Origin of the sequence: Streptomyces sp. NPDC046939 (assembly GCF_040644575.1) — a bacterium.
In the GTDB taxonomy this organism is placed as follows: domain Bacteria; phylum Actinomycetota; class Actinomycetes; order Streptomycetales; family Streptomycetaceae; genus Streptomyces.
In genome coordinates this window covers 1-54,114 of the sequence record NZ_JBEYWV010000008.1, presented here as the reverse complement: position 1 = coordinate 54,114, position 54,114 = coordinate 1, and the positions used below count along the sequence as shown (strand labels likewise).

Sequence of the window (54,114 nt, the reverse complement as noted above, 5' to 3'; positions counted from 1 at the left end):
GCAACCCGGAGGGCGACATCGTGCTCGCGGCCCTGCGCCGCGGCAACCTGCTCATCCTCATCCAGCCGCCGCGCGGCTTCGGCGAGAACCCGATCGCGATCTACCACGACCCGGACCTTCCCCCCTCGCACCACTACCTGGCCGCCTACCGCTGGATCGCGGCACCGTCCGCCGACGGCGGCTTCGGCGCCGACGCGATGATCCACCTCGGCAAGCACGGCAACCTGGAGTGGCTCCCCGGCAAGAACGCGGGCCTCTCCGCCGCCTGCGCCCCCGACGCCGCCCTCGGCGACCTCCCCCTCGTCTACCCGTTCCTGGTCAACGACCCCGGCGAGGGCACCCAGGCCAAGCGCCGCGTCCACGCCACGCTCATCGACCACCTCGTGCCGCCGATGGCCCGCGCCGACAGCTACGGCGACATCGCCCGCCTCGAACAACTCCTGGACGAGTACGCCCAGATCAGCTCGATGGACCCGGCGAAGCTGCCCGCCATCCGCGCCCAGATCTGGACCCTGATCCAGGCCGCGAAGCTCGACCACGACCTCGGCCTCGAAGACCGCCCCGACGACGACGGCTTCGACGACTTCCTCCTCCACGTCGACGGCTGGCTCTGCGAGGTCAAGGACGCCCAGATCCGCGACGGCCTCCACGTCCTCGGCCAGGCGCCCGCCGGCCCCGACCGCGTCAACCTGGTCCTGGCCATCCTCCGCGCCCGCCAGATCTGGGGCGGCACGCAAGCCCTGCCGGGCCTGCGCGAAGCACTGGGCCTGGACGAGTCGGCGGCGACCCGCACGGACGCGGACGCCGCCGAGGAAACGGCCCGCGCGCTGGTGGAGGCGATGGAGGCCGCGAACTGGGACCCGGCCCGGGTGGGTACCACCTTGGGCAATCTGCCGCCTGGGGCGGCAGGGTGGGCAAGGCGGCAGACCCCGGATGCGGAGGAAACGAGCCCCGAGGCCAGCCCCGTCCACCAGATCCTGACCTTCGCCGCCACGGAAGTGGTCCCGCGCCTCAACGCGACCACCGCCGAACTAGACAACGCCGTACGCGCCCTGGAGGGCCGCTTCGTCCCGGCAGGCCCGTCGGGCTCCCCGCTCCGCGGCCTCGTCAACGTCCTCCCGACAGGCCGCAACTTCTACTCCGTCGACCCCAAGGCCGTCCCGTCCCGCCTCGCGTGGGAGACGGGCCAGGCCCTGGCCGACTCCCTCATCGAGCGCTACAAGACGGACAACGACGGGGAGTACCCCACCTCCGTCGGCCTCTCCCTCTGGGGCACGAGCGCGATGCGCACCGCGGGCGACGACGTGGCGGAGGCACTCGCCCTGCTCGGCATCCGCCCGGTCTGGGACGACGCCTCCCGCCGCGTGACGGGCCTCGAACCCATCCCGTACGAGGAGCTGAACCGCCCCCGCATCGACGTCACCCTGCGCATCTCGGGCTTCTTCCGCGACGCGTTCCCGCACACGATCGGCCTCCTCGACGACGCGGTCCGTCTCGCCGCGTCCCTGGACGAACCGGCCGAGCACAACCACGTACGCGCCCACGCCCAGGCCGACCTCGCCGAGCACGGCGACGAACGCCGGGCCACGACCCGTATCTTCGGCTCGCGCCCGGGCACGTACGGCGCGGGCATCCTCCAGCTGATCGACTCCCGCGACTGGCGCACCGACGCGGACCTCGCCGAGGTCTACACGGTGTGGGGCGGCTACGCGTACGGCCGCGGCCTCGACGGCAAGTCGGCCCGCGCCGAGATGGAGACGGCGTACAAGCGCATCGCGGTGGCCGCGAAGAACACGGACACCCGCGAGCACGACATCGCCGACTCCGACGACTACTTCCAGTACCACGGCGGCATGGTGGCGACGGTCCGTGCCCTGCGCGGCACGGCCCCCGAGGCGTACATCGGCGACTCGACCCGCCCGGAGACGGTCCGCACCCGCACCCTCGTGGAGGAGACGTCCCGCGTCTTCCGCGCCCGCGTCGTGAACCCCAAGTGGATCGAGGCGATGCGCCGCCACGGCTACAAGGGCGCCTTCGAACTCGCCGCGACGGTCGACTACCTCTTCGGCTACGACGCCACGACCGGCGTCATCGCCGACTGGATGTACGACAAGCTCACGGAGACGTACGTCCTCGACGAGACGAACCGCCAGTTCCTCGCCGAGGCCAACCCCTGGGCCCTGCACGGCATCGCGGAACGCCTCCTGGAGGCCGAGTCCCGCGGCATGTGGGAGAAGCCGGACCCCCAGGTCCTGGAGGCGCTGCGCCAGGTCTACCTGGAGACGGAGGGCGACCTGGAGGCGGACGAGTAGTCCCCGGGTTTAACCACTGTCCGTGAACCCCCCGGGTGATCTACGATGAGCCGTCTTCCAGCCCGCGTTGACCCGTGGCTCTCCCGGTGGGGGGTTCCTCCGGTGCCCGGACGTCCGCGTGGCTCCCACTCATCAGCACCGGCGGCCCGAGACGGCCGCCGGTCCGCCCAGGGGGTACACCACCCATGCGCAGACGCGCACTCCCGACCGCGACGGCGATCGCGGTCCTCGCCGGTTCGGCGGCACTCAGCGTGGCCGTCCCGACGGCCGCCGTGGCCGACTCGGTCCACTCCCTCCGCGTCTCCACCGTGGCCGACATGGCCGTGGACGGCGTCCACAAGCGGATCTACCTCTCGGCCCCGCAGAACAACGCGGTCGTCGTCACCGACTACGCGGGCACCGAGGTCAAGCGCATCACGGGCCTCGCCGGCGTCCACGGCCTCGCCCTGTCCCCCGACTCCGGCCGCCTGTACGCGGCGGTGACGGACACCGACACCATCGCCGTGATCGACACGGCGACGAACACGAAGACCGCGTCCTACGAGCTCGGCGGCGCGGACGCCCCGGAGGACCTCGCGGTGGCCGGCTCGGCCCTGTGGTTCAGCTACGGCGCGAACGGCGACGGCGACATCGGCTCCCTCGACCCGGCTCAGGAGACGCCCCAGGCCGTCCTCGACCAGGCCGGCGACCACTCCTTCTACGGTGCGCCCGTCATCGCCGCGTCGCCGGACGGCACGGAACTCGCCGCGGGCGAGCACCACAGCAGCGGCGGTGTCGTCGCGGTCTACGACCTGTCCGGCACGACGGCGACCCAGCGCGTGGTCAAGGCGCTGGACGGCAACGGCTACGACCAGATCGCCTTCACGGCCGACGGGGCCCAGGTCGTGACGGCCAGCCGTTACCCGTACGAGCACCCGGCGTACTCGGCCACTGATCTCAGCCGGGTGCACACCTACCCGTCCGGTGACTACGGCGCGGGCGTCGCCGTCTCCTCCCGCGGCATGGTCGCCACGGGCACCTGGTCCTGGTACCACGACGACGTGCAGGTCTACCGGCCCGGCGGGACCAAGCCGATCCGCACCTACGAGTTCGGCAACACCTCCACCTCGACCGGCGGCGACACCCTGCTGGACGGGGCGATGGCCTGGTCCCCGGACGGCGCCACCATTTTCGCGGTCTCCAAGAGCGAGAACGGCAACGTCCGCCTCCACGCCTACACCGACCCCAACCGCACCATCCCCACCCTGACGGTGAACGCCCCGTCCACCGCGACCCGCGCCAAGTCCCTCAAGGTCACCGGCAAGCTCAGCTCGGGCGTGCTCCCGATCACGGCCCCGGTGAAGCTGACGGTCACCAAGACGGACCTGGCCAGCCCGAACGGCAAGACGCTCAAGACCGTCACCACCGCCGCGAACGGCACGTACTCCTTCACCGACACCCCGGCCACCGGCGGCAAGGTCACCTACAAGGTCTCCTACGCGGGTGACAAGGAGCGCCGCCCCGTCAGCAAGTCGGACGCGGTCGAGGTCTCGCGCAGCACCACCGCGCTGACCCTCAACAAGAACAAGGCCGTCTACGAGTACGGCGCCGACGTCACGTTCACCGCGCACCTCGGCACCACGTACAAGAACCGGGCGGTGAAGATCTACGCCGACCCGTACGGCTCCGACAAGCCGAAGAAGCTGGTGCGGTCCGGCAACGTCAACTCCGCGGGCAACATCTCGGTCAGGCTCGACAACCTGTCCCGCGACGTCACCCTCTCCGCGGTCTACGCCGGTGACGCCCGCTACAAGCCGCGGACGGTCACCAACACCGTCTACACCCGGGCCCGTACCTCGGTCGCCCTCTCCGGCCACTACAAGACCGGCACCATCGGCTCGAACCGCTACGCCTACTTCCACAAGAAGTCGAAGGTGTACGCGACGGAGTCGATGAACTACTACAAGGGCCGCCAGTTCCGCCTCGACATCCAGGTCTACGCCGCCGGCGCCTGGCGCTCCGGCGACAGCGAGTACATCCCGCTCGGCACGGCGGGCAAGACCAAGATCGACATGGGTGCGGTCGGCGTGGCGGGCTACAAGTTCCGCATCCGCACCGCCTACATCAACGGCTCCTCCGGCGACAACGTCAACTCGACGAAGTACAGCACCTGGAAGTACTTCTACTCGACGAACTGAGGCTCGGACACGTTCGAGTGGCGCGGTCACGGATGACGGGTGGCCCGCCGCCTACTCTGAGACTGTCGCGCTGAGCGAAGGAGGAGGTCTGTCATGGCAGCTCTGCCGGTCCCGGAGCACGAGCCCGTGAGCTCCGGGCGTCACGACTCACGGGACACCGAGAATGCCTTCACTCAGGTCAGCGCGGCAGCCCCTGCGGGGTGGCGCGTGGAGTTGATCGAAGGGGAGATCCACGTGACGCCACCGGCGAACGGTGAGCATGAAGAGTATGTGTCCGAGGTGAGCGGACAGGTCCGTGATCACCACAAGAGGTATGGGCGGTACACCGGAATCGGACTCAACGTCCCCGGTGCCTCCCAGACCGGGCACGTCATCCCGGACCTGGTCGTGGCCCCGAAGGGCACGTTCGACAACAAGGAGGAGTGGCACGATCCGTCGGCCGTGCTGATGGTCGTCGAGGTCACGTCGGACTCCACCGCCGGGAACGACCGGGTCAAGAAGGTCCGCGGATACGCGCGGGCCGGCATCCCGGTCTATCTGCTGATCGACCGTGAGGCCGGCCAGGTCACCGTCTGTGCCGCGCCCGAGGGCGACGACTACGCGACCAAGGCCCAGTACAAGATGGGCCTGACCGTGCCGTTGCCCGAGCCGCTCGGCTTCGACCTGGACACGGCGGAGTTCTGACCCCTTCGCCCAGCTCGTTCAGCTCGTTCGGCGCAGTGTCGCCGTGAAACTCCGCCCGTACGCGTGCCGCGTGCGAACTGTGACCCGGGTGCCGCCCGGCGCCCGGGTCACCCGTACTTCGTCATCCCCGGAGACTTTCCGCAGGCCGGGCCCGCGCAGAAGGACTGTGACGGTGTCCCGCCGGGTCGTCGGATCGGCGACGGCGAGGGAAACGGCCTTCCCTTCCTGACGTACGAGGACGGACGCCGGACCTCCGATGTCCAGCCCCGCTGTGTGATGGACCCCTCGCGCGAAGGTGTTCGCGGCGATCAGCCCGAGCCCCCGCTCCCGCACAGCCTGCAACCTCGGCGTATTGCAGAGCACCTCCGCGCCCCTATGGCGCCGGACGGCGGCCTCCGACGCGTTCGGCAGCAGCGCGTAGGCGAAGGCGACGGGTGGGCCCCCCGCCGGTTGCTCGACCGTCAGCGAGAACACCTGCCGGGTCACGGCCGTGTCGGGGTTGGAGGTCCGCACGACGCGCCGACTGCGCACCACGGTCTCCAGCCGGGCCTTCGGCTGTGGCCCCTCCAGGAGCACGTACCCGACGGCCGTCCCCTGGGTCGTGTTGGCCCACCGCACCCAGCGCCGCCCCTCGGCGACGCTCACCTGGTCCGTCGCGGCGGCGATCCGCGCGTCAAGGGTCGTCGTCACCGCCCGCCCCGCGCCGGGCGCGTCCCCGACCCCGGCGGCGAGCACCACGATCTCGTCGTCGAGCAGGAACCACGACTTCGTCGCCCGCGCGCTCCGGTACACGACGAAGTCGTCCGGCAGCACGCCCGCCTGTTTGTCCCGCCAGGGCACGTCATCGCCGAGCACCCACCCGACGGCCCCGTACGCGCCGAGCACGGCACCCCCGGAGTGATCCTGGGTGGCGGTCGGGAAGTAGACGTACGTGTTCTGCGACTCGCTGCTGGCGGTGAAGTGCAGCGGGTGCCCGGGGTTGTCGTAGAACAGCTTCCCGCCGTACGACTCGGGGACGCTGCCCCGCTGTTCGACGGGCGCGGTGACACCGGCGAGCCCGTACGGCGACACGGCGGTGAAGTAGTCGACGCCGTACGCCTGCGTCTGGTCCTGCCCCGACAGATACAGGTAGTGCGCCCCGTCCCCCTGGAACCAGGGCAGCAGGTTCTCCCCGCTCATGTACTCGTACTTGCTGATCCGCCGCGAGCTGCGGGCCAGCGCGAACGCGTATCCGGGCCGCCGGTGCACGGTCCGGTCCATGGCGTTGAACGCGACCGACCGCGCGGCCGGGTTGAGATCGGCGGCGGGCACGGAGGCGTCGGCGAGCAGATCGGCGTACCGGACGATGCTGAGCGGCGAGACGAACGAGGCGGGGTCGAGCGCGGCCCGAGAGGTGGCGCGCAGGTGCTTGACGTACGAGGAGAGGGCGGTAACGGTCTCCCCGTCGGCCAGCGACGCGAGATCGACGACGGCCTCGACGACGGTGGCGACATCGGCGTACCCGGTGCCGGTCCGCGAGACCGCCCGTCCCTTCACGGCCTCCATCATCCAGCCCTCGAAGATGAGCGGCGCGAACCCGTCCCGCACCCACCCGTACACCGTCGGCACCAGCTCCTCGCCGTGGGCGAACCCGGTCCCGTCGAGCAGCTTGAGCGTCTGCACGACCCGGCTGAGCAGCCCTTTCCCGTACGACCCGGTGTAGGCGACGGAGGCGTGCTGGAGGAAGGACCCGTCGGCGTAGTACCCGTCGGTGACACCGTGGCGCAGCGCGTACGGGTCGATGGTGGCGAAGACGGTGAGCTGATCGGTGAGGGCTTTGCGGATCCGCCCCTCATCCCGGACGAGGGCGCCCTGGAGGATGCGGTTGGTGGTGATGTCGGCGAGGTTGGCGCCGGTGTGGAAACGTGAGTCGAGGTCGACGTCGCCGCCCTTGCCGTTGCGCAGGTAGGCGTCCATGGAGGCGATGTAGCGAGTGACCAGCTCATCGGGGGCCCGCTCGGCGAGCAGCGCGAGCGTCTTGCTGATGTGCTGCGAGAGCCCGATCTCCCAGGTGAACCAGTTGCCGTAGTAGCCGGTGGCCTGGTCGCCGTAGAAGTGGGTGTGCAACCACTGGAGCCCGTCGAGGACGCGCCGCTGTACGCCCGTGTTCCCATACAGATCGGACGGGAGCCCGGGTGTGCGGGTGGCGAGCGCGATCTCGTACAGCTTCTGGTAACTGCTGTTGAGGTTGGCATCACTGGTGCCGAGCGGCAGCCCCCCGAACAGCTCACTGCCACTGCCACCACTGGCGGCGTCCATGGAGGCGAGGTTCACGCGGGCGACGCGCTCGACGGCGGCGAGCTTGCCCCGGACTTCCGTACGGGAGTTGGAGTCGGCGTTCCCCGCGAACACCTCGACCGTGTTGGAGATCAGCCGCGCGACCCCGGCCTCGACCTCGGCGGCGCTCGCCCACCGGGTGGGCACGGCGGCAAGCACCCCGGCGGCGCCGAGCGCATGCAGCAGACGTCGACGGCTGATCTCCGTACGCTCCATGGACTACAGAGTGACCGTCTTCCCGCCCAGTGTCACGACCAGCTTGCCGTCGGAGGCGAAGGACCACTTGAGGGCGCCGCTGTAGTTCGCGCACCGGGAACCGTTGGTCCCCGTCCAGAACTGGTTGGAACTGTCGGCGCTGCCCACGGTCTTGTCGTTGGACCCGGAGACGGAGAACCGGCAGGAGGTGTTGGACCTGAAGACGGAGGTCCCCTTGTCGAACGAGAAGTTCCGCTCGGCGTTGTCGACGCTCAGGTTGTTGGAGACGGCCATGGACCCGGGGTTGGAGTTGTAGGTGAACCCGTGGTGCCCGTTGCCGTAGGCGATGGAGCGGCGCACGACGTGGTTGACGGCGATGTCGTCCCCGCCGAGCTTGTAGCCGTTGCGGTCGCCGTTGTTGTTGACGGTGCCGTCGGAAAGAGTCCCGTTGGTGTAGGAGAGCGAGTCCTCGATGGTGACGGGCCCGATGGCCCCGGTGTCGGTCTTGGTGTACAGATCCCACCCGTCATCGATGTTGTTGTGGGAGACGGCGTACCGGAAGACGTTCCCGTTCCCGGTGGTCAGCTTGGCGGCGAACCCGTCGGCGTCCTCCCCGTCGGAGTCGGCGTTGTCGTACGACTCGGCGCTGAGGATCAGGTTATTGGCGGGCCAGGCACTCTTGGGCGTGGTGGAGGCGATCCGGCCGAGCTGGAGCCCGGTGTCGCGGTTGTAGCGGGTGACGGTCCGCTCGATGACGTTGTCGCTGCCGCCGACGTAGATCCCGTTGTCCCCGGCGTGCTGGACGACAATGCCCTTGACGTGCCAGTACGAGGCGAAGAGCTGAAGTCCGCGATTGCTGGAACTCTCGCTCTGCGCGCTGAAGTCGAGCACGGGCTTCTCGCTCTGGTAGGCGGTGAGGGTGGTCCGGGCGCCCGAACTCCCGTCGGCGGCGTCGGGAACGGTCACGGTCTGCACGTACGCGTACGTCCCGCCCCGCAGATAGATGGTGCCTCCCGCGGCGACCCGGCCGATGGCCGACGCCAGCGTGGTCGGATCGGCGAGCGTCCCGGCGGCGGAGTCCTTCCCGGCCGGGGCGACGTAGACGGTGGCCTGCGCCTGGGCGGCGGCGTGGACGGTGCCACCGGAGGCGACGGTGGCGAGGGCGCCGGCCAGCAGCGCGAGAGAGGCGACGAGAGGTCTCACGGCGGTGTTCATCGTTCGGTCTCCCTGAGGATGAGGGGCATGGGGAAGTTGGCCGGTTCGTGTGGCTGAACAGGCCGGGTCGCTTCGGCACCATGGAGCCGGGATAGAAAGCGCTCTCATTCTGGAAGGTAAGACGCTGCCATGCGCACGTCAATATTCAGGTGAGTAATCACAGGACACATACATGAACGCGGTGGCCGGTAATACGGGCCGGAACCCCTAACTCCCGAAGTCGGCCCCTCAACCTCGCCCGGGCCGCGTCTCCTCATGGACCCAAGCCGCGTATGAGGGCGCCGCGTGCATGGTGCTCACGATGGCGCAGGGCACGTCATAGGGGTGCCGCTCCTCGATCCGCCGCAGAAGCTCGGGCACGCGCTCGGCGCTGGTGTGCAGGGAGACGTGGGCTTCCCGGTCGTCCTGCACCTCGCCCTCCCACCGGTACACGGACCGGATGGACTCGGTGATGTGCCCGCAGGCGCAGAGCCGGTCGGCCACCAACTCCCGGACAAAGGCCGCCAGCCACTCGGGGTCGGGGGCGGTGACGGTGACGGTACGGATCTCGGTCTCGGTCATCCCGGTTCTTCCTCGTCCTTGTTCATGGGGACACCTTCCCCGGAACGGTCGGCGCTCGGCCCTGACTCACTTGCCGGGTTCTGGGCCGTACCACTGGAGTGCCTGGCCGGTGACGCCGGCGATGCACTCGAAGTCCCGGTCACGGTGGAGGAGGGTCAGCCCCTGCAACTCCGCCGTGGCGGCCACCACTAGGTCGACAGGTCCGGCACTGCGGTGCTGTCCGCGCTGGGTCAGCAGCTCTTGAACCTGCCAGGCGCGATCATAGGCGCGGTCGTCGACCGGTACCCATCCGAAGAGCAGGCGCATGTTCTCGAGGCCCTGGGCGCGGTCGGCGGCGGAGCGCGCGCTGTAGAAGAACTCCAGCTCGGTGACGGGGCACGTGGCGATGAGTCCGGCAGCTGCCGCCCGGTCCCATCCGTACTGCTCGGCGTCGCCGCGCAGCAGGCGGGCGAGCGCGCTGGTGTCGATCAGGAACTGCGCGGCGTTCACCGGCGGTAGTTTCCCTTGTCCTCGAAGAGGTCGAGATCGAAGGCGCCCCCTTCGGCCGCTGCCCGCAGGCGGGTGAGTGCCAGAGCGCGCCGCCGGTTCTCCAGCACCTCGCGAAGGGCGGTGTTCACCGTCTCCTTCTTGGTACTGGTGCCCAGGGCCTTGGCCACGTCCGCGACGAGTTGGTCATCAAGGTCGATCACAGTGCGGGTCATTGACGACACCTCCTGAGATATATCGCAACGCATCAATGATATACGCGGGGCCGACTTACGTGCAGCGAGAGATCGCCGAACTGCTGACGCTCCTCGGGGAGCGGTCCGCTGCCCACCGGGACCTGGCGGCGGCCATCACCCGCGCACGAGGGTGGCTTCTCGCCCAATTGACGAGCGCCTCGCCCTGGCGTCGCCGTTCCGAAGTACGCAACCGACACCGGCATCGTTGAGTTGATCCTTCATGCAGGGGGCATTCGGTGCGTCGGCCGATCACCGGAACCAGCCGTGTGCATCGACCGACACGAACCGGCCCACCGGCTCCGGCTGATGGCGTGCCGGGCCGGGTCCACCCAGGGCCGGTGAAGAGCGACACTCGGCCCGCTCCGGACAACGAATAAACCCCAGGCCACTGACCTGGGGTTCTCGATGGAGCGGGTGACGAGAATCGAACTCGCACTCTCAGCTTGGGAAGCTGATGTTCTACCACTAAACTACACCCGCGCAGTACCCCCGCCGAAGCGGTGTCGTACTGGCGGTCACTCTACCTCATACCGGGTCCCGGGCGCTCGTGCCCCGGGGCCCGGATGCGTTGGGGCGTGTGGATGTGACTGCGGGTGAAGGGAGTTGAGGCGTACGGTGTGGGGACCGCGAGAGGGTTGTCCAGGGGCGGAGTGCCGCCTGGAATGCCGTCCCTTTCATCCCGTAACGTGGCGTTTGTCGTCGGCCAGGAAACTGGCCACATGGCTCGTGGGGAAGGGACTCCGGGACTTTGATGGACTCGATGGAGCGCACCGTCGTCCGTTGTGCCGAAGGGCACGTGTTCAGCACCGCTTCGTTCCCGATGCAGAAGGCGGACCGGCTCGGTCCCGGCCGGCTCATCCGGTGCCCGCGCTGTGCTCGGCTGCGGCACGCCGTTCCCGTGGGACCCGGTGAGCGGTAGCAGGCGGTAAGCGGGCAAGCGGGCAGGCAGCGCGCGGGGCGGCCGATTGTGGCGGCTCCGCGCGCTCTGCGTATCCTCGCTACGTGCTTCTCTCAGACAAGGACATCCGCGCCGAGATCGACGCCGGGCGGGTCCGGATCGACCCCTACGACGAATCCATGGTGCAGCCGTCGAGCATCGACGTACGTCTCGACCGCTACTTCCGGGTGTTCGAGAACCACAAGTACCCGCACATCGACCCCAGCGTGGAGCAGGCGGACCTGACGCGGCTCGTGGAGCCCGAGGGCGACGAGCCGTTCATCCTGCACCCGGGTGAGTTCGTGCTGGCCTCGACGTACGAGGTGATCTCGCTCCCCGTGGACCTCGCGTCGCGCCTTGAGGGCAAGAGCTCGCTGGGGCGGCTCGGGCTCGTGACGCACTCGACCGCCGGGTTCATCGACCCGGGGTTCAGCGGTCACGTCACCCTTGAGCTGTCGAATCTGGCGACGCTTCCCATCAAGCTCTGGCCGGGCATGAAGATCGGGCAGCTGTGCATGTTCCGGCTGTCCTCGCCGACCGAGCACCCGTACGGCAGTGAGCGCTACGGGTCGCGTTACCAGGGGCAGCGCGGTCCCACCGCCTCCCGTTCCTTCCTCAACTTCCATCGGACCCAGGTGTGAGCAGCAGCGACATGAGTGATGTGAGCGGTGTGCGCGAGAACCTTACGTACGAAGCGTTCGGCGTCGCCGTGCGCGAACTCGCCCAGACCATCGCCGACGACGGCTACGAGCCCGACATCGTCCTGAGCATCGCGCGCGGCGGTGTCTTCGTCGCCGGCGGGCTCGCGTACGCCCTCGACTGCAAGAACATCCACCTGGTGAACGTCGAGTTCTACACGGGCGTGGGCACGACCCTGGAGATGCCCGTCATGCTCGCGCCCGTTCCCAACGCCATCGACTTCAGCGACAAGAAGGTGCTGATCACCGATGACGTCGCGGACACCGGGAAGACGCTGAAGCTGGTCCACGACTTCTGCCTCGACACCGTCGCCGAGGTCCGGTCGGCCGTCATCTATGAGAAGTCCCACTCGCTCGTGAAGTGCGAGTACGTGTGGAAGCGGACCGATGACTGGATCAACTTCCCGTGGAGTGTGCAGGAACCCGTCGTGAAGCGGGCCGGGCAGGTTCTCGACGCCTGACGGTCCGAGAGGCCACATAGTGAAAAGGCGGGGCCCCTCGGGCCCCGCCTTTTTCACACCCGGACCCCGGTCCTCAGAACGTGCCCAGCTTGATGATCGACAGCAGGGCGATCAGCTGGATCGCCGACGCCGCGAGCGCCCTCGGCCACGGCAGGTCGTGCGACTTGGAGACCATGGTGGTGAGCAGCGCGCCCGCGCCCAGCCACGTCACCCAGCCGAGCAGCTGGACGAAGGCCGCGTCGCCGCCGAGGAACATGCCGACGATCAGGCGGGGGGCGTCCGTGAGGGACGCGATGAGCATGGAGAGGCCGACGGTGGGCTGCCAGGCGCCGTCGCCGTTGAGCTGGCGGGCCAGGGTGTGGGTGACGACGCCGAGCACGAAGAAGCCGAGCGTGATGACGACGCCGGTGAACAGGACGTAGGGGATCGCCGAGCCGAGCGTCGCGTTGATGACGTCCTCGCGGGCGCCGTCGAAGCCGAACACCGCGAGCAGCCCGTAGAGGAACGTGACGATGAGGGCGGGGGCCCACATCGCGTAGTCGCGCATCTGGAGGTAGGTCGGGGCCGGGCGCAGGACGACGCCGCTGAGCAACTGCTTCCAGTGCAGGCGCGGTCCTACGGGGCCGGGCGCCGCCGAGCCCGCCTGGTACGTGGCGCCTTGCGTGTAGGCGTCGTCGTCGTGCACGGAGAACGCCTGGGTGTGGCCCGGGTTGTTGGCCGCGTACGGGTCGTGGCCGGCCTGCGGCGCGTACGGCTGGGCCGTCCCGGGGTCGCCGAAGTACTCCGGCTCACCGTGCCCGTTCCCGGGCCCGTACCCCTGCCCCTGCCCCTGCCCTTGTACGTGTCCGTTGCCCGACTGGGGCCATTGCTGCCCGCCCCCGTACTGGCCTCCGTACTGACCCCCGTAGTGCTGCGGGGGTCCCTGGGGCGCTTCGCGGTTGTCCCGGCCGCGTCCGTTCCTGAATCCAGCCACGCTTCGAACGTACCTGGTTTCGAGAGATGCGATGCCGGGCCCGGGGTCCGGGCCCGGCATTGCGGCTGAGCTGTGACATCCCCTAGGGAGGCCGAAGGGCCTGTCCCTTAAGGGGCCAACCGGTGCGGTGCGGCCGCTACTTCACCGGCTCGGGCTCCGGCGCGTCCGCGGTCTCCGCCTCGCCCGCCGGGTCGACCGGCGTCTTGACGGAGTCGAGGAGCAACTGCGCCACGTCGACGACCTGGACGGACTCCTTGGCCTTGCCGTCGTTCTTCTTGCCGTTGACCGAGTCGGTCAGCATGACGAGGCAGAACGGGCAGGCCGTGGAGACGATGTCGGGGTTGAGGGAGAGGGCTTCGTCGACGCGCTCGTTGTTGATGCGCTTGCCGATCCGCTCCTCCATCCACATCCGCGCGCCGCCCGCGCCGCAGCAGAAGCCGCGCTCCTTGTGGCGGTGCATCTCCTCGTTGCGCAGACCCGGGACCTTGCCGATGATCTCGCGCGGCGGCGAGTAGATCTTGTTGTGGCGGCCCAGGTAGCACGGGTCGTGGTAGGTGATGATGCCCTCGACCGGCGTGACGGGGACGAGCTTGCCCTCGTCCACCAGGTGCTGGAGCAGCTGCGTGTGGTGGATGACCTCGTAGTCGCCGCCGAGCTGCGGGTACTCGTTGCCGATGGTGTTGAGGCAGTGCGGGCAGGTGGCGACGATCTTCTTCGCCGACTTCGGCTTCTTCGACTCGGCGGTCACCTTGCCGTCGTCGTCCAGCTCCTCGCCGAAGGCCATGTTGAGCGCCATGACGTTCTCCTGGCCGAGCTGCTGGAACAGCGGCTCGTTGCCGAGGCGGCGGGCGGAGTCACCGGTGCACTTCTCGTCGCCGCCCATGATCGCGAACTTCACGCCCGCGATGTGGAGCAGCTCGGCGAAGGCCTTGGTGGTCTTCTTGGCGCGGTCCTCCAGGGCGCCCGCGCAGCCGACCCAGTACAGGTACTCGACCTCGGTGAGGTCCTCGATGTCCTTGCCGACGACCGGCACCTCGAAGTCGAGCTCCTTGAGCCACTCCAGGCGCTGCTTCTTCGCCAGGCCCCAGGGGTTGCCCTTCTTCTCCAGGTTCTTGAGCATCGTGCCCGCCTCGGACGGGAACGCGGACTCGATCATCACCTGGTAGCGGCGCATGTCGACGATGTGGTCGACGTGCTCGATGTCGACGGGGCACTGCTCGACGCAGGCGCCGCAGGTGGTGCAGGACCACAGGACGTCCGGGTCGATGACGCCGTTCTCCTCGAGCGTGCCGATGAGCGGGCGCTCGGCCTCCGCGAGGGCGGCGGCCGGGACGTCCTTCAGCGCCTCGGCGGACGCCTTCTCCTCGCCCTCCATCGACTTGCCGCCGCCCGCGAGCAGGTACGGCGCCTTGGCGTGCGCGTGGTCGCGCAGCGACATGATGAGGAGCTTCGGGGAGAGCGGCTTGCCGGTGTTCCAGGCGGGGCACTGCGACTGGCAGCGGCCGCACTCGGTGCAGGTGGAGAAGTCGAGCAGGCCCTTCCAGGAGAAGTGCTCGACCTGGGAGACGCCGTAGACGTCGTCCTCGCCCGGGTCCTCGAAGTCGATGGGCTCGCCCTGCGAGGTCATCGGGAGCAGCGCGCCGAGCGAGGTCCCGCCCTTGGCGTCGCGCTTGAACCAGATGTTGGGGAAGGCCAGGAAGCGGTGCCAGGCGATGCCCATGTCGGTCTTGAGGGCGACCGTGATCATCCAGATGAACGAGGTCGCGATCTTCAGGCCCGCGAAGAAGTAGGTGAGGTTCTGGAGGGTGGAGACGTCCATCCCCTCCAGCCAGTTCACCACGGGGTAGGAGATGAAGAACGAGGACTCGTAGGAGTCGACGTGGTGCTGGGCACCTTCGAGGGCGTGCAGCATGAAGATGCAGACGCCGACGATGAGGATGACGGCCTCGACGAAGTACGCCTGGCCGAAGCTGGACCCGGCGAAGCGGGACTTGCGGCCCGGCTTGTCGGGGCGGCTGAGCTGGCGGATCACGATGAGCGCGAGGATGCCGAGGACCGTCATGGTGCCGATGAACTCGACGAAGACGTTGTACGGCGCCCACTCGCCGATGACCGGGAGGAGCCAGTCGGCCTGGAAGAGCTGGCCGATGGCGTTGACGATCGTGAGCAGCAGCGAGAAGAAGCCCACCGCCACGAACCAGTGCGCGACACCGACGATGCCCCAGCGGTTCATCCGGGTGTGGCCGAGGAACTCCCGGGCCACAGTGAGGGTGCGCTGGCCGGGCTCGTCGGTGCGCGTGCCCTTCGGCACGTTCTGCCCGAGCCGCATGAAGTTGTAGATCTGCAGGAGGGCGCGGGCGAACAGGGCCACGCCGACCACGATCAGAACCAGCGACACGATGATCGCGGCGAGTTGCATTTGGGGGCTCCTCGGGCCTGCGAGGTGGTCTCTTCTTTGACGTACTCGGACGTACTAGTGATTACTAAGCGGTAACTTATGCAGTCCGTCTGAGACTACCCACTTACGCGATCGCAATGTAGTCGGCCGGGTCGTGATCTGCGTCGCTGAGGGGACCCTCGCCGCGGCCCTCGCCGGTCATCTCGCCACGCTCCCTTGATGGTAGATCGTGTTATTCCCTGCAAATGCGGACATAACGGCTAGTTTGTTCGGGGCTTCACACGCCGCACGCAAGGGAGCAGACGTCATGGCGCGCTTCGGCCGGATGCGAGAGCTGGTGCGCCACCTCGCGCACTGCGAGATCGACCTGGTGCTCGACGCGGGCGGGCAGGACGGGGCGTTCGGGCGGGCGCTGCGCCGCCGCGGCTACCGAGGGCGCATCGTCTCCTTCGAACCGTTCGGCGGCGAGCGGGCCCCCGTGCGCAAGGCCGCCGCCCGTGACCTCGACTGGCACGTGCTGCCGTACGCCCTCGGGCACCGCGAGAGCGGCTGGATGCGCCGGCTCGACGAGGTGTGGGAGGAGGTCGTGGCGCCGGGGGAGCGCGTCCTGCTCCAGGTCGAGGCCGGGCCCGAGCTCGACCAGGTCCTTGAGGGTGCCGGGGAGTTCGGCGCGGACCTGGCGCTCGTACGGACCGGGGGTGTCGCCGGGGGCGGCCCCGTCGGCCGGTTCCCGGCGGTGTCCGCGTGAGGGTCGCCCTGGTCCACAGCTTCGGCGGGCTCACCGGGAGCGGCGCCAGGGACGCCGACGAGGCCGTCCTCGACCAGGCCGTCGCCCTCGGTGGCGCCGGGCACGACGTGCGGCTCGTCGCCGCCGGGCTCGGCCGCGACCCCCTCTCCGCGCTGCGCGCCTTCGCGCCCGACGTCGTCCACGTCCACCAGCTCGCCCCCGGCTCCGGCCGCGCCTGGGCCGCCGAGTGGACCGGGCCGCTGGTGGTGACCCTGCCGGAGCCCGGCCCCGCGCGCGCCCGCTGGCTGCCGTTCCCCCGGGGCCCGCGCGGCGGCGCCCGGACGGATCCGCTGCTGCGCCGCGCCGACCGGGTGGTCGTCCTGTCGGATCTTGGCCGGGAGACGTACGAGCGGGCCGGGCTGCCCCCGGAGCGGATCACCGTGCTGCCGCACCACGTGCCCGCCGCCGAGCGCTCCCCGGGCGGTGACGTCTGGGTCTGCGCCGGACGGCTCGCCGCCGGGGAGAACATCTTTGACCTCGTACGCCGCTGGCCCGCCGGCCGACGCCTCGACGTGTTCGGCACCGGCCCCCTGGAACAGGCGTGCCGCGCCGCCGCCCCCGCGTCCGTACGGTTCCTCGGCGCGGTCGGGCGTCCGGCGCTGCGGCGCGCGCTGCCCGGTCACCGCGGCCTCGTCCTGCCCGGCCGCTGGCGCGCGGGTACCGTCCCGCGCCTGTATCCCGAGGCGCTCGCCGCGGGCCTGCCCGTCCTCGCCTTCGAGGGGTCGGCGGCGCCCCGCACGGTCCGCGCCGACGGCACCGGCACGGTGACCGGCTGGGACGCCCCGCTGGCCGCCGCCCTGGACGCCGCCGACCGGATCTTCCCCGCCCTGCGCGAGCACTGCCGTGGCGTGCACGCCAAGCGGTACGGGGAGGCGGCCTGGGCCGAACGGGTGGAACGCCTCTACGACGAGCTGACCGCTACGGCGCCGCCCGCCCCGTAGCCAGCGCCCGTGCCACCGTCACGACGTACGGCGACACCATCAGCACCGGCGCCCTGACGCCCGTATGGCGCCAGCAGTAGACCCACCACTCGCGGACGGGGACGCCGGGCTTGGAGGAGTCCTGCGGGGCGGGCGGCGGCGGGCCGTCGCCGACGTGGTGCGGGGCGACGAAGGCGGGGATGCCCGCGCGGCGGGCGCGGAAGCCGTGGTCGTAGTCGCCCATGCCGTGGCGGAAGACCTTGTCGATGTCGCCGACGCGCTCGCGCACGGCCCAGGGGAGCAGGACCACGTCGCCGTCGTACGTGTCGCAGGGCTCGGGGCGGGCACCCGGCTCGACGAGGGCGAGGGCGCGGCCGTCACGGCGGCGGCCCGAGCGCGTGGTGGTGCCGCCCTGGCGGACGGCGCCCACGACCACCGCCTCCTCGTCGCATGCGTTCGAGGTCTCCAGGAGGCGGGCGAGGGCGTCCGGGGCGAGGCGTACGCCGGTGCCGAGCCAGAGCTGGTGCGTGGGCTCGGGGCTGCCCGCCGCGCGGCTGTTGCGGCTCGCCAGGCGCATGCCGTGGCCCCGGCGGACGTCGGCGCCGACGACCGTGACCTGGACGCCCGGGTGGGCGTCGCGCACGGCGGCGACCGTCCCGTCGGTGGAGCCGGCGTCGACCAGATGGACGCGTACGCGCGTGCCGGGCGGCAGGTCGCGCTGTGCGGCGAGTGCGTCGAGAGTGGCGAGTGTGTCGGCGCGGCGGTTGTGGGTCGTCATGAGGACGGCTACGACGGGCACCCGGGGCAGTTCCACGAGCTCTCCTTCGCAGGGGGCCTCTGCACGGAGGCGCTGGTCAGAGGGGGTGCGACCCAAGGCTGCGGATAAGTGCTGGATAAAAGTTGAGCGGACTTGACTCATGTCTGTTGACGGGGAGGGGGGTGGTGTTGCAGTCTTGAGTCAGTTCCACTCAAGTATCAGCTGGAGGAATCGAAATGGCACGTGCGGTCGGCATCGACCTGGGCACGACTAACTCCGTCGTCAGCGTTCTGGAAGGCGGCGAGCCCACCGTCATCACCAACGCCGAGGGCGCCAGGACCACGCCGTCCGTCGTCGCCTTCGCCAAGAACGGTGAGGTGCTCGTCGGCGAGGTCGCCAAGCGCCAGGCGGTCACGAACGTGGACCGGACCATCCGCTCCGTCAAGCGCCACATGGGCACTGACTGGAAGATCAACCTGGATGGCAAGGACTTCAACCCGCAGCAGATCTCGGCGTTCATCCTGCAGAAGCTGAAGCGGGACGCGGAGTCCTACCTGGGCGAGAAGGTGACCGACGCGGTCATCACCGTCCCGGCGTACTTCAACGACTCGGAGCGCCAGGCCACGAAGGAGGCCGGCGAGATCGCGGGCCTGAACGTGCTGCGCATCGTCAACGAGCCGACGGCCGCCGCCCTCGCGTACGGCCTCGACAAGGACGACCAGACGATCCTCGTCTTCGACCTCGGTGGCGGCACCTTCGACGTGTCCCTCCTGGAGATCGGCGACGGCGTCGTCGAGGTGAAGGCCACCAACGGTGACAACCACCTCGGTGGTGACGACTGGGACCAGCGCGTCGTCGACTACCTGGTCAAGCAGTTCAACAACGGCCACGGCGTGGACCTCGCCAAGGACAAGATGGCGCTCCAGCGTCTGCGCGAGGCCGCCGAGAAGGCGAAGATCGAGCTCTCCTCCTCCACCGAGACCACGATCAACCTGCCCTACATCACGGCGTCCGCCGAGGGCCCGCTGCACCTGGACGAGAAGCTCACGCGCGCCCAGTTCCAGCAGCTCACGTCCGACCTCCTGGAGCGCTGCAAGACGCCGTTCCACAACGTCATCAAGGACGCGGGCATCCAGCTCTCCGAGATCGACCACGTCGTTCTCGTCGGTGGCTCCACCCGTATGCCCGCCGTCGCCGAGCTCGTCAAGGAGCTGACCGGCGGCAAGGAGGCCAACAAGGGTGTGAACCCGGACGAGGTCGTCGCCATCGGCGCCTCGCTGCAGGCCGGTGTCCTCAAGGGTGAGGTCAAGGACGTCCTGCTCCTCGACGTGACCCCGCTGTCCCTCGGCATCGAGACCAAGGGCGGCATCATGACCAAGCTCATCGAGCGCAACACCACGATCCCGACCAAGCGGTCCGAGATCTTCACGACGGCCGAGGACAACCAGCCGTCCGTGCAGATCCAGGTCTACCAGGGCGAGCGCGAGATCGCGGCGTACAACAAGAAGCTCGGCATGTTCGAGCTGACCGGTCTGCCGCCGGCCCCGCGCGGTGTCCCGCAGATCGAGGTCTCCTTCGACATCGACGCCAACGGCATCATGCACGTGACCGCGAAGGACCTCGGCACGGGCAAGGAGCAGAAGATGACCGTCACCGGTGGCTCCTCGCTGCCGAAGGACGAGGTCAACCGGATGCGCGAAGAGGCCGAGAAGTACGCGGAGGAGGACCACGCCCGCCGCGAGGCCGCCGAGACGCGCAACCAGGGCGAGCAGCTCGTCTACCAGACGGAGAAGTTCCTCACGGACAACGCGGACAAGGTCCCCGGTGACGTGAAGACCGAGGTCGAGGAAGCCGTCAATGAGCTGAAGGAGAAGCTCAAGGGCGAGGACACGGCCGAGATCCGCACCGCCACCGAGAAGGTCGCCGCCGTCTCGCAGAAGCTCGGCCAGGCCATGTACGCCGACGCGCAGGCCGCGCAGGGCGCCGAGGGCGCCGCTCCCGGCGGCGAGGCCGGCCCGAACATGTCCAAGGACGACGACGTGGTCGACGCCGAGATCGTCGACGACGAGAAGGACCAGAAGGGTGGCGCCGCCTGATGACGGAGGAGACCCCGGGCACCGGCGAGAACGCCGAGCGGCCTGACGTCCCCTCCGGCGCCACCGACGACGCCGCGCCGAAGTCCGCCGAGCCCTCCGCCCAGGAGGGCCAGGCGGACCCGGCAGGGGACGCGAGCAAGGCATCCGCGCAGGACGTGGGGGCCACGGCCCAACTGGACCAGGCCCGTGCCGCGCTCAGCGAGCGCACCGCGGACCTCCAGCGCCTGCAGGCCGAGTACCAGAACTACCGGCGTCGTGTGGAGCGGGACCGCACCACGGTCAAGGAGATCGCCGTCGCGAACCTCCTGTCCGAGCTGCTGCCCGTCCTCGACGACGTGGGCCGCGCCCGTGAGCACGGCGAACTCGTCGGCGGCTTCAAGTCCGTCGCCGAGTCGCTGGAGACGGTCGTCGCCAAGCTGGGCCTCCAGCAGTTCGGCAAGGAGGGCGAGCCCTTCGACCCGACGATCCACGAGGCCCTGATGCACAGCTACGCGCCGGACGTCACCGAGACGACCTGTGTGGCGATCCTGCAGCCGGGTTACCGGATCGGGGAGCGCACCATCCGCCCCGCGCGGGTGGCCGTCGCCGAACCGCAGCCGGGTGCCCAGTCCGGCACGTCCGGCACGGCGGAGTCGGCCGACGCCCCCGAGGCGGAGGCAGAGAAGGAGAGCGGTGGCCCGGACGAGGGCTGACGTGATCCGCGCAAGCAGTACTGATGTGAGTGAGGAGGGACGTCGAGGCCGATGAGCACCAAGGACTTCATCGAGAAGGACTACTACAAGGTCCTCGGCGTCCCCAAGGACGCCACCGACGCCGAGATCAAGAAGGCGTACCGCAAGCTCGCCCGGGAGAACCACCCCGACGCCAACAAGGGCAACGAGAAGGCGGAGGAACGCTTCAAGGAGATCTCCGAGGCGAACGACGTCCTCGGGGACCCCAAGAAGCGCAAGGAGTACGACGAGGCGCGCGCGCTGTTCGGCAACGGCGGGTTCCGTGCGGGACCCGGCGCGGGCGGCGGCGGCACGTTCAACTTCGACCTGGGCGACCTCTTCGGAGGCGGGGCCCAGGGCGGCTCCGGTGGCTTCGGCGGCGGCATAGGCGACGTCTTCGGCGGCCTGTTCAACCGGGGCGGCGCGGGCACGGGCACCCGTACCCAGCCGCGCCGGGGCCAGGACATCGAGTCCGAGGTGTCGCTGAGCTTCACCGAGGCGGTCGACGGCGCGACGGTCCCGCTGCGCATGTCGTCCCAGCAGCCCTGCAAGGCGTGCTCCGGCACCGGCGACAAGAACGGCACGCCGCGCGTGTGCCCGACCTGCGTCGGCACCGGACAGGTCTCGCGGGGCGGCGGTGGCGGCTTCTCGCTCACCGACCCGTGCGTGGACTGCAAGGGCCGCGGCCTCATCGCCGAGACCCCCTGCGACGTCTGCAAGGGCTCGGGCCGCGCCAAGTCCTCCCGCACGATGCAGGTCCGTATCCCCGCCGGGGTCTCGGACGGCCAGCGCATCAGGCTCCGCGGCAAGGGCGCACCCGGTGAACGGGGCGGCCCCGCGGGCGACCTGTACGTGGTCGTCCACGTCGCCGCGCACCCCGTCTTCGGCCGCAAGGGCGACAACCTCACGGTGACCGTGCCCGTCACGTTCACCGAGGCGACGCTCGGCGGCGAGGTCAAGGTGCCGACCCTCGGCGGCCCCGCCGTCACCCTGAAGCTGCCCGCCGGCACGCCCAACGGGCGGACGATGCGGGCCCGCGGCAAGGGCGCCGTCCGCAAGGACGGCACGCGCGGGGACCTCCTGGTGACGGTCGAGGTGGCCGTCCCCAAGGAGCAGGACCTTTCCGACGAGGCCCGCTCGGCCCTCGAGTCGTACCGCAAGGCGACTGAGGACATCGATGTGCGGGCAGAACTGTTCCAGGCCGCGAAGGGAGCTTGAGCGAGATGGACGGCCGGCGTCGCAGCAACCCGTACGAACTCACCGACGAGACACCGGTGTACGTCATTTCGGTGGCGGCCCAGCTCTCCGGCCTGCACCCGCAGACGCTGCGCCAGTACGACCGTCTCGGCCTGGTCTCCCCGGGCCGCACGGCCGGTCGCGGCCGCCGCTACTCGGCCCGCGACATCGAACTGCTGCGCACCGTCCAGCAGTTGTCGCAGAACGAGGGCATCAATCTCGCCGGCATCAAGCGCATCATCGAGCTGGAGAACCAGGTGGCCGCGCTCCAGTCCCGCGTGGCGGAACTGACCGCCGCGGTGGAAGGCGCCGCCGCCGCCATGCAGCAGCGCGAGGCGGCGGTCCACGCCTCCTACCGCCGCGACCTGGTCCCGTACCAGGAGGTCCAGCAGACGAGCGCGCTGGTGGTGTGGCGGCCCAAGCGGTCGCAGGAGCAGTAGCGCTCCGCTCGGAACAGTGAGAAGGGGCCCGGAGTCGACGAACCGACTCCGGGCCCCTTCGGCATTCCCGTACGCGCGTAGGTCACTTGCCGGTCGACTGGAACACCGCCACGGCGAGCGCCGCGCACGACGTCAGGGCGGCCAGTGACGGCAGCGGCCAGCGCGTGCGCTCCAGAGCGTCAAGGCGTTCCTCGTGCTCGCCGAGGGTCTTGTCGGTCTGGTCTGCGCGTTGCAGGAGCAGTGCCAGATCGCCGCGCGTGGTGGCGAACCCGACGTCGACGGAGCGCCGCAGCCGCTCCAGCTCGACGGCGACCCCGGCCTGTTCGAGATCGTTCACGGCCGATTCGCCTCCTTGCGCAGCCAGCGGGGCAGCAGCCGGTCCACCTCCGGCAGGGCCATCACGCGGGTCACGGCCGCCGCCACGGCGACGACGCCCGCGAGCGCGGGCACGTTCCGCGCCGCTTCGTCGTCGGCGAGCAGCGGCAGCAGTGCGACGGCGGTCTGGAGCGCGGTGCGCACGGTTCTGCGCGCGGCTTCGGTCATGGTCGTCACCTCCGGGGTGGTTCATGGGTTCGGTACGCGCAGCCGGTCCCAGCTCGTCCGGCCGGGGACGCCGTCCGCGGCCGGGCCGGTGTACCCGAGCTTGCGCTGCCAGGCGGCGTATGAGGCGACGTCGGCCTCGCCCCATACGGGCCCTGGGCCGACGCGGTAGCGCCCGCAGCCCTCGGCGACCAGGCGCCGGCCGACGGCGGTGAACAGCTCGCTGCGGCGGCCCGGCACGAAGAACGCGGCACCGGGGAAGGCGGCGTACGGCTGCGGCACCGGGCGGAGCCCGAGCCGGGCGTCGATCCGCCCGCGCATGCCGGGCATGGAGAACGAGGGGTCGATCTTGCGCCGGGTCCACTCCTTGTGGCCGATGACGCTCGCCGCGGACCAGCCATGGGCGCGGCACAGGGCGGCGGAGACCTTCTCCACGGCGGCGAGTTGAACGGCCGGGTACGGGTCCTTGCCAGTGCCCAGGTTCTCGATCTCGAAGCCGTAGAAATGGGCGTTGCCGTCGACGGCGTCCGGGCCGGGGGAGGACGGGGCCGGGCGTTCCGCGCGTACGGCGTCGTACACGGCGGAGGAGCCCGACCCCGCGTGGTTGGTGCGGCCGCAGCCGACCAGGTGGACCGTGCCGTCCTTGGCGATCAGGCCGACGCACAGCGGACCGGGGAGGGCGGCGGTGCCGTCACGGCACAGGGTGAGGGAGTCGCGGCCGGCGGTGTGGTGCAGCATGACGCCGTTGACCGGGCCCCAGGGGCCCTTGTGGTTGCGGTTGCGGGTCTGCCAGCCGGGATGTTCTCGGACGCGTACGCCCTCGCCGCGCAGGGCGCGGGCGAGGGCGTACGCGGACAGGGGTGTGGCCATGGGGGCGGGGGTCCTTAGACGCTGGTGACCGTGAGGAAGCGGTTCGCGAAGGTGGCGGTGGAGGTGGTCGCCGAGGACTTGTAGGCGAGGGTCACGGTGTGCGCCGTGTTCACGGCGAGCCCGGAGACCTGGAACTGCGTGGAGGCCGACAGAAGGCCGGTGCCGGTGGCGAGCGCGGACCGGGCGTCGGCGGCGGCGAGTACCACCGTCGTCCCCTTCTTGACGATGGCCGAGACGTAGCCGGACGCTGACGCCACTGAATTGCTGACGCGCGCGCCCAGGGCGATCTGGATCGTGCCCGAGGACGGGGCGACGAAGGAGACGCTGGTGGCCGTGGAGCCCGTCGGGGCCTCGACGTACGCCGTGGACGTGGTGGTGCCGGCGCCGCTGTTGCCGCTCAACACGGGGGCCGGTGAGAGGGCCGCCCAGAAGGCGCCGTTGTAGTAGACGTACTGCTTGGGTGTCGTGAGGAAGGCGAGCATTCCGGCGACCGGGGCGGGGACCTTGGCGTCGAGGGACACCTGGTCGGCGAAGCGCAGGACGGTGCGGCCGTCGACGGCTTCCGCCAGGGACTGGAGGTGCAGGGGGATGTTCGCGGCGTCGGACGGCTGCGGGTAGGGCAGACCGCCGAGCGGGGTGAGCAGGGACATGCGGGGACCTCCGGAGCTGCTGAAGTGGTCTGGCGGGGCCGTGGCTAACCGGGCAGGGACGGCGGCAGCGAGTCGGCGGACGAGCCGCCGTCGCCCGCCGTCGCGGCCGCGCTGTCGATCGGGACGGGCTGCGCGACGTTCCCGTCGTCCGTCGGTGCCGGTGCCTCGGACTCCCCCGCCGACGGGACCTCCTCGGTGGGCGTCTCACTCATGACGTGCCTCCTGTCGGCGGCGGAACCGGTGCCTCGGGCGGAGTCAGGATCGTGGTCAGCAGGGTGCGGTAGCTGAGCTTGGTCGCCGTCAGGTCACCGAGGGTCGCGTAGGCGGCGGTGATCTCCCCGTACGTCAGCTGGGTGCCGTAGAGCGGGTCGACCGGCGAGTCGGGGGTGAGACCGGGGTCGAGCGGTACGCCGTTGTAGGCGGTGCCGCGCAGCGTCAGCGTCTGCTGCGGTGCCGCACCGGCCTGGCAGGTGGTGCGGATGCCGACGACCCAGGCGAAGGTGTCGAGCTCGGCACCGGTCACGTCCACCACCCGGACGATGTCGCCGAGTTGGATACGTGGATCGTGCAGGACCTCCACCTCGCCGAAGACAGGGACGGGGTAGCGGCCGGCGTCGAGCATGGACTGCGCGAGGGTGTCGGCGGCCAGCCGGGTCTGCACCCAGGGAGTGGCGGGGGCCTCGTAGACCTGATTGCCGTAGTACGCCTGGCTCGGGGGGCTGTACCTGGCGTACCAGCGCTGCTTCGCCTGTCCTGAGCGGACCTGCGGGACGATCTGCACGGACGGTTTGCCGTCCTTGGTCACGGTCCATACGGGAGCGGTGCCGTTGTTGGCGAACCGGACGACGTAGTCCGCGCCGTCACGCATGGAGCTGACCGTGACGCTGCCCTTGACCGAGGTGCCACCGGTGGCGGCGGAGCCGAAGCGCACCTTGTGGCCGTAGGCGAGCGGGGCGGCGTCGTCGTCGATCAGAAGCGGGCCGATGTCGTTCTCGTCCTCGGCGATGGCGTACGGCACGTCCACCACGGCCCCCGGGTCGATCCTGCGGATGACGGTGTCCACAACCGTGTCGCCGTTGACGCTCTTGATGCCCGTCCAGTCGGCGTAGGGCTGCTGGCACCAGTTGCGGCAGGCGTCGATCTCCTCGGAGACGGTCAGCGCGGAGATGGAGCGGCGCGTGGTCACGGTGAGGTTCGGGCGCGGCGGCACGGTGCGGAACCGGGCGGGGCCGTGCCAGCGGAAGACACCCTGCTCATCGAATTCAGCGGTCGACATCGTGGCCCGCGCGATCTCGGTGAGAGCGTCCCACTGGGACCCTGACACCTGGGGGACGTCGTAGAGCGGGATGTCGGCTTCGTCGAGCACGGCGCCCTTGCGCCAGCGGCCCTTCATGTCCCACTCGTCGCCGGTGTACGAGTCGAGGTCGGGCCAGGACCGGTCGGTGACCTGGACGCATTCGACTGCCATGTCGGTGGTCAGGTCGACGCGGTGCAGCTCGGAGGGCGGCTGTCCTGCGACGGCCTCCACGAAGGTGCCGGGGCCGCCGACCATGTACTGGCCGTCGGGCGCCGTCAGCCGGGGCCTCACGACCGGCATGACCGACGAGCCGCCGGACCGCGTGTCCACGGAGAAGCCGAGGTGCCACGTGCCGCGCAGGGAGGCCAGCTTGGGGAAGGTCCACCAGAAGTACCAGTAGCCGCCGCCCACGGTTCCGGAGGCGATCGTGATCTGGCCGGTGGAGATGTCGAAGGTGCCCGTGAGGTAGCCGTACTTCCCCGCGCTGCGGTCGAAGACCAGCTTCAGCTCCACGACGCTGTCCTTGGCCAGCGCCGTGTTGACGTGCATCTCGGCCTGGAACACCCGCCCGGATACGGGGAACCGTGAGCGCGGCATCCACGACGTGGCGAACCGCGGCGCGGCCGGCATCAGCGCCATCTCGTGCGGCGCGCCGTCCCGTATCCAGGAGTACGTGGACGGGTCGGGCAGCGACTCGGGCTGGCCGTAGCTGGCGTTGAAGCCGCCGTGCAGCGAGGCGTACAGCACGGTGAAGGGCTTGTTGATGTCGATGTTGCCGTTCGCGTCCTTCTTCGCCGCGAGCGGGGCGCGCGGCGGCGGGCAGGTGTGGATGCCGCCCTGGCGCAGCAGCTCGTCCACGCACCACATGGTGGTCGCCACGGGCTTGCCCCACAGCAAGCCGTGGTACGGACGCGGCAGTTGTGCCGCGCCGCGCAGCCGCTCCGCACCGTCCAGGGCCTGCACGGTGACCGTGTCGCTGCCGGACGCGGCCGTCCGGGACCGCACGGTGCCGCGGAAGGCGGGCACGGTCCGTCCGGAGACGCCCGCCTCGTGCACGACGGACTGGCCGGGCCGCGCCACGTCGGAGCTGGCGCGCGGCGCCCAGGCCGAGTACAGGCGCGGCGCGGCGGTGCCGTCGACGCCGCCGAGCTGCACCTCCAACTGCGCGGAAGCGCTGCCGGAGACCGCGCGGAACGCGTCGGGCACGTCGGTCGCGTAGGCCCGTTCCACCTTCCAGGACTGCACCTGCGGGCCGAGTTCCTGACCGCCGAAGCGGGTGGAGTGGGCCGGGGTCCGTTCGGGTGCGGCGAGGGCGTCGTCGAGGGCGTCGTCGTCAGAGTTCAGCACCGCGCACCTCCACCAGGTCGATGCTGACGTTGCGGTACGGCAGCGGGGACGCGGGCGCGTCGCTGTACGCGGTCACGCTCATCGCCGGGCAGCCGTCGCCGAGTGCGAACGGGACCGGGTCGTCGCCGATGGTCAGACAGGCTCCGGCGAGCCCGGCGATGCCGGTGACGCCGGGTCCGCCGACCGGGGTGACGAAAGCGGCGGCGTCCGGGGCGGTGCCGGTGACGCTCGCGCCGGTGACGGCGGTGGTGCTGAGGTACTCGCCGTAGGCGTCCTTCCAGTCCAGCTGGGCGGTGGCGGTCGCCGGGCTCCAGTCCGGCGGGACCAGCCACGACACCCGCATGCCGGGGGCGACGGGCCAGCCGGTCCAGGTGCCGTGGCGCCAGCCGATGCGGGTGGTGTCCTCGAACCGCGCGACGACGGTGTCACCGATGACCGGGCTGACGACCATGGAGCCCGTCACCGTGAACCAGTGGTCGCCGCCGCTCGGCGAACTGCTCTGCGCGGCGGCCTGGTACGGGTCGAGGAGATTGACGGAGGCGGGGTCGAGCACGGCGAGCGGCCCGTAGGAGGTGACGGCGCTCCCTTGCAGGCCGGGCCCGTAGACGCGGCGGGCGAGTCGCGCCAGGTGCTGGGCGTCGTCCGGGGGCAGCAGGTCCCAGGAGAACTTGAGGCGGCGCGGGGTGCGGGCGGGGGCGACGGTGGTGACGGCGCCTTCGAGGGACTTGAACTCGGTGACGTTCAGATCGGCGGTGCGGTCCCAGGACTTGGCGGCCTGGACGATCTCGCGGAGCAGGCCCGGCTTGCCGATCCACAGATTCCTGCTGGCAGTGGGCGAATTTGGCGTACTGGCGGCCATTATGTTCCTCACCTCCGGGCGAGCTGACGCTGTCCGACCTGGACGGCGCGGGCGATGACCTGGGAGTCCACCGCGACGTGCACCGGCCGCGCGGCCATCGCCTCGACGGCGGCGGCGAGGCGGGCGAGCGAGGCGGCGTTGCCCGGGTGGTGGCCCAGCATCCGGCCTAGCTTGGACAGCGGGATGACGGCCTCGTTCTCGCCGCCCTCACCGATCAGGGCGAGCCGGCCGCCGGAGCGGGCCTGGACGACGCCGCCCTCGGCGAGCGTGGGGATGTTCGGGATCTGCGGCAGATGGATCCCGAACTCCTTGCCGCCGACGACCGGGACCCAGCCCGGGATCTTGACGTGGATGGAGTTCAGGCCGCGGATCATGGCGTTGATGCCGCCGATGTAGGCGCGGGGCAGCGCGGTGAACCCGTTGACCAGGCCCTTCATGACACTCTTGATGGGACCGGCGTGGGACTTGATGGCGCCCGAGATGGCGTTCCAGGCCCACTTCACGCCGCTGGCCAGCGCCTTCGACACCTTGTCCATGTTGATGAACTGGCTGATGATCGGCGCGAGCAGCGAGATGACAAGGCCGAGGGCATTGGCCTTCATGGCCGTATTGAGCCCCTTCTGAGCAAGGGTGGCCCCCTTGAGCCCCTTGCCGAGCCCGGTCATCGACTTGCCCCCACTGCTCGCGGTCTTCCCGGCCTTCCCCACGGACTTCTCGACGGCGTCGGACTGCCGCTTCACGTCACGCAGGGCGGTGTTGGCCTTGCCGGAGGAGGACTTGAGCTTGTCGAGGGAGGACTTGAACTTGTCGCTGCCAGTCTTGGACTTGACCAGCGACGAGGACGCGTCCTTGGCGCCGCTGCCGACCTTGGTGAGCGCCGACGCGGCGTTCTTGGCGCCGCTACTCGCCTTGGTGAGCGACGTGGAGGCCCCGTTGGCGCCGCTGCCGATCTTGGCGACGGGGTTGGAGGCGCCCTGGGCGGCACTTCGCAGTTGGCGCACCGCGGAGGAGGTCTGCGTCGCCGCGGAACGGAAGCGGGAGAGATTGCCTGCCGCTGTGGTGGAGCTACGAGCGAGTGTCATGAGACTCCCCTTACGTCAGGCGATCGCCTGAGCGGCCCTGTTGACGTCCGCGGTGAGATCGTGAAGCGAGCGGGCCAGATCGACCGACGCTTTGCGCATGGTCTTCAGACGGTCGGTGTCGATGCTGGTGATGGGGGCTTGTGGCGCGTTCCGCTCGGCCTCGGCCCGCGCCGCCATTTTCTTCGCCGAGCGCGGCATACCGTTTTTGTCGTGGACGAGATTGATCTTCTTCATGCCGGCCTTTTTGGCGGCGTCCATATCGACAAGTGTGCCCACCGCGATGGTGGCCAGGACCGCACCGAGCCCGGACCAGGCAGCCACCGAAGTGCTCTTGAAGTCCGTGAACGTCTTGACCAGATCTTCGAGGCCGAGTCCCAATGCTTTTGCCCAGTTCTCCCCCTGTGAAGGGTCCTCCTTCGCATCCTCGAACTTCTTGTCAATGTAGGTCTGGGAAACGCCGTTTCCCTTCTCTTCCAGCTTCTTCTTGATGTCGGCGACTTCCTGGTAAACGTCGTCGACGGTGTGGTTCGCCATGCTGCCCCCTTGACAGGGTGATTCACGGGCCCGATAGTGTTGCCCGGTTCTTTACCGGGTCTCTTGTGGGTGGGGAAAATGAATGGTGCAGCGATCGTGGGCGCCCTTGTGGGCGCCGTTTTTCTTTATGGCGCGGTGCGTACTTTCAGACGCGGGCGAGCGTTACGGGTTCGCGGGGTGATGGTCACCGCGCGGTGTATGCATGCCGTGGGCGTGTCCACCGGAAATGTTGTTCTCAAAGTTAAATTTCCGGCGGAAGGAAAAGAGAGGTTGGCCGAGCTTGGCCCGTTCGCTTTTCCACCGGCACGCGAGGGAGAATCGCTCAGGGTGATCTACGACCCCAAAGATCTGTCCAACGTCGAGTCTCCGCAGGAGATGTCGACCGGGCGGCTCGCCCTCGCGTTCATGGTGGGCGCCTCCGCGATACTCATCGTCTCCGTTACCGCCCTTGTGCTCGGTTAGGGTCGGCGCGGGCGTTCAGGAGAAGAAGCGGACCAGTTCCTCCGGGCCGGGCAGGGCGGATGCCGACGAGGATTCGACACCAGCGGCGTCGGTGTCCGGGTCTTGCTGGCCGGGCCGCTTCAGTGGCTCCGGGAACTCCGGCGGATCCCCGTCCTCGCCCTGGTTGACCATGGCGAACATCCAGTTCGCCTCGGCCAGCCGGTCGACCACGTGCGCCAGCAGATGTTCCGTCACGCCCCAAGCGGCGGCTTCACCGTGCAGAGCGTGGGTGAGGGCGGCTTCCTGCGGCAGATGCTGGATGAGCACCGCAAGCCGCCGCGACGACAACCGCCCCCGGTACCAATCAAGAAGATCAACGCCATAGTGGCGCAGCAGATCGGCCTCGATGGCCTCGGCGTGCTCTTCGACGAGCTCGCCGAGGCTCAGTCTTCCCCCAGGCCGAGCCCGGTCTCCTTGCCGTACGCCTCCAGGATCGCGGCGATGTCCTGCATGGTGACGTCGTGCTGCTCGAACCGCGCGAACTGCCGCTCGCCGAGCAGGAGTTGGAGGAGGCCGTCGACGTCGTTGTCGTCGAGGGCGCGCAGCTTGCGGGCGACGGCGCGGCTGAGTTCGGTCGGCAGCTCGAAGGCGTCATCGTCGATCCGGAAGGTCCAGGCGCGGCCGAGCGCTTCGAGGCGCTGGGCACGGGCGGCGTTCACGTCGAATCCGGGCATGAGGTGCTCCGTTCGGGGAAGTCGGGGGTGGGAGAGCGAGGGGCGGCCCGGCGCGGAAATGCGCCGGGCCGCAGTGCGTAACCCGCCGGTACGGCTGTGACCTGCCGGTTTACGCGTACGAGTCGTCCTTCATCAGCCACGTGGCCAGCGGCAGCGTCGTGTCGTCCTGGGCGTAGGCGGTGAAGGTGACGCCGAGCTTGATGGCCCCGGTGCGGGTCATCGAGATCTCCTCGGTGTCCGTCACCTGGCCGCGCGGCACGATGAGCCGGTAGACGACCGGGACGCCGTTCTTCGTGTCGGAGAACTCGAAGCCGAGCATGCGCTCGTCCGGGGTCGGGTTGGTGGCGAGGTCGTACTTGAAGGTGCCCGCCTCCGCGCCGGTCGCGGTGACGGCGCTGGTCGCGCCGCCGCCCATGAAGAACGGCAGCGTCGCCTTGTTGATCTGCAGGAGCTGGAACTTGAGCGTCAGCTCGCGGTCGGAGTGGATGTAGCGCAGGGCGCTCACCGACTGCCAGCCGTCGACCTGGTCGATCTTGTCCTTCTTGGCGAGCTTGACGCCGTCGGTGGAGGTGTAGCCCAGCTCGGTCCAGTCGGCGGACCAGGCCGCCTTGGTGTCGGCGGGGACGGTGACGGCCGGGGTCGCGCCGTACTTGGCGACGAGCACCTTGCCGGTGCCGGCGACGCGGATCTGGGCGCTGGTGTTGGGACTGGCCATGGAGGAACTCCTTCGGGAGCGGTGGGTCAGGCGGGGCGGATCGAGAGCTGGAGGCGGGTGAGGTAGCGGCTGGCGGCCGGCCGGTTGTAGTCGGGCAGCCAGCGCGGTCCCTCGACCTCGGCGACGTCGGTGACGACCGCCGAGCCGTAGGCCGTGCCCTGCAACTCGTGCACGCAGGCACGGGCGGCGAGCGCGATGGTGTGGGCGGCCGTCTTGTCGGCGGCGTACGCCTCCACGTCGACCACGGGGTGGTCGAGGTAGAGGTCGTCGATCCAGGTCCCGCCGGTGCGCGAGACGAGAACGACCTTCTGGGTGCCGTCGAACCCGGAGGGCGGCCGGTTGTCGACGGTCACGCCCGCCATCTCGGCCCGGTTCTTCAGGAAGTCGACGACGAGGCGCTCGACGTCGGGAAAGTTCAGTACGGACACATGAAAGCTCCCGTCAAAAGGGGAGTCGGGTGTGGTGTGGCTGTACGCGCGGGCCCGCACGCTCGCTTCGGACCGCCACGGCGACGAGGGGTCCGGGCAACACGAAGCGGCAGGTCCGCGCCTCTGAGTTCCGGGCGCAGCTCTGCCGCTGCTTCAAGTGTGATCGGGGGGTGCGGATCGCGCAACTCGCCTAGTGTGAACGGCGGTTACCTGCGGCTACGGGGGGATTCATGACGGCGAGCGACCAGTGGTATGTGCTCATCGAGGCCGGCTCCGGTTACTTGGATGGGGCATGGGAGCTGAAGGAGAAGCAGCACGTCGACGGGGACCGAACGGCGGCGCTGATCAGGGCGGAGGTCGTCTCCGGCATGTGGGCCCCGCGCGGCTGGGACGCACCGCACGTCGGCCGGCTCGTCTTCGAGCTGTCCGACACGAGCTGGCTGGTGGAGCTGTCCGAGGAGCGGTGGCCCACCGACGCCCCCAAGCCGTACACCCGCACGATCTTCTTCCGCGTCTCCGTGGCCCGCCTCTTCCACGCCAAAGAGGCCCGGCCCGCTCAGCCGCCGGAGAAGAGACCCGGCTTCGTGCGCCGGGCTCTGGGCGGTTAGCGGTGGGGCCTCTTGACGGGCGGCGGAGCGCTTACTGACGGCCGCGGGCGATCCGCTCCGCGGCGAACACGTCCTCCAGGCGGAACAGCGACCTGCGTCCCTGTCGTCCAGCGGCGCGCAGATGGCCGAGCTGGACCCACTTGCGGATGGTGGCGGGGACGACGCCCGCTTCGAGGGCTGCGAGGTCGGCGGTGATGAGGGGAGTACCCGGGCTGTTCATGGCTGCTGCTCCTCCAGTACGTGGCGGCACGCCGGGTTCACGCACCGCACCTCCGCCCGTTCCGGGAACGCGCGCAGCGACACGGAGTCGCAGCGCGGGCACCGGCCGGGCAGCCGCACCATCTGTTCGGTATCGCCGAGGACGCGGGCGCACCGGTGGGCCATGCGCCGGGTCTCCTCCTCGACGTGCGCGGCGAGTACGGGGTCGGCGTCGACGCGGTCGAGGAGCCCGGCGATGCGGCGCAGCCGGACCGGGACGGGGGCGGCGGGGACGGGGCGCAGGCCGAGCCGTTCCCGTACGGCCTCTTCGAGTTCGCAGACGCCGTCGGTGATGTCGCGTACGGCATCGGAGACGTACAGGCGCACGGGTGCGGCGCCGCCGCCGGAACCGGACGACGGACCGGGGCGTTCGCGGAGGCGGCCGCCCGTGCTCGGGACCAGCTCCTCGACCAGCTCGGGGAACTGACGGATGAGGGTGGAGATCCACAGACGGCTGCCGGTGGCACCGGATGCCGGTGTACGTCGCGTCGTCATGCGGCGGTCACCTCCGTCGCGCCTGTCGCGTCCGTTGCACCCGTCGCGTCCGTCGTGAGGGTGACGGCGCGCCCGTTGCGGTAGAGCCGGCCGCCGCAGACGCCGTCGAACCAAGAGTGGGCAGGGTCGACGATCGCCTCGCACTCCGCGCGGATCGGGCACTCGTTGCATGCGCGCAACGCGTCACTGGCCTCCGGCATGGTTCGTACGAATACCCGGTGGGCGGGCAGCGAGGCGCAGGCGGCGGTCCTGCGCCAGTCGAGTTCGTCATCGGAGACGAGGAAACCCCTGCTCAGAGCCGTCTTGGCAGGAGAAAGGGCGGAAGTCGTCGGTCGGGACACGTGCAGCGCCTCCCCGCTTATGGGAACATACGTTCGAGAGTTGCGAACGCGCGCTCAGAGTCGCATGGTGCGAGCGCGCACGCAAGCGAGATCGGTGGCACGGGAGTGATGACGGGAGTCGGAGCGATGCCCTGGACGGAGGCGCCGGCAATGGCGCTCAAGGATTGCGCGCGCGTGCGATCACCTATGGTGCGAGCGCGATCGGTACGCTGTCCCCGCGACGAGGGGAGAGCCATCGAATGGCCGGTAGTGCAGGGGCGAGAGCCCACGACGACCAGGGTTTCCGTGACGACGGCGCGCGCGGACGACCCAAGGGTGCCGACACGCTCGACGAGTTCGCCACATGGGTCGAGACGCTGTTGCGCCAGCGCGGCTATGACATCGACAGCCCGCGCGGCGGTGGCAGGTCCCGGCTCGCCGACGACGCGGGCGTGCACCGGGCGGCGGTCAGCCGACTGCTCCAGCGCCAGAGCATGCCGGACCTGGAGACCATGCGGCGCCTGGCCCTGGTTCTCGGCATCCCGCTGCGGGACATGTTGATCCGCTCCGGCCGGCTGACGGCCGAGGATCTTCCGCTCGGCGGCCCGGTTAGCGGCGCCCACCAGGGGAATAGCCCAGCGGACGAAAAGCTCCTCAGCCCGGAGGAGGCGGCCCGCAGAATGGGCGTCCCGCCGGAGTTGAGGGAGACATTCGTCAAAGTGGCAAGGCAGTTCCTGCCGTCGGCGGGGGACTGAGCAAGCAGGGCCCCGGGGGGTGGGGCGGCATCAGGGGAGCGCACAGATGGGGCTGGAGGAAAGCGAGGCAGGGGCATCGGCGCACACGCGCTGCGACTCTGCCGAGGCCGAGCGCAGCGGGGGCAGCGCCCAACAGGACAACGTGGCTGAGCAGTTGAGCGGCCTGCTCATCGAGCTGGGCCAGAAGGTACGGGAGGCCGGGGCCGACGGCGTACGCATCCTCACCGCCGCCGAGGTCGAGCGGGGACAGCTCGAATGGTTCAGGGAAGGCTGGCAGGAGCATGCGCGCGCGGTCGGCGACGAGGTCGGCCGGCCGGGCGGCCATGAACTCGACGAGGGCCAGGACACGAGCCCCGGCCGCCTCCTCCGCTTCCCCGACCGCCCCGACGAGCGCCAGGACACACGTCGGGAGTTACCGGCCCCGGGCGAGCAGCACCCACTGCCACTCGTCCGGGCCCGCGAGGCAACAGTGCAGGAACTGATGCCGCACCGCCCGAGGGAAGCACGGGAACCCTCCGCACCACCGCCGGTGGAACACGTACGGCCCCAGCCCCGGCCCGCACCGGAATGACAGCATGGGCGGGGCCGCCCACCGTGCCGCTCGCCGATGGCGCAGGATGGACGCCATGACCGAGATCCGTACGCCCCGGCTCCTCCTGCGCCGCTGGTCCCCCGACGACGACCTCGCGCCCCTCGCCGACATCCAGTCCGACCCCGCCGTCATGAGCCACATCGGTGACGGTGCGCCCCGCTCCCTCGACGAGACCGCCGAGGACATCGAGCGATGGGAGGACGAATGGGACGACGAGGGCTTCGGCGTCTTCGCCGTCGAACTCCTCGGCTCCGGCGAGCTCGCGGGCGCGGTCGGCCTGTACGTTCCCGTCGCCCCGCCCCAGATCGCCGGCCACATCGGCATCCAGTGGCGGCTCGGCCGACAGTTCTGGGGCCAGGGCTACGCCTCGGAGGCGGCGCAGGCGTCCTTGGAGTTCGCCCTCCAGGACCGCGGGATCGACCGTGTGGTCGCGGCGGTCCGGGACGGCGACACGTCATCACCGAAGGTGCTCGGCAAACTGGGCCTGACCCGAACCGGCGAGACGGACGGCTTCCGCCTGTACGCGATCGACCTGACGGAGTTCGCAGGCTAATGCGCTACCGCGCCGATGAACGCGGACCAGGCCCTGGGAGTGACGGTGAGGTGGGCGCGGCCCGGGGTCTTGGAGTCCCGGATATGGGTCGCGCCGGGGGTGTGGGCGACCTCTATGCAGTCCCCCTCGCTACCGTTGCTGCTGTAACTGCTCTTGCGCCAGTCTTCCGGCCCCGGCGAATTCACAGCCGTTCCAGAAAGCGGGCCCAGGCGAGCGCGCCCACGGTGAGCTGGGGCCCGGAGGTGTTCTTGGAGTCGCGGATGTGGGTGGCGCCGGGGGCGTGGGCGACCTCGACGCAATCCCCCTCGCTGCCGTTGCTGCTGTAGCTGCTCTTGCGCCAGTCCAGTGCCTTGCGCTTCATGTCTCTCCCAGCAGTTGCTCGGTGAAGGCCCGCGACTCCCTCGGGGTGAGAGCCTGGGCCCGGATCATGCCATACCGCAGTTCGAGGACCCGGAGATGTTTCGGGTCGTCGACGGGGCGCCCCGAAGCGACGCCCGGTGAGCGTCCGATGGCTGTGCCGTCCCCGAACCGCAATACCGTGATGCTTCCGTCGACTCCAGCGTGCTCCTCCCGGTCGATAGGCATGACCTGCAGGGACACATTCGGCAACTGCGCCAGTTCCAGCAGGCGTTGGAGTTGCCCGCGCAGCACCATCTTGCCCCCGAGCGGGCGTCGTAGAGCGACCTCTTCCAGCACGAAACTCAGTGCCGGAGCGGGTTCCTTCGCGATGACCGACTGACGGTCCATCCGTGCGGCGGTCACGCGATCTACCTCAGCGGCCGTGTACGCGGGCTGCCGCATCTCGAAGAGCGCCCTCATGTAGTCCTCGGTCTGCAACAGGCCATGGATGTCATGCGCGCCGTACCACTGGATATCGACGGCCCGGGCCTCCATCCGTGCCAGGTCCCGCACCTTCTTCGGGTATCGGACCTCCCGCAGATCCTCCTTGAGCCCGGCGACGATCCCGCGGGCCCCCAGCACCTCATCGGCCCGGTCCAGGTACTCCGGGCGAGGAATCCGCTTACCGCCCTCGACCTTGTAAACGATCCCCTCGCCGTATCCCATCGCCTCCGCGAACTCCGGAACCTTCAGCCCCGCTGACTCCCGCCAACTCCGCAACTGCCGCCCGGCCGTGGCCACAACAGCGGCCCCCTGCTCGTCATCCGGGTCGACCTCCCACCCGTCACCCTCCGTCGCCTCGCTCATCCGCGAACCTCCCACCCGTCGTCAACCCCCGCCCACGTACACCATGTACAGCCCTGGACAAACGCTGGACAGTAGCCGTACGTGACCGTCATGTCACAGGCGAGCGTACGGGCGCGCGGCCACGCTGAGTGACGTGAACTTCGAAATCACCGAACTTCCCCGCACCAGGCGCCACTTCCACATCCAGCTGTCCCCCACGCCACGCGGAGCCCGCCTCGCGCGCCTCCTGGCCGTGGAAGAACTCCGCACCTGGGCCCTCCCCCTGGACCTGGACACTGCCGCGCTGGTCATCGCGGAACTGGCCACGAACGCCGCCACCCACGGCCGCCTCCCCGGCCGCGACTTCCGCCTCAGCGTCTACGTGGCCGACCGCACCCTGCGCATCGAGGTCGCCGACGCGCGGGGCGACCGGACCCCGGAGCCGCAGCACGCCGCGCTCACCGCTGAAACCGGCCGGGGCCTGATGCTCGTAGCGGCGCTCGCCAACCGCTGGGGCGTGACCGGCACCCCCGCCGAAGCGCCCCGCAAAACGGTCTGGGCCGAGCTCGACCTCGTAGCACCGGCGCCCGGAAACCCGTACGCCGGTGACGTGGACGGCAACCCCAAAGGAACGACTGAGGGAGAAAGGACCCAGGCCAAGCCCCACCCCTCCCTCCGCCGCGACACGGACGGGTGAAGGTCGCCAACTCGGCTTGCATGCGCGCCCTTTGCGCCCCCTACGCTCACGCACAGCGAGCAACCGCACCGCAGACAACCCAAGACATGTGACGGCCCCCGCCGGGACTGGCATCCCACTGCGAGGGCCTCACCACACAGGAAGCTTCCACCTTCCCTATGGATACGCAGCAGACTAACGCGCACTCGAACACCCCGCCCCGGACTTCACCCGAAGACCCCCGACAGGGCTACGGAATCGTTCATGAGAACACCCGTCACCACACCCGTTTCACGGTGATCGGCAACCACCTCGCCCAGCACCACAGCCTCTCCGCACTGGCGATCGGCCTCGCCGTCCACATCCAGTCCCTCCCGGCAGGGTCCCGAGCCGACGTCAGGACGCTGGCCGCCCGCTTCCCGGAGGGCACGACGCGGATCGCGGCGGCGCTGCGTGAGCTGGAGGAACACGGTTACCTGCGGCGCGAACGCCGACGCGCACCGGACGGCCGGGTCCGCACCCGTACGGTCTCCTGCAATCAGCCGGGCAGCACAGCCAGCGCCGAGTCGCCACCGCCGAAACCGAGGCCCCCGAAACCCAAGCCGCTCGCCGTCCCGCACCCGGAGCACACCCCCGGCCCCGGCATCCTCCAGGCGGCCACCGACCTCCTCGCCGGCCTGCATCGCACCGATGCCCGCCTCGCCCTCTCCGCCCGCGACACGGACCGACTGGCCCCCGGCGTCGTCGCCTGGCTGGAACGCGATCTGACCCCCGCCGCCGTACGCCATGCCCTGACCCGCGACCTGCCCCAGAACCGCCCCATCCGCAGCCCCGCGGCGCTCCTGGCCCACCGCCTGACGGCCCAACTCCCGCCCAGGCCACCCACATACCACCGGGTCACGACCCCACCGCCGGTCCGTCACCCCCTCCGCAACTGCGACACCTGCGACCACGCCTACCGAGGCCCGGACCCACACCACTGCCCCGGCTGCCGTCCGACCGGTGGCATCGACGTCGCCCCTAGGGAGAACTGCCCGGCATGACAACACTTCGCCGTACCGCTTCAGCGGCACCTCTCCCGATACTCTGGGCGAGGTACTCCCTGGAGGACACGATGAGCACAGCCGCCCCTGACGGACACGAGCTGATCCCGCGCCCCGAGAAGACCCCGGACGCCCTGCGCGCGGCGCTCGCGGTCGTGGCCCCCGCCAGGCTGGCCGAAATGCAGGAGCAGAAGGACGCGGCGTTCGCGTTGGCCGTGGAGTGGCAGTCGCTCAGCCCCGTGCGGAGCTGGGTGCTGACGTGGGCCAGGGACATCGAGATCGCTCGGCGCCCCGATCTGGCGGCCCGGTACAAGCGTGCCGAGCGGCACCTGGAGGACGAGGACCCCGATGCCGCGCACGAGGCGTTGCGCGAACTGAGCGCGGTTCTGGACGAGGCCCTGCGGGCGGTCCGGGAGTGAGCTGGGCCTGGGAGTACGTCTTCGGTGCGGCGGAGGCGGCTCGTACGGCCCCGTCGGCATTCCTGTCCGCTGTGGAGAGCAAGGCAGCCGAACTCGTCCGCGCCTGCGAGGCACTGCACGTCCATGGCCGCGCTCATGACGGCATCGACCCGAAGGGCGGGAGCGTCACTGTGCCCGGCGGCATGTTCACCTACCAGGTGGTCGTCCGCAGTGAGCGTGTCTTCATCGTGCAGATCACACACCTGGGCTTCTGACCGGTCGCGGGTCCCGCGACGGTTCCGCATTACCTGGCACGTAATCGACCACGTCACCCCCACCCCGGCAACCTGAAGTCACCGGAACCCGGGCGGCGCACTCCGTCCGGGCTCCGGGTTCACCTCACGAGTAACAGGGACGCACGGATTTCAGGAGGCCGATCGCCATGACCGACGCCGAGCAGAACAACAGCAGCAGCACCTACGAGACCGCCGTCGCCCGTTACTTCGCGGCCTGGAACGCCGCCGATGGGGACGCGGTGCGCAAAGCCGTCGCCGACGCCTGGAGCGAGGGCGGGACGTACACCGACCCGCTGGTCGACGTCGCGGGGCACGAGGGGATCGCGGCGGTCATCGAGGGGGCGCACGCGCAGTTCCCGGGGTTCGTGTTCCGGCCGCTCGGGGCGGTCGACGGGCATCACGGGATCGCCCGGTTCGGCTGGGAGCTGGTGTCGGAGGCGGACGGTTCCGCGCCGGTCGCCGGGTTCGATGTGATCGAGCTGGCCGGTGACGGGCGGGTCCGGGCCGTGCACGGGTTCCTCGACCGCGTACCGGCGCAAAACTGACGGCAAGGGTGTTACCGCCGGGTACACATGTCCGGTATTCGATGTATCTGGCTTCATGTGGGGAAGTGACGGATGCGTTTTCGTTGCGGTGTTGCTTCACCTCTTGACGTGATGTGGGCGGCCGAGTTGGCTTCGAGCCACCTCGGCCGCACCGGCGCGGCCACGTCAGGGAGGTATCCGTAATGAACACGCGTATGCGATGCGCCGGCCTTGCCGGTGTCGCATCCGTCCTGGTGGTCTCGCTCTCGGCCTGCAATGGTGTGCTGCCCGGCGGGGGCGGCGACAGCGGCGAGCCCGTGCGCAAGGGCAACGATGTGAAGATCGGCCTGTTGCTGCCCGAGCGCGAGACCGCGCGCTACGAGAAGTTCGACTATCCGAACATCAAGCGTCAGATAGCGAAGTTGACCGGCGGTGAGGGCGACTTGGTCTACGCCAATGCCGAGCAGGATGCCGACCTGCAGAACCGCCAGGTCGACGACATGATCGCCAAGAAGGTGGACACGCTGATCGTCGACGCCGTCGACGCGAAGTCGATCGCCGGGGCGGTGCGGCGGGCCAAGGACGCGGGGATCCACGTCATCGCGTACGACCGTCTCGCCCAGGGCCCGGTCGACGCGTACGTCGGCTTCGACAACGGGCTCGTCGGCCAGACCCAGGGCAAGGAGCTGCTGCACGCGCTGGGCTCGAAGGCCACCAAGAACAGCAAGATCGTCATGATCAACGGTTCGCCGACCGACCCCAACGCCCGCGAGTTCAAGGACGCCGCCCGCGCGGAGCTGACCGACGCGGTGACCATCGCGAAGTCCTACGACACGGTGGCCTGGAAGCCGCAGAACGCCAAGGCCAACATGGAACAGGCCATCGCCTCCCTCGGCGCGGCCAACATCGCCGGGGTCTATTCGGCCAACGACGGCATGGCGGGCGGGATCGTCGCCGCGCTCAAGGAGGCCGGTGTCACCAAGATGCCGCCGATCACCGGCCAGGACGCCGAACTGGCGGCGGTGCAGCGGATTCTGACGGGCGATCAGTACATGAGCGTGTACAAGCCGTACCCCGAGGAGGCCGCGACGGCCGCCGAGATGGCCGTGCGGATCGCGCAGGGGCGCACCATCGAGTTCGAGGCGCTCGCCATGGACCGGACGGACAGCCCGACGACGAAGCAGATCCGTACGGCGAGCGTCAGCGTCGTCGCGCTGGAGCGGGACAACATCAAGCAGACCGTGGTCAAGGACGGCATCCTCAAGATCGACGAGATCTGCACGGCGAAGTACGCGGAGGCGTGCGCGCAGGCAGGGCTGAAGTAGGCCCTTCGCCCAGGTGACCGGCCCCCACCCGGTCGCCCCTGCGCGCGGACCGCGCCTCAGCGGTCCTGCGTCAGGATGCCCGACTGCCCGATGAGGTACCCGAGCTGGGCGCGGCTCTCGCTGCCCAGGGTCGCCGCCAGTTTGGCGATGTGATGGCGGACCGTACGGATGTTGACCCCGAGGCGGTCGGCGATGACGGCATCGGTGTGTCCTTCGATGAGCAGCGCCGCGATGGTGCGCTGCCGGCTCGTCGGGTCGCCCTGCGGTGCGGAGTCCGGCGCCGTCACCGGGTACATGGGGACCGCGAGCCGCCAGAGCCGCTCGAACGTCGTCACCAGATAGCTGATCAGCGCCGGATGGCGGATCTCCAGGGCGACGGTCCGGTCGGGGTTGGCCGGGATGAACGCGACGGTGCGGTCGAGCAGCACGAGCCGTTCGGTCACCTCGTCCAGGGTGCGTACCTGCACATCGCCCTCGAGCTGCTCGTAGTGGGCGCGTACGGCCGGTGAGTGGCGCGTGGAGTGCTGGTACAGGGTGCGCATCCGGCAGCCGCGGGAGAGCAGCGCCTGTTCGCGGGGCAGGACGTCGGCGAGCTGGTCGGGTGGCCGGAACCCGCCGGGCTGGATGGTGAGCAGTTCCTTGGAGGAGGCCCGCATGGCCTCGGCTATCGCCGCGTTGATCCGCTGGAAGCCCATGATGACGGTCAGCATCGGCGCGACCGGCACCGCCGCGCGCTCCGCGTCGAGCGTCATGAGCGGGGCGAACGCCTGCGCGAGCCGGGTCTCGCGGTGGCGCTGCCGGGCGATCTCGTCCTCGATGTCGCTCAGCAGGGCGGGGAGGGCGACCGCGGGCGCGACCGGCCGCATCCACTCCGGGTCCGAGGGGTCCGGTGTGAGCAGGCCGTGGTCGAGCAGGCAGGGGGCTTCCTGGGCGTCCGCCGTGCGTACCCGGCCCCAGTGGAGGGCGTGCGCGTAGAGCTGGGAACCCGCGTCGCAGAACTCCTCGACCCCGTGTTCGTGTGCTCCGGCTGTCACTTGGTGCTCTCTCCGGTCGGCAGCCCGTTCTCCTGGTCCAGGATTCCCGACCGGGCGATGAGGTATCCCAGTTGGGCGCGGCTGCCACTGCCGAGGGAGGCGGCGATCTTCGCGATGTGGGCGCGGCAGGTGCGGACGTTCATCCCGAGTCTGCGTGCGATCGCCTCGTCCACGTGCCCCTCAATCAGCAGTCTGGCTATCGAGCGCTGGACACCGGTGATGCCGTCGGTGGCCGGCGGGTACGGCGGATCCTCCAGGAGGGGTGTGGCGCGCCGCCACAGGTCCTCGAAGACCTTGGTGAGGTATTCCACCAGGCCCGGGTGGCGCAGTTCCAGGGCGGTCTGCCGCTCCTCGCCGACGGGGATGAGCGCCGCGGTCCGGTCGAAGATCATCAACCGGTCGATGAGTTCTTCGAGGGTACGGATCTCCACGTTCGCCCGGTCGATACGGGCCGCGTAGGCGAGGGTGCCCTGGCTGTGGCGCACGGTGTGCTGGTAGATGGTGCGCATGGCGACGCCGCGGTCCAGGACGGTCTGGCCGCGCTTCAGCGCCACGTTGAGCGTGTTCTCGCTGCGGCCGCCGCCGGGCTGCACGGTGAGGACCTCGAAGCGGCAGTCGGCGGTGAGCCGCTCGATCGCCGCGTTGATGCGGGCGTCGCCCTCCAGCACCGTGATGGCGTGGGTCGTCGGCTCGGCGCGCGCGGTGATGGCGAGGAAGGGCTCGAAAAGGTCGGTGAGCCGGACGGCGGCTTTCCGCCGTTCCTGGATCTCCCGCTCCAGCGGCAGCAGCCATTGCGCCAGGGCGGAGGAGGGCGGAACCGGGCGGAGCCAGCCGGCGTCGTCCGGGTCCGGGTGCAGCAGCGCCGCCTCCAGGAGGCAGGGGGCGTTCTCCGCCTTCGCCCGGGGGAGCCGCCCCTCGCTCAACGCGTCGGAGTACAGGCGCGCGCCTTCGTCACAGAGCGGAGTTGTGGGGTGAGGATGTGTCGGTTTGGTGCTTGTTGGGAACAATCTCCACCCCCCAGGGTCCTGAACGTGCAGGAACATGATGCATCGTCTCTGTGGCATTGACGTGCCGGATTGAGACATCGTCTTGTTGCAGCCGGGGGAGAGGAACTTACCAAGTGAGGACGAAGCCGACTATGTTGAAGCGCACGCTTCGCGGGGTGGTGATCGCCGCCTTTTCCGCCGGGCTGGCCGTCAGTGCGGTGAGCACTCTCGATCTCGGGTGGAACAAGGCGGACTCTGCCGGGACCGCCACCGTCGCCGCCGCACCGCCGGACCTTGGCTGGAACACGGCTCCGACGGGTGCGGACGAATGATCACCCCACCCGACGACAGATCCCTGCGCCGCGAGATGGCGATCGCGTACCGGTCCGGCTGGCACACGATCGACCTCGTGACGGCGATCCCGAACCCGGGTGACTCGCTCATGGTCACCCTGTTCGGGGAGCCGATCATCGTGGTGCGGGACGACGACGACGACCTCCGGGCCTACCGGTGCCTGCGCCGCCCGCGCGGCGCCCCGCAGCCGGTGCGGACGGTCGTCCGGTACGGAATGATCTTCGTCAATCTCGACCAGCGTGATCACCAGCTGGTCGGGGAACCGGGGTCAGAGACCCCGCACACCAGTACTACCTCTGCCACCCCCCGCAGTGCCTGACGCGATTCCCCCGTCGTAGTAGATCGCGCAGGTGCTTCCCCCCGCAGCGGCGCCACCGTGGACCTGAACACGGTGGCGCCGCTGCAGTTTTGTGTACTTCTCCGCAGCCGGGCTACTCGCTACTCGTCGAAGACCGCGTTCCCCGTGCCCCGGTCCACGGCGATCTCGATGACCACCCGCGTCGGGTTGGGGCGCGGCGGATGGTTGTACCGCTCGGCGTAGCGGCGCTCGGCGTCCGCGACCGAGGCCGGGCCAGTGCGGACGGTGGCCACGCCCTCCAGGGTGGCCCAGCGCCGGCCGTCGACCTGGCAGACCGCGACCCGGGCCGGAGCCGAGGAGGGTGCCGCCAGGATGTGCGCGACCTTCCGGCTCGCCCCGTCCGTGATGACCCTGGCCACGCGCTGCCCGGCGTCGTACGTCACGCCCACCGGGACGACGTGCGGGGTGCCGTCGGCGCGCAGGGTCGTCAGTGTGCACAGGTGCCTCTCCCGCCAGAAGCCGAGGAAGGCGGCGGCGGGTTCGTCGAGGTCGATCTTCTTGGCCATGGTGCGGAATCTATCCGCATCCCTATCCGCATCCGGCGCCCTGTCGGCCTTCCGGGAACCTTGAGCGGAATAGACTCAACTTTGTGTACGCTGAATAGGTCAGAGTTGCCCGTGACGTGGAGGAGAAGGAGAAGAGTTACGTGGACGCCGAGCTGACGAACCGGAGCCGCGACGCGATCAACGCGGCCACGAGCCGGGCCGTGTCCGGGGGCCACCCGGATCTGACCCCGGCGCACCTGCTCCTGGCGCTCCTGGAGGGGCAGGACAACGAGAACATCACCGACCTGCTCGCCGCCGTCGGCGCCGACCAGGCGCAGGTGCGGGCGGGCGCCGAGCGCGTCGTCGGCGCGCTGCCCAGCGTCACCGGATCGACCGTCGCACCGCCCCAGCCCAACCGCGATCTGCTCGCCGTCGTCGCCGACGCGGGCGAGCGGGCCAAGGAGCTGGGCGACGAGTACCTCTCCACGGAGCACCTCCTGATCGGCGTCGCCGCGAAGGGCGGCGCCGCGGGCGACGTACTGGCGGAGAACGGGGCCACCGCGAAGAAGCTGGCCGAGGCATTCACGAAGAGCAGGGGAGGGCGCCGGGTGACGACACCCGACCCGGAGGGCTCGTACAAGGCCCTGGAGAAGTTCGGCACCGATTTCACCGCCGCCGCGCGCGAGGGGCGGCTCGACCCCGTCATCGGGCGTGACCAGGAGATCCGCAGGGTCGTCCAGGTCCTGTCCCGGCGCACGAAGAACAACCCCGTCCTCATCGGTGAGCCCGGCGTCGGCAAGACCGCCGTCGTAGAGGGACTCGCCCAGCGCATCGTCAAGGGGGACGTGCCCGAGTCGCTCAAGGACAAGCGGCTCGTCTCGCTCGACCTCGGCGCGATGGTCGCCGGCGCGAAGTATCGCGGTGAGTTCGAGGAGCGCCTGAAGACCGTCCTCTCCGAGATCAAGGAGAGCGACGGGCAGATCATCACGTTCATCGACGAGCTGCACACCGTCGTCGGCGCGGGCGCGGGCGGCGACTCCGCCATGGACGCGGGCAACATGCTCAAGCCCATGCTCGCCCGCGGCGAACTGCGCATGGTCGGCGCCACGACCCTGGACGAGTACCGCGAGCGCATCGAGAAGGACCCGGCCCTGGAGCGCCGCTTCCAGCAGGTCCTGGTCGCCGAGCCGAGCGTCGAGGACTCCATCGCGATCCTGCGCGGCCTCAAGGGCCGCTACGAGGCGCACCACAAGGTCCAGATCGCTGACAGCGCGCTGGTCGCGGCCGCGACGCTCTCCGACCGCTACATCACCTCCCGCTTCCTCCCCGACAAGGCCATCGACCTCGTCGACGAGTCCGCGTCCCGGCTCCGTATGGAGATCGACTCCTCCCCGGTGGAGATCGACGAGCTCCAGCGCGCCGTCGACCGCCTCAAGATGGAGGAACTGGCCATCGGCAAGGAGACCGACCCGGCCAGCAAACAGCGCCTGGAGAAGCTGCGGCGCGACCTCGCCGACAAGGAGGAGGAGCTGCGCGGCCTCACCGCCCGCTGGGAGAAGGAGAAGCAGTCCCTCAACCGCGTCGGTGAGCTGAAGGAGAAGCTGGACGACCTGCGCGGCCAGGCCGAACGGGCCCAGCGCGACGGCGACTTCGACACCGCGAGCAAGCTCCTGTACGGCGAGATCCCGTCCCTGGAGCGCGACCTGGAGGCGGCGTCGGAGGCCGAGGAAGAGGTCGCCAAGGACACGATGGTGAAGGAGGAGGTCGGCCCCGACGACATCGCCGACGTCGTCGCCTCCTGGACCGGCATCCCGGCCGGCCGTCTGATGGAGGGCGAGACCCAGAAGCTGCTCCGCATGGAGGAGGAGCTGGGCAAGCGCCTCATCGGCCAGACCGAAGCCGTACAGGCGGTCTCGGACGCCGTCCGCCGCACCCGCGCAGGGATCGCCGACCCCGACCGCCCGACCGGCTCCTTCCTCTTCCTCGGCCCGACCGGCGTCGGCAAGACCGAGCTGGCCAAGGCGCTCGCGGACTTCCTCTTCGACGACGAGCGGGCCATGGTCCGCATCGACATGAGCGAGTACGGCGAGAAGCACAGCGTCGCCCGCCTCGTCGGCGCGCCCCCCGGCTACGTCGGCTACGAGGAGGGCGGCCAGCTCACGGAGGCGGTACGCCGTCGCCCGTACTCGGTGGTCCTCCTCGACGAGGTCGAGAAGGCGCACCCCGAGGTCTTCGACATCCTGCTCCAGGTCCTCGACGACGGCCGCCTCACCGACGGCCAGGGCCGCACGGTCGACTTCCGCAACACCATCCTGGTGCTGACCTCCAACCTGGGCAGCCAGTACCTGATGGACCCGCTGACGACGGCCGACGAGAAGAAGGAACAGGTGCTCGAGGTGGTCCGGGCCTCCTTCAAGCCGGAGTTCCTGAACCGCCTGGACGACCTGGTCGTCTTCTCCGCCCTGGACAAGGACGAACTGCGCCGCATCGCGCGGCTCCAGCTCGACCGCCTGGCCAAGCGCCTCGCCGACCGCCGCCTCACCCTCGACGTCAGCGAAGCCGCCCTCACCTGGCTCGCCGACGAGGGCAACGACCCGGCCTACGGCGCGCGCCCGCTCCGCCGCCTGGTCCAGACGGCCATCGGCGACCGCCTCGCCAAGGAGATCCTCTCGGGCGAGGTCAAGGACGGCGACACGGTCCGGGTGGACGTGTTCGGCGAGGACCTGATCGTGGGCCCGGCGACCCCGGAGAAGTCCCTGTAAGTCCTGGACGCCCTTGGGGCTGCGGCGAAGCCGCATGCTCCAGGGGCGCGGGGAACGGCGCGAGCAACCACAAGCTGTCCGCAGACGGCGAACGACAGAAACCCGGCAGACGAGGCTCCGGGCTTGCCCCCCGGGGGGCGAGGGCCTGTCGTCAAACCCCCGCCTGCCCGGCGGCGTCTGGCACGCACGCTCGCGGCGTTGCGGAAAGGACCGAGTAGCTCCGCTACTAGGACCTTCCCGCGCCTTGCGATCGCACGCACCAGACGCCGCCGGGCCGCCCTTCGGGCGACGTCGGGGGTTTGACGACAGGCCCTCGTGGGAGAGGATGGGCCTCAGCCATACGAAGGGACCAAGCGCGTGAGCATCGACCCGTCCTCGATTCCCAATTTCGGGGGACAGCCCGAACCGCAGCAGGGAGCGGGACCGGCAGGCCCCGTCATCCCCGACCAGGACCTCGTCAAGCAGCTCCTGGAGCAGATGGAGCTCAAGTACGTCCTGGACGACGAGGGTGACCTCGCCGCGCCGTGGGAGGAGTTCCGTACGTACTTCATGTTCCGCGGCGAGGGCGACCAGCAGGTCTTCTCGGTGCGGACGTTCTACGACCGCCCGCACGGCATCGAGGTCAAGCCGCAGCTCCTGGAGTCCATCGACGACTGGAACCGCCGCACCCTGTGGCCGAAGGTCTACAGCCACACCCACGACGACGGCACGGTCCGCCTGATCGGCGAGGCGCAGATGCTGATCGGCACCGGTGTCTCCCTGGAGCATTTCGTGTCGTCGACGGTGAGCTGGGTGCGTGCCGCGATCGAGTTCGACCGCTGGCTCGTGGAGCAGCTGGGCCTCGAGGCCGAGGTCGACTCGGCGGAGAACCCGGAGAAGCCCGAGGACGGCGGGGAGTGACCCCCTGGGTCAACCCCGCTCCTCACAGCGGTTTGTGGACGTAGACCAGCAGATACGTCCCGTACGCCACCGAGAGCCCGGCCAGCCACCCCACCGTGAGGAGGGCGTGTGCGGGCCGGGCTCTCGCCGTGCGGGCCAGCGCGCACGCGACGGGCAGCAGCAGCGGGAACGCGGGCAGCAGGAAGCGCGGCTTGGACGCGAAGAACCCGGAGCCGCCGAGGGTGACGAGGAGCAGGACGCCGCTGTGGACGGCGAGCGGCAGCGGCGGCCGGTTCAGGAGCAGCAGCCCGTACAGGAGCACCGCCACCACGACGATCACCAGCGCCATCCCGAAGACGAAGCGGTGCCCGTGCTGGAGCACCCGCCACGCCATCTGCACGGAACCGGCCCCGTAGTCGAACGTGGAGCCCCAGCCGCGCTGCACCGCGAAGTACCCGCCGAGCGGATCGCCCTTTCTGACCCCGACCCACAGCACGTACGAGAGCCAGCCGGCCGGCGCGAGCAGCGCGCCCGTCCACAGGCTGTGGGGAACGCGTCCGCGCCGCCGGACCAGCTCGTACGCGGCGGTGACGAGGACGGCGGCGGCGACCGCGACCCCGTTCGGCCGGGCGATCCCGGCGAGCGCGGCCAGCGCCCCCGCCCACAGCCAGCGCCCCTTCAGGACGGCGTACAGCGACCAGGCGGCCAGCGCCGTGAGCACCGGTTCCGTGTAGGCCAGGGACAGGACGACCGAGTGCGGGAGCAGGGCCCAGAGCACGACCAGGAGCGTCGCCACGAGGCGGCCGTGCAGGAGTTCACCGATCCGGTAGATGCCGAGCGCGGCGGCGAACGCCGCGGCCCACGCGATGAGCAGCGCGCAGAGCGGGGCACTGAGGGGCAGGACCAGGTGCGCGGCGCTGACCAGCGCCGGGTACAGCGGGAAGAAGGCGAGGTCGCTGTAGATCTGGCCGCTGGAGAGGTGCAGGGTGCGGCCGTAGCCGTGCTCGGCGATGTGCAGGTACCAGAACGAGTCCCAGGACTGTCCGAGGAGCGCGAGCGGCGGCTTGCCGCTCGTCCACCCGGCGACGACCACGGCGAGCGTCCCGGCCAGCCGGGCCGCGGCGAAGAGCCCGAGGGCGCGGGCGGCCCCGCTCGCGAGCGGACGCGGCAGCGTCCGGGGCCCGGCGGGGGTGGTGGTGGCTGAGGGGCCGTCGAGGACGGCGGCGGAAGGCTCGGTCACAACCGAACCTTGCGCCGCGCCCGCCGGGCCCGCGATCCGGGAGCCGCCAGACGGGCGGCCTCACCGGACGGGACAGGTCAGAGCCGCTTCAGGCGGGCCACCGCGTCCGCGAGGACCTCGTCCCGCTTGCAGAACGCGAACCGTACGAAGGGGGCCCCGGCCGCGCGGTCGTCGTAGAACACGGCGTTCGGGACGGCGACGACGCCGCACCGCTCGGGCAGCGCACGGCAGAAGGCGAAGCCGTCGTCGAAGCCGAGCGGGCGGATGTCGGTGGTGACGAAGTAGGTGCCCTGCGGCCGGAAGACCGTGAACCCGGCGTCCGCGAGCCCGGCGGCGAGCAGGTCGCGCTTGGCCGTCATGGCGGCGCGGTAGTCCGTGAAGTAGGAGTCGGGCAGGGCGAGCGCCTCGGCGACCGCGTACTGGAAGGGGCCCGAGGAGACGTAGGTGAGGAACTGCTTGGCGGCGCGGACGGCGGCGGTCAGCTCGGGCGATGCCGTCACCCAGCCGACCTTCCAGCCGGTGAACGAGAACGTCTTGCCCGCCGAGCCGATCGTCACCGTCCGCTCCCGCATCCCGGGCAGCGACGCGAGCGGCACGTGCTCGGCGTCGTCGAAGGTCAGGTGCTCGTAGACCTCGTCGGTGACGACGAGCAGGTCGTGCTCGACCGCCAGCTCGGCGATCGCCTTCAGTTCGGCCCGGGTGAGCACGGTGCCGGTCGGGTTGTGCGGGGTGTTGATGAGCAGGAGGCGGGTGCGCGGGGTGAGCGCGGCGCGCAGCTCGTCGAGGTCGAGGCGGAAGGAGCCCTCGTACGGGCGCAGCGTCACCGGCACGCGCGTGCCGCCCGCCATGGCGATGCAGGCCGCGTACGAGTCGTAGTACGGCTCGAACGCGACGACCTCGTCCCCGGGCTCCACCAGCGCCAGCAGCGCGGCGGCGATGGCCTCCGTCGCGCCCGCAGTGACCAGGACCTCGCGGTCGGGGTCGAGCGCGATGCCGTACCGGCGCTCCTGGTGCGCGGCGATCGCGGCCCGCAGCTCGGGGACGCCGGGGCCGGGCGGGTACTGGTTGCCGCGCCCGTCGCGCAGCGCCCGTACCGCCGCCTCGCGGACCTGCTCGGGGCCGTCGGTGTCGGGGAAGCCCTGACCGAGGTTGATGGCGCCGGTCCGCACGGCGAGCGCGGACATCTCGGCGAAGATCGTCGTGCCGAACTCGGCGAGCCGGCGGTTGAGCAGGGGTCGCGCGCTGGAGGTCATGCCGGCCATCCTGCGCCGAACCTCCGAGGTTCCTCAACTCACTCCCTGGACGCCCGTGTGCGGGGTGGGTGAATTGAGTACGGGTACTCACGCCGGGGCCCGGGTCCCGCCAGGAGCATGACGAGCACCACGTCTTCGGGGGGATCATCGATGAACGTTCGCACGGTGCTGCGGCTGACCTTCGCCAATGCCGCTTCCGCCGGATACCTGGGGCTCGTCGGCGCGTCCGTCGCGTTCGAGGCGGTCGCCGCGGTGTACGGGGACTCCGACCTCGTCGGGATATGGCCGTTCCTGCTCACGGCGCCCACGTCCGTGGTGGCGGCGGGGGCCGTCGGGGCGGTCTGGGGCGTGGACGCACCCGTCTGGTACCTGGCGGCCGGGATCGTCGTCAGCGCGCTGATCCAGTCGTTCGTCCTCGGGGCGCTCCTGCAGGCGGCGCGCGGCACACGCCGAAGGCGCCTTCGTCCGCGCCGCGGTTGACCCCCGCCGGGAAACCTCTGGAGTTCCTCAACTCTGCTTTGCCACGCGGTGCGTTCGGGCATCCCCCTGTCACGCCCGCTCGGGGCGGTCCCTCGGGGCCCTGTGGAACGCAGGGGGCCCGGGGGTTTCGGGGGACGAGAGAGGGGGGCCGGTGATGGAAGCAGTCGTCATCTTGGTCTTCGTGGTCTTCGTGGTGCTGGCCGTCACGCTCATCGTGCAGGCGGCCAGGGGAGTCGTGCGGGCGGGATCGCACATGTCGCCCCAGCGAGGCCCGCGACGGGGGCGGGGACGGTCGAACAGCAGCAACAGCAACAGTTGGTGGGCCGGGGGCGGCGACTCCGGCGGGGGCGCCGCGTGCGGGTCCGGGTCCTCCGGCCACCACTCGTCGTGCGGGAGCAGTTCCTCTTCGTGCGGCGGTGGCAGCTCCTGCGGGGGCGGGTCGTCGTGCGGCGGCGGGGGCGGGTGCGGCGGCGGAAGCTGACGCCGCGCCCGGGGCCTGCGGCCCGCGCGGAGGCGACTGACACGGGGCAGTCGGTCCGCGCGGGCCGCAGGCACGTGTGTTCCCCTTGACACCCGGCAGAGGGGTGTGGGGCGGGGAAGTCCGCTAGGGCAGTTGAACAGTTGAACTGGGGAGCCCTCGGGGGGATGGAAACCCTCCGAAGTTGGGTAAAAACGCTGTGAGGGCGACGCCGCCCATGATTCCCTTCAACCGTCAACTCAGCCCTCGTACTACGTACTCAACGCGTTCGCGTGGGCACGAGCCGGTCCCATCGACGTAGCCGGCCCCACCTCCTTTGCGCGCTAGCGGAGCCGACCCATGCTCACGACCCTGAACACCGCGTACACCGACACGAGTGCGGCCGATCTGGCCTGGGCCCTGGGCCGGGAGCCGCTCCCCGCGCTCGCCACCCTCGACCTGGAACTGAGCGGCGCCAAGTTGCAGTTGCGGCTCCTCGGCGCCTCCCACCAGGTGCTGCTCGACGAGGAGCACGGCAGTTGCTCCGAGACCGTCGCCTGCATCCCCGGCAGCAGCACCCCGCTCCCGCTCGGCGTCGCCAAGCGGGTCGGCGACTGGGAGTACGAGTTCGCCGCGCACGTCGAGCACCTCACCGAGGGACAGTTCGCGGGCCGCGCGCAAGAACTGCTCGCCCTCGTCGCCGACCACCCGAACGGTCTTGCGGGCGTCTTCCCCGGCTCCCCGCACGCCTTCACGGCGATGCTCGCCCAGTACCACGAGGGCCAGGTGCAGTGGCGCACGTGGCACGCCTACCCGCAGGACGGCCAACTCGTCGCCACCCGCTCCCGGGTGGGCGTACGGATGCCGGTCGCGGCGCTGTAGAGCGCCATGCCCACATTGGCGGGAGTATGCGCGCGGTGCGCCTGTTCCACACGTGTGGGTGACGAGGAGCGCTCGGACGGTGACGTAGCGTTCCAGTCGTGATCGAACCGCACGTGTCCGCGCCGCCCGCGAGGCGCGCAGTGACGACCCGGCCCGCGAGCGAGCGCGGCCGGGCCCCGCTCCCGGTGCGACCGGGCACCGGCCGGTTCCTCGTACTCGTGTGCGTCTTCGTCTGCGCGGCCTGCGGACTCGTCTACGAACTCGAACTCGTCGCCCTCGCCTCCTACTTGATGGGCGACTCCGTCACCCAGGCATCCGTCGTGCTCTCGTTCATGGTCTTCGCCATGGGCCTCGGCTCGCTCGCCGCCAAACGGCTGCGGCCGCACGCCGCCGCCGGATTCGGACTCGTCGAGGCCGCGCTCGCGCTCGTCGGCGGATTCAGCGCGATGGTCCTCTACGCGGTCTTCGCCTGGGCGGACGGCGGGGCGGGCGCCCCCGGCGTGTGGGCCGACAGCCCACGCTGGCTGCTCATCGCCTTCTCCCTCGCCATCGGCGTCCTCATCGGCGCCGAAGTGCCCCTGCTCATGGTGCTCATCCAGCGGATCCGGCGGCAGGACGCGGGCGGCGCCGTCGCCGACCTGTTCGCGGCGGACTACGTGGGCGCGCTCGTCGGCGGCCTCGCCTTCCCCTTCCTGCTCCTGCCCCTGCTCGGGCAGCTCACCGGGGCGCTCCTCACCGGCGCGGTCAACGCGGCGGCCGGCGGCGCCCTCGTGCTCGGGCTGCTCCGGCGCGACCTCAGCGTGCGGGGGCGGCGAACGCTGGTCGTCGTCAACCTGGCGGTCCTCGCGCTGCTCGCCGCCGCGTTCGTCCGCGTCGACCACTTCGAGCGGGCCGCGCGGCACGCCATCTTCGGGGCGGACGTCCGGGTCGCCGAACACACCGCCGTGCAGGAAGTCGTCCTCACCGGGGGAGAGCGCGGGCGCCCCCTCTCCCTCTACCTCGACGGACAGCTGCGGGTCAGCGGGCAGGACGAGGCGCGTCAGCACGCGGCGCTCGTCGGACCCGTGATGCGCGGCGGGAACCACGCGCGGGTCCTCGTCCTCGGCGGGGGTGACGGGCTCGCCGTCCGCGAAGTGCTGCGCCGGCCCGGGGTGCGCCATGTCGACGTCTACGACACCGACCCCGCCGTCGTCCGGCTCGCCCGTACGGACCCCGGGCTCCGGGCGCTCAACCGCGGGGCGCTCTCCGATCACCGGGTGCGGGTGCGGACCGGGGACGTCTTCCGGCTGCTCCGGGGCGGTGTGCCCGCCCCGGCCGGGCCGTACGACGTGGTGATCTGCGATCTGCCCGACCCCGCGCGCACCGACAGTACGAAGCTGTACTCGCAGGAGTTCTACGGGCTCGTGGCCCGGGGGCTCGCTCCGCGCGGGCGGGTGGTGGTGGCCGGCGGGGCCGTCTCCGGGCGGTTCTGGACCGTGGTGTCGTCCGTTCGGGCGGCGGGGTTGCGGGTGGTGGCGTATCGGGGGGCGGGTTCCTCGGCTGGCTTCGTCACCGGCAGCCGGGCCGAGCCGCCCCGGCTCCCCGGTATCCACCCTTTGCGGCCGCGCCTCTACCCTCCGTCGACCTTGACCCACCCGCGCTACACGAACTGACAGCGCGGCGCCGTCGTGGCTGGTCGCGCAGTTCCCCGCGCCCCTGGAATGCGCACTTCGTGCGGCATTCCCCCGTCGTTCTTCGGCTGTCCCGCCGTCGTGGTTGCTCGCGCAGTTCCCCGCGCCCCTGAGATGCGCCGCGGGGGCGCCCAGAGGAGGGGGCGCCCCAGGG

General features: G+C 70.3%; 61 protein-coding genes and 1 tRNA gene (1 of these 62 only partly in view). 29 read left to right on the top strand and 33 right to left on the bottom strand.

Annotation, left to right across the window (positions count from 1 at the left end; genetic code table 11):
* From cobN to ABZ877_RS10950, 3 genes are all read left to right on the top strand, one after another.
* Positions 1–2,312 carry the 3' portion of a cobaltochelatase subunit CobN gene (cobN, locus tag ABZ877_RS10960; RefSeq protein ID WP_361067790.1) on the top strand. The gene continues 1,411 nt to the left of window position 1, outside the view, so 2,312 of the gene's 3,723 nt are visible here — the last part of the coding sequence; its start codon lies beyond the left edge, outside the window; its stop codon occupies positions 2,310–2,312.
* A 185-nt stretch (positions 2,313–2,497) separates the two neighbouring features.
* A complete protein-coding gene (locus tag ABZ877_RS10955; RefSeq protein WP_361067787.1) occupies positions 2,498–4,489 on the top strand; it encodes an Ig-like domain repeat protein in 1,992 nt (663 codons plus the stop codon).
* A gap of 93 nt (positions 4,490–4,582) precedes the next feature.
* Complete coding sequence (locus ABZ877_RS10950; RefSeq protein ID WP_361067784.1) at positions 4,583–5,173, top strand: Uma2 family endonuclease; 591 nt, start codon at positions 4,583–4,585, stop codon at positions 5,171–5,173.
* An 18-nt stretch (positions 5,174–5,191) separates the two neighbouring features.
* Here ABZ877_RS10950 and ABZ877_RS10945 read toward each other — a convergent pair whose 3' ends face one another.
* The 6 genes from ABZ877_RS10945 to ABZ877_RS10920 form a co-directional block, all read right to left on the bottom strand.
* Positions 5,192–7,705, bottom strand: coding sequence for a polysaccharide lyase family 8 super-sandwich domain-containing protein (locus ABZ877_RS10945; protein WP_361067781.1), 2,514 nt, complete (start codon positions 7,703–7,705; stop codon positions 5,192–5,194).
* 3 nt (positions 7,706–7,708) lie between these two features.
* The gene (locus tag ABZ877_RS10940) at positions 7,709–8,899 is read right to left on the bottom strand and encodes a right-handed parallel beta-helix repeat-containing protein (protein WP_361067778.1); all 1,191 of its coding nucleotides are present in this window, start codon (positions 8,897–8,899) and stop codon (positions 7,709–7,711) included.
* A gap of 228 nt (positions 8,900–9,127) precedes the next feature.
* Positions 9,128–9,460: a divalent-cation tolerance protein CutA gene (cutA, locus tag ABZ877_RS10935; protein ID WP_361067775.1), complete on the bottom strand. Its 333-nt coding sequence runs from the start codon at positions 9,458–9,460 to the stop codon at positions 9,128–9,130.
* Between the two features lie 66 nt (positions 9,461–9,526).
* Positions 9,527–9,949: a PIN domain nuclease gene (locus ABZ877_RS10930; protein WP_361067772.1), complete on the bottom strand. Its 423-nt coding sequence runs from the start codon at positions 9,947–9,949 to the stop codon at positions 9,527–9,529.
* Positions 9,946–10,161 (bottom strand): type II toxin-antitoxin system VapB family antitoxin, encoded by a 216-nt coding sequence (locus tag ABZ877_RS10925; protein ID WP_190202977.1) that lies wholly within the window; start codon positions 10,159–10,161, stop codon positions 9,946–9,948. The genes ABZ877_RS10930 and ABZ877_RS10925 overlap by 4 nt, the downstream gene beginning before the upstream one ends.
* Positions 10,162–10,588: 427 nt before the next feature.
* Positions 10,589–10,662, bottom strand: a tRNA-Gly gene (locus tag ABZ877_RS10920).
* Between the two features lie 522 nt (positions 10,663–11,184).
* On the opposite strand from ABZ877_RS10920, the gene dcd reads away from it, so the two are divergent.
* Positions 11,185–11,760 (top strand): dCTP deaminase, encoded by a 576-nt coding sequence (gene dcd, locus ABZ877_RS10915; RefSeq protein WP_361067768.1) that lies wholly within the window; start codon positions 11,185–11,187, stop codon positions 11,758–11,760.
* A 20-nt stretch (positions 11,761–11,780) separates the two neighbouring features.
* The gene (locus tag ABZ877_RS10910) at positions 11,781–12,278 is read left to right on the top strand and encodes a phosphoribosyltransferase (RefSeq protein ID WP_361068367.1); all 498 of its coding nucleotides are present in this window, start codon (positions 11,781–11,783) and stop codon (positions 12,276–12,278) included.
* A 73-nt stretch (positions 12,279–12,351) separates the two neighbouring features.
* Here the strand turns inward: ABZ877_RS10910 and ABZ877_RS10905 are convergent, their stop codons facing one another.
* Both ABZ877_RS10905 and ABZ877_RS10900 read right to left on the bottom strand, forming a co-directional pair.
* The gene (locus ABZ877_RS10905; protein WP_361067765.1) at positions 12,352–13,251 is read right to left on the bottom strand and encodes a Yip1 family protein; all 900 of its coding nucleotides are present in this window, start codon (positions 13,249–13,251) and stop codon (positions 12,352–12,354) included.
* A 136-nt stretch (positions 13,252–13,387) separates the two neighbouring features.
* Positions 13,388–15,670 (bottom strand): (Fe-S)-binding protein, encoded by a 2,283-nt coding sequence (locus tag ABZ877_RS10900; protein ID WP_361067762.1) that lies wholly within the window; start codon positions 15,668–15,670, stop codon positions 13,388–13,390.
* Between the two features lie 286 nt (positions 15,671–15,956).
* On the opposite strand from ABZ877_RS10900, the gene ABZ877_RS10895 reads away from it, so the two are divergent.
* Positions 15,957–16,397 carry a hypothetical protein gene (locus tag ABZ877_RS10895; protein WP_361067760.1) on the top strand — a complete coding sequence of 147 codons (441 nt, stop codon included), beginning with the start codon at positions 15,957–15,959 and terminating at the stop codon, positions 16,395–16,397.
* Positions 16,394–17,377: a glycosyltransferase gene (locus ABZ877_RS10890; RefSeq protein WP_361067757.1), complete on the top strand. Its 984-nt coding sequence runs from the start codon at positions 16,394–16,396 to the stop codon at positions 17,375–17,377. Before ABZ877_RS10895 ends, ABZ877_RS10890 begins: the two co-directional genes overlap by 4 nt.
* Here ABZ877_RS10890 and ABZ877_RS10885 read toward each other — a convergent pair.
* The gene (locus ABZ877_RS10885; RefSeq protein WP_361068364.1) at positions 17,355–18,134 is read right to left on the bottom strand and encodes a glycosyltransferase; all 780 of its coding nucleotides are present in this window, start codon (positions 18,132–18,134) and stop codon (positions 17,355–17,357) included. The two genes, ABZ877_RS10890 and ABZ877_RS10885, sit on opposite strands and share 23 nt — an antisense overlap.
* Positions 18,135–18,349: 215 nt before the next feature.
* Between ABZ877_RS10885 and dnaK the strand changes: the two genes are divergently transcribed.
* The 4 genes from dnaK to ABZ877_RS10865 are packed head-to-tail and all read left to right on the top strand — an operon-like array spanning position 18,350 to position 22,595.
* On the top strand, positions 18,350–20,209 hold the full coding sequence (dnaK, locus tag ABZ877_RS10880; protein WP_361067755.1) for a molecular chaperone DnaK: 1,860 nt from the start codon (positions 18,350–18,352) through the stop codon (positions 20,207–20,209).
* Positions 20,209–20,901 carry a nucleotide exchange factor GrpE gene (gene grpE, locus ABZ877_RS10875; protein ID WP_361067752.1) on the top strand — a complete coding sequence of 231 codons (693 nt, stop codon included), beginning with the start codon at positions 20,209–20,211 and terminating at the stop codon, positions 20,899–20,901. Before dnaK ends, grpE begins: the two co-directional genes overlap by 1 nt.
* A 51-nt stretch (positions 20,902–20,952) precedes the next feature.
* The gene (gene dnaJ, locus ABZ877_RS10870; RefSeq protein WP_361067750.1) at positions 20,953–22,137 is read left to right on the top strand and encodes a molecular chaperone DnaJ; all 1,185 of its coding nucleotides are present in this window, start codon (positions 20,953–20,955) and stop codon (positions 22,135–22,137) included.
* A 5-nt stretch (positions 22,138–22,142) separates the two neighbouring features.
* Positions 22,143–22,595, top strand: coding sequence for a helix-turn-helix domain-containing protein (locus tag ABZ877_RS10865; RefSeq protein ID WP_361067747.1), 453 nt, complete (start codon positions 22,143–22,145; stop codon positions 22,593–22,595).
* A gap of 82 nt (positions 22,596–22,677) precedes the next feature.
* Here the strand turns inward: ABZ877_RS10865 and ABZ877_RS10860 are convergent, their stop codons facing one another.
* Genes ABZ877_RS10860 through ABZ877_RS10820 form a run of 9 tightly spaced genes read right to left on the bottom strand, consistent with a single transcriptional unit; the run spans position 22,678 to position 29,774 of the window.
* On the bottom strand, positions 22,678–22,932 hold the full coding sequence (locus tag ABZ877_RS10860; protein WP_361067744.1) for a hypothetical protein: 255 nt from the start codon (positions 22,930–22,932) through the stop codon (positions 22,678–22,680).
* The gene (locus ABZ877_RS10855) at positions 22,929–23,138 is read right to left on the bottom strand and encodes a hypothetical protein (RefSeq protein ID WP_361067741.1); all 210 of its coding nucleotides are present in this window, start codon (positions 23,136–23,138) and stop codon (positions 22,929–22,931) included. The genes ABZ877_RS10860 and ABZ877_RS10855 overlap by 4 nt, the downstream gene beginning before the upstream one ends.
* 21 nt (positions 23,139–23,159) lie before the next feature.
* Positions 23,160–24,005: a peptidoglycan-binding protein gene (locus tag ABZ877_RS10850; protein WP_361067738.1), complete on the bottom strand. Its 846-nt coding sequence runs from the start codon at positions 24,003–24,005 to the stop codon at positions 23,160–23,162.
* A 14-nt stretch (positions 24,006–24,019) separates the two neighbouring features.
* Positions 24,020–24,655: a hypothetical protein gene (locus tag ABZ877_RS10845; protein WP_361067736.1), complete on the bottom strand. Its 636-nt coding sequence runs from the start codon at positions 24,653–24,655 to the stop codon at positions 24,020–24,022.
* A 44-nt stretch (positions 24,656–24,699) separates the two neighbouring features.
* Positions 24,700–24,867: a hypothetical protein gene (locus ABZ877_RS10840; protein WP_361067733.1), complete on the bottom strand. Its 168-nt coding sequence runs from the start codon at positions 24,865–24,867 to the stop codon at positions 24,700–24,702.
* Positions 24,864–27,299, bottom strand: coding sequence for a hypothetical protein (locus ABZ877_RS10835; protein WP_361067730.1), 2,436 nt, complete (start codon positions 27,297–27,299; stop codon positions 24,864–24,866). Before ABZ877_RS10835 ends, ABZ877_RS10840 begins: the two co-directional genes overlap by 4 nt.
* Positions 27,286–28,158 (bottom strand): hypothetical protein, encoded by an 873-nt coding sequence (locus ABZ877_RS10830; protein WP_361067728.1) that lies wholly within the window; start codon positions 28,156–28,158, stop codon positions 27,286–27,288. The genes ABZ877_RS10835 and ABZ877_RS10830 overlap by 14 nt, the downstream gene beginning before the upstream one ends.
* An 8-nt stretch (positions 28,159–28,166) precedes the next feature.
* Entirely contained in the window at positions 28,167–29,240 is a 1,074-nt protein-coding gene (locus ABZ877_RS10825) for a hypothetical protein (protein ID WP_361067726.1), read from the bottom strand.
* 15 nt (positions 29,241–29,255) lie between these two features.
* The gene (locus tag ABZ877_RS10820; RefSeq protein ID WP_361067723.1) at positions 29,256–29,774 is read right to left on the bottom strand and encodes a hypothetical protein; all 519 of its coding nucleotides are present in this window, start codon (positions 29,772–29,774) and stop codon (positions 29,256–29,258) included.
* A gap of 327 nt (positions 29,775–30,101) precedes the next feature.
* Here ABZ877_RS10820 and ABZ877_RS10815 point away from each other — a divergent pair, with 327 nt between their 5' ends.
* On the top strand, positions 30,102–30,236 hold the full coding sequence (locus ABZ877_RS10815) for a hypothetical protein (RefSeq protein WP_361067720.1): 135 nt from the start codon (positions 30,102–30,104) through the stop codon (positions 30,234–30,236).
* A 15-nt stretch (positions 30,237–30,251) separates the two neighbouring features.
* Here the strand turns inward: ABZ877_RS10815 and ABZ877_RS10810 are convergent, their stop codons facing one another.
* The 4 genes from ABZ877_RS10810 to ABZ877_RS10795 all read right to left on the bottom strand — a co-directional run bounded on the left by ABZ877_RS10810 (position 30,252) and on the right by ABZ877_RS10795 (position 32,092).
* The gene (locus tag ABZ877_RS10810; protein ID WP_361067717.1) at positions 30,252–30,563 is read right to left on the bottom strand and encodes a hypothetical protein; all 312 of its coding nucleotides are present in this window, start codon (positions 30,561–30,563) and stop codon (positions 30,252–30,254) included.
* A 95-nt stretch (positions 30,564–30,658) separates the two neighbouring features.
* Positions 30,659–30,949, bottom strand: a complete 291-nt coding sequence (locus ABZ877_RS10805; protein ID WP_361067714.1) for a hypothetical protein — start codon at positions 30,947–30,949, stop codon at positions 30,659–30,661.
* A gap of 109 nt (positions 30,950–31,058) precedes the next feature.
* A complete protein-coding gene (locus tag ABZ877_RS10800; RefSeq protein WP_361067712.1) occupies positions 31,059–31,664 on the bottom strand; it encodes a phage tail protein in 606 nt (201 codons plus the stop codon).
* Between the two features lie 26 nt (positions 31,665–31,690).
* A complete protein-coding gene (locus ABZ877_RS10795; protein ID WP_361067709.1) occupies positions 31,691–32,092 on the bottom strand; it encodes a hypothetical protein in 402 nt (133 codons plus the stop codon).
* A gap of 230 nt (positions 32,093–32,322) precedes the next feature.
* Here ABZ877_RS10795 and ABZ877_RS10790 point away from each other — a divergent pair, with 230 nt between their 5' ends.
* A complete protein-coding gene (locus ABZ877_RS10790; protein WP_361067706.1) occupies positions 32,323–32,700 on the top strand; it encodes a hypothetical protein in 378 nt (125 codons plus the stop codon).
* Positions 32,701–32,731: 31 nt separating this feature from the next.
* Here ABZ877_RS10790 and ABZ877_RS10785 read toward each other — a convergent pair whose 3' ends face one another.
* From ABZ877_RS10785 to ABZ877_RS10775, 3 genes are read right to left on the bottom strand one after another with little or no spacing between them, the layout of a single operon-like run.
* On the bottom strand, positions 32,732–32,920 hold the full coding sequence (locus ABZ877_RS10785) for a hypothetical protein (RefSeq protein ID WP_361067703.1): 189 nt from the start codon (positions 32,918–32,920) through the stop codon (positions 32,732–32,734).
* On the bottom strand, positions 32,917–33,453 hold the full coding sequence (locus ABZ877_RS10780; RefSeq protein WP_361067700.1) for a hypothetical protein: 537 nt from the start codon (positions 33,451–33,453) through the stop codon (positions 32,917–32,919). The genes ABZ877_RS10785 and ABZ877_RS10780 overlap by 4 nt, the downstream gene beginning before the upstream one ends.
* The gene (locus ABZ877_RS10775) at positions 33,450–33,794 is read right to left on the bottom strand and encodes a WhiB family transcriptional regulator (RefSeq protein WP_361067697.1); all 345 of its coding nucleotides are present in this window, start codon (positions 33,792–33,794) and stop codon (positions 33,450–33,452) included. Before ABZ877_RS10775 ends, ABZ877_RS10780 begins: the two co-directional genes overlap by 4 nt.
* Positions 33,795–34,033: 239 nt before the next feature.
* Here ABZ877_RS10775 and ABZ877_RS10770 point away from each other — a divergent pair, with 239 nt between their 5' ends.
* Genes ABZ877_RS10770 through ABZ877_RS10760 form a run of 3 tightly spaced genes read left to right on the top strand, consistent with a single transcriptional unit; the run spans position 34,034 to position 35,673 of the window.
* Positions 34,034–34,528 (top strand): helix-turn-helix transcriptional regulator, encoded by a 495-nt coding sequence (locus ABZ877_RS10770; protein ID WP_361067694.1) that lies wholly within the window; start codon positions 34,034–34,036, stop codon positions 34,526–34,528.
* A 46-nt stretch (positions 34,529–34,574) separates the two neighbouring features.
* Complete coding sequence (locus ABZ877_RS10765; RefSeq protein ID WP_361067691.1) at positions 34,575–35,099, top strand: hypothetical protein; 525 nt, start codon at positions 34,575–34,577, stop codon at positions 35,097–35,099.
* 55 nt (positions 35,100–35,154) lie between these two features.
* A complete protein-coding gene (locus tag ABZ877_RS10760; RefSeq protein ID WP_361067689.1) occupies positions 35,155–35,673 on the top strand; it encodes a GNAT family N-acetyltransferase in 519 nt (172 codons plus the stop codon).
* Here ABZ877_RS10760 and ABZ877_RS10755 read toward each other — a convergent pair.
* From ABZ877_RS10755 to ABZ877_RS10745, 3 genes are read right to left on the bottom strand one after another with little or no spacing between them, the layout of a single operon-like run.
* The gene (locus tag ABZ877_RS10755; RefSeq protein WP_361067686.1) at positions 35,670–35,858 is read right to left on the bottom strand and encodes a DUF397 domain-containing protein; all 189 of its coding nucleotides are present in this window, start codon (positions 35,856–35,858) and stop codon (positions 35,670–35,672) included. The two genes, ABZ877_RS10760 and ABZ877_RS10755, sit on opposite strands and share 4 nt — an antisense overlap.
* Entirely contained in the window at positions 35,855–36,034 is a 180-nt protein-coding gene (locus tag ABZ877_RS10750; protein ID WP_361067683.1) for a DUF397 domain-containing protein, read from the bottom strand. Before ABZ877_RS10750 ends, ABZ877_RS10755 begins: the two co-directional genes overlap by 4 nt.
* Positions 36,031–36,879 (bottom strand): helix-turn-helix transcriptional regulator, encoded by an 849-nt coding sequence (locus ABZ877_RS10745; protein WP_361067680.1) that lies wholly within the window; start codon positions 36,877–36,879, stop codon positions 36,031–36,033. The genes ABZ877_RS10750 and ABZ877_RS10745 overlap by 4 nt, the downstream gene beginning before the upstream one ends.
* A 133-nt stretch (positions 36,880–37,012) precedes the next feature.
* Here ABZ877_RS10745 and ABZ877_RS10740 point away from each other — a divergent pair, with 133 nt between their 5' ends.
* From ABZ877_RS10740 to ABZ877_RS10715, 6 genes are all read left to right on the top strand, one after another.
* A complete protein-coding gene (locus ABZ877_RS10740; protein ID WP_361067677.1) occupies positions 37,013–37,555 on the top strand; it encodes an ATP-binding protein in 543 nt (180 codons plus the stop codon).
* 158 nt (positions 37,556–37,713) lie between these two features.
* Positions 37,714–38,577 (top strand): helix-turn-helix domain-containing protein, encoded by an 864-nt coding sequence (locus ABZ877_RS10735; protein WP_361067674.1) that lies wholly within the window; start codon positions 37,714–37,716, stop codon positions 38,575–38,577.
* Between the two features lie 71 nt (positions 38,578–38,648).
* Positions 38,649–38,996, top strand: a complete 348-nt coding sequence (locus tag ABZ877_RS10730; RefSeq protein WP_361067671.1) for a hypothetical protein — start codon at positions 38,649–38,651, stop codon at positions 38,994–38,996.
* The gene (locus ABZ877_RS10725) at positions 38,993–39,250 is read left to right on the top strand and encodes a hypothetical protein (RefSeq protein ID WP_361067668.1); all 258 of its coding nucleotides are present in this window, start codon (positions 38,993–38,995) and stop codon (positions 39,248–39,250) included. The genes ABZ877_RS10730 and ABZ877_RS10725 overlap by 4 nt, the downstream gene beginning before the upstream one ends.
* 167 nt (positions 39,251–39,417) lie before the next feature.
* The gene (locus tag ABZ877_RS10720) at positions 39,418–39,816 is read left to right on the top strand and encodes a nuclear transport factor 2 family protein (RefSeq protein ID WP_361067665.1); all 399 of its coding nucleotides are present in this window, start codon (positions 39,418–39,420) and stop codon (positions 39,814–39,816) included.
* A 182-nt stretch (positions 39,817–39,998) separates the two neighbouring features.
* Complete coding sequence (locus ABZ877_RS10715; RefSeq protein WP_361067663.1) at positions 39,999–41,120, top strand: substrate-binding domain-containing protein; 1,122 nt, start codon at positions 39,999–40,001, stop codon at positions 41,118–41,120.
* A 56-nt stretch (positions 41,121–41,176) separates the two neighbouring features.
* Here ABZ877_RS10715 and ABZ877_RS10710 read toward each other — a convergent pair whose 3' ends face one another.
* Together ABZ877_RS10710 and ABZ877_RS10705 are read right to left on the bottom strand one after the other, a co-directional pair.
* On the bottom strand, positions 41,177–42,154 hold the full coding sequence (locus ABZ877_RS10710; protein WP_361067660.1) for a helix-turn-helix transcriptional regulator: 978 nt from the start codon (positions 42,152–42,154) through the stop codon (positions 41,177–41,179).
* Complete coding sequence (locus ABZ877_RS10705) at positions 42,151–43,197, bottom strand: helix-turn-helix transcriptional regulator (RefSeq protein WP_361067657.1); 1,047 nt, start codon at positions 43,195–43,197, stop codon at positions 42,151–42,153. The genes ABZ877_RS10710 and ABZ877_RS10705 overlap by 4 nt, the downstream gene beginning before the upstream one ends.
* Positions 43,198–43,292: 95 nt before the next feature.
* Between ABZ877_RS10705 and ABZ877_RS10700 the strand changes: the two genes are divergently transcribed.
* Together ABZ877_RS10700 and ABZ877_RS10695 are read left to right on the top strand one after the other, a co-directional pair.
* A complete protein-coding gene (locus tag ABZ877_RS10700; protein ID WP_361067654.1) occupies positions 43,293–43,472 on the top strand; it encodes a hypothetical protein in 180 nt (59 codons plus the stop codon).
* Positions 43,469–43,813, top strand: a complete 345-nt coding sequence (locus ABZ877_RS10695; protein WP_361067651.1) for a hypothetical protein — start codon at positions 43,469–43,471, stop codon at positions 43,811–43,813. The genes ABZ877_RS10700 and ABZ877_RS10695 overlap by 4 nt, the downstream gene beginning before the upstream one ends.
* A gap of 119 nt (positions 43,814–43,932) precedes the next feature.
* On the opposite strand, the gene ABZ877_RS10690 is transcribed toward ABZ877_RS10695, so the two are convergent.
* Positions 43,933–44,358: a TIGR03618 family F420-dependent PPOX class oxidoreductase gene (locus ABZ877_RS10690; RefSeq protein WP_361067648.1), complete on the bottom strand. Its 426-nt coding sequence runs from the start codon at positions 44,356–44,358 to the stop codon at positions 43,933–43,935.
* Positions 44,359–44,498: 140 nt separating this feature from the next.
* Between ABZ877_RS10690 and clpB the strand changes: the two genes are divergently transcribed.
* Entirely contained in the window at positions 44,499–47,099 is a 2,601-nt protein-coding gene (gene clpB / locus ABZ877_RS10685; RefSeq protein ID WP_361068361.1) for an ATP-dependent chaperone ClpB, read from the top strand.
* Positions 47,100–47,456: 357 nt separating this feature from the next.
* Complete coding sequence (locus tag ABZ877_RS10680) at positions 47,457–47,999, top strand: YbjN domain-containing protein (protein WP_361067645.1); 543 nt, start codon at positions 47,457–47,459, stop codon at positions 47,997–47,999.
* Between the two features lie 22 nt (positions 48,000–48,021).
* Here the strand turns inward: ABZ877_RS10680 and ABZ877_RS10675 are convergent, their stop codons facing one another.
* Both ABZ877_RS10675 and ABZ877_RS10670 read right to left on the bottom strand, forming a co-directional pair.
* A complete protein-coding gene (locus ABZ877_RS10675; RefSeq protein ID WP_361068358.1) occupies positions 48,022–49,149 on the bottom strand; it encodes a hypothetical protein in 1,128 nt (375 codons plus the stop codon).
* A 146-nt stretch (positions 49,150–49,295) separates the two neighbouring features.
* Positions 49,296–50,480 carry a pyridoxal phosphate-dependent aminotransferase gene (locus ABZ877_RS10670; RefSeq protein ID WP_361067642.1) on the bottom strand — a complete coding sequence of 395 codons (1,185 nt, stop codon included), beginning with the start codon at positions 50,478–50,480 and terminating at the stop codon, positions 49,296–49,298.
* Positions 50,481–50,621: 141 nt separating this feature from the next.
* On the opposite strand from ABZ877_RS10670, the gene ABZ877_RS10665 reads away from it, so the two are divergent.
* The 3 genes from ABZ877_RS10665 to ABZ877_RS10655 all read left to right on the top strand — a co-directional run bounded on the left by ABZ877_RS10665 (position 50,622) and on the right by ABZ877_RS10655 (position 53,942).
* Positions 50,622–50,951: a hypothetical protein gene (locus ABZ877_RS10665; RefSeq protein WP_361067639.1), complete on the top strand. Its 330-nt coding sequence runs from the start codon at positions 50,622–50,624 to the stop codon at positions 50,949–50,951.
* Between the two features lie 817 nt (positions 50,952–51,768).
* Complete coding sequence (locus ABZ877_RS10660; protein ID WP_361067636.1) at positions 51,769–52,290, top strand: DUF2617 family protein; 522 nt, start codon at positions 51,769–51,771, stop codon at positions 52,288–52,290.
* 140 nt (positions 52,291–52,430) lie between these two features.
* On the top strand, positions 52,431–53,942 hold the full coding sequence (locus ABZ877_RS10655) for a polyamine aminopropyltransferase (RefSeq protein ID WP_361068355.1): 1,512 nt from the start codon (positions 52,431–52,433) through the stop codon (positions 53,940–53,942).
* The last annotated feature ends 172 nt before the right edge of the window (positions 53,943–54,114 follow it).

Bases quoted from the DNA above. Each gene is read 5' to 3' on its own strand.
- ABZ877_RS10950 (WP_361067784.1), top strand. From the start codon at position 4,583: ATGGCAGCTCTGCCGGTCCCGGAGCACGAGCCCGTGAGCTCCGGGCGT.
- ABZ877_RS10865 (WP_361067747.1), top strand. From the start codon at position 22,143: ATGGACGGCCGGCGTCGCAGCAACCCGTACGAACTCACCGACGAGACA.
- ABZ877_RS10825 (WP_361067726.1), bottom strand. From the start codon at position 29,240: ATGACACTCGCTCGTAGCTCCACCACAGCGGCAGGCAATCTCTCCCGC.
- ABZ877_RS10840 (WP_361067733.1), bottom strand. From the start codon at position 24,867: ATGAGTGAGACGCCCACCGAGGAGGTCCCGTCGGCGGGGGAGTCCGAG.
- ABZ877_RS10665 (WP_361067639.1), top strand. From the start codon at position 50,622: ATGAACGTTCGCACGGTGCTGCGGCTGACCTTCGCCAATGCCGCTTCC.
- ABZ877_RS10720 (WP_361067665.1), top strand. From the start codon at position 39,418: ATGACCGACGCCGAGCAGAACAACAGCAGCAGCACCTACGAGACCGCC.
- ABZ877_RS10765 (WP_361067691.1), top strand. From the start codon at position 34,575: ATGGGGCTGGAGGAAAGCGAGGCAGGGGCATCGGCGCACACGCGCTGC.
- ABZ877_RS10820 (WP_361067723.1), bottom strand. From the start codon at position 29,774: ATGGCGAACCACACCGTCGACGACGTTTACCAGGAAGTCGCCGACATC.
- dnaJ (WP_361067750.1), top strand. From the start codon at position 20,953: ATGAGCACCAAGGACTTCATCGAGAAGGACTACTACAAGGTCCTCGGC.
- ABZ877_RS10660 (WP_361067636.1), top strand. From the start codon at position 51,769: ATGCTCACGACCCTGAACACCGCGTACACCGACACGAGTGCGGCCGAT.
- ABZ877_RS10790 (WP_361067706.1), top strand. From the start codon at position 32,323: ATGACGGCGAGCGACCAGTGGTATGTGCTCATCGAGGCCGGCTCCGGT.
- ABZ877_RS10940 (WP_361067778.1), bottom strand. From the start codon at position 8,899: ATGAACACCGCCGTGAGACCTCTCGTCGCCTCTCTCGCGCTGCTGGCC.
- grpE (WP_361067752.1), top strand. From the start codon at position 20,209: ATGACGGAGGAGACCCCGGGCACCGGCGAGAACGCCGAGCGGCCTGAC.
- ABZ877_RS10690 (WP_361067648.1), bottom strand. From the start codon at position 44,358: ATGGCCAAGAAGATCGACCTCGACGAACCCGCCGCCGCCTTCCTCGGC.
- ABZ877_RS10850 (WP_361067738.1), bottom strand. From the start codon at position 24,005: ATGGCCACACCCCTGTCCGCGTACGCCCTCGCCCGCGCCCTGCGCGGC.
- ABZ877_RS10715 (WP_361067663.1), top strand. From the start codon at position 39,999: ATGAACACGCGTATGCGATGCGCCGGCCTTGCCGGTGTCGCATCCGTC.
- ABZ877_RS10695 (WP_361067651.1), top strand. From the start codon at position 43,469: ATGATCACCCCACCCGACGACAGATCCCTGCGCCGCGAGATGGCGATC.
- ABZ877_RS10705 (WP_361067657.1), bottom strand. From the start codon at position 43,197: ATGTTCCTGCACGTTCAGGACCCTGGGGGGTGGAGATTGTTCCCAACA.
- ABZ877_RS10945 (WP_361067781.1), bottom strand. From the start codon at position 7,705: ATGGAGCGTACGGAGATCAGCCGTCGACGTCTGCTGCATGCGCTCGGC.
- ABZ877_RS10885 (WP_361068364.1), bottom strand. From the start codon at position 18,134: ATGACGACCCACAACCGCCGCGCCGACACACTCGCCACTCTCGACGCA.
- ABZ877_RS10955 (WP_361067787.1), top strand. From the start codon at position 2,498: ATGCGCAGACGCGCACTCCCGACCGCGACGGCGATCGCGGTCCTCGCC.
- cutA (WP_361067775.1), bottom strand. From the start codon at position 9,460: ATGACCGAGACCGAGATCCGTACCGTCACCGTCACCGCCCCCGACCCC.
- ABZ877_RS10895 (WP_361067760.1), top strand. From the start codon at position 15,957: ATGGCGCGCTTCGGCCGGATGCGAGAGCTGGTGCGCCACCTCGCGCAC.
- ABZ877_RS10780 (WP_361067700.1), bottom strand. From the start codon at position 33,453: ATGACGACGCGACGTACACCGGCATCCGGTGCCACCGGCAGCCGTCTG.
- ABZ877_RS10760 (WP_361067689.1), top strand. From the start codon at position 35,155: ATGACCGAGATCCGTACGCCCCGGCTCCTCCTGCGCCGCTGGTCCCCC.
- ABZ877_RS10830 (WP_361067728.1), bottom strand. From the start codon at position 28,158: ATGGCCGCCAGTACGCCAAATTCGCCCACTGCCAGCAGGAATCTGTGG.
- ABZ877_RS10700 (WP_361067654.1), top strand. From the start codon at position 43,293: ATGTTGAAGCGCACGCTTCGCGGGGTGGTGATCGCCGCCTTTTCCGCC.
- ABZ877_RS10745 (WP_361067680.1), bottom strand. From the start codon at position 36,879: ATGAGCGAGGCGACGGAGGGTGACGGGTGGGAGGTCGACCCGGATGAC.
- ABZ877_RS10805 (WP_361067714.1), bottom strand. From the start codon at position 30,949: ATGCCCGGATTCGACGTGAACGCCGCCCGTGCCCAGCGCCTCGAAGCG.
- ABZ877_RS10670 (WP_361067642.1), bottom strand. From the start codon at position 50,480: ATGGCCGGCATGACCTCCAGCGCGCGACCCCTGCTCAACCGCCGGCTC.
- ABZ877_RS10800 (WP_361067712.1), bottom strand. From the start codon at position 31,664: ATGGCCAGTCCCAACACCAGCGCCCAGATCCGCGTCGCCGGCACCGGC.
- ABZ877_RS10925 (WP_190202977.1), bottom strand. From the start codon at position 10,161: ATGACCCGCACTGTGATCGACCTTGATGACCAACTCGTCGCGGACGTG.
- ABZ877_RS10750 (WP_361067683.1), bottom strand. From the start codon at position 36,034: ATGAAGCGCAAGGCACTGGACTGGCGCAAGAGCAGCTACAGCAGCAAC.
- ABZ877_RS10785 (WP_361067703.1), bottom strand. From the start codon at position 32,920: ATGAACAGCCCGGGTACTCCCCTCATCACCGCCGACCTCGCAGCCCTC.
- ABZ877_RS10770 (WP_361067694.1), top strand. From the start codon at position 34,034: ATGGCCGGTAGTGCAGGGGCGAGAGCCCACGACGACCAGGGTTTCCGT.
- ABZ877_RS10735 (WP_361067674.1), top strand. From the start codon at position 37,714: ATGGATACGCAGCAGACTAACGCGCACTCGAACACCCCGCCCCGGACT.
- ABZ877_RS10845 (WP_361067736.1), bottom strand. From the start codon at position 24,655: ATGTCCCTGCTCACCCCGCTCGGCGGTCTGCCCTACCCGCAGCCGTCC.
- ABZ877_RS10730 (WP_361067671.1), top strand. From the start codon at position 38,649: ATGAGCACAGCCGCCCCTGACGGACACGAGCTGATCCCGCGCCCCGAG.
- ABZ877_RS10900 (WP_361067762.1), bottom strand. From the start codon at position 15,670: ATGCAACTCGCCGCGATCATCGTGTCGCTGGTTCTGATCGTGGTCGGC.
- ABZ877_RS10855 (WP_361067741.1), bottom strand. From the start codon at position 23,138: ATGACCGAAGCCGCGCGCAGAACCGTGCGCACCGCGCTCCAGACCGCC.
- dnaK (WP_361067755.1), top strand. From the start codon at position 18,350: ATGGCACGTGCGGTCGGCATCGACCTGGGCACGACTAACTCCGTCGTC.